The sequence below is a fragment of the Phycicoccus jejuensis genome, assembly GCF_000720925.1.
Classification (GTDB): domain Bacteria; phylum Actinomycetota; class Actinomycetes; order Actinomycetales; family Dermatophilaceae; genus Phycicoccus; species Phycicoccus jejuensis.
The window spans coordinates 1-55896 of record NZ_JOEE01000012.1; the positions used below are offsets into that span (position 1 = coordinate 1).

General features: G+C 73.5%; 53 protein-coding genes (1 of these 53 only partly in view). 25 read left to right on the top strand and 28 right to left on the bottom strand.

Annotation, left to right across the window (positions count from 1 at the left end):
• The first annotated feature begins 412 nt into the window (after positions 1-412).
• Both IG69_RS0118045 and IG69_RS0118050 read left to right on the top strand, forming a co-directional pair.
• Positions 413-1477, top strand: a complete 1065-nt coding sequence (locus IG69_RS0118045; RefSeq protein ID WP_030529564.1) for an HpcH/HpaI aldolase/citrate lyase family protein — start codon at positions 413-415, stop codon at positions 1475-1477.
• Positions 1474-2337, top strand: coding sequence for an HpcH/HpaI aldolase/citrate lyase family protein (locus IG69_RS0118050; RefSeq protein WP_030529565.1), 864 nt, complete (start codon positions 1474-1476; stop codon positions 2335-2337). The genes IG69_RS0118045 and IG69_RS0118050 overlap by 4 nt, the downstream gene beginning before the upstream one ends.
• Before the next feature lie 21 nt (positions 2338-2358).
• On the opposite strand, the gene IG69_RS0118055 is transcribed toward IG69_RS0118050, so the two are convergent.
• The 4 genes from IG69_RS0118055 to IG69_RS0118070 are packed head-to-tail and all read right to left on the bottom strand — an operon-like array spanning position 2359 to position 6116.
• The gene (locus IG69_RS0118055) at positions 2359-3387 is read right to left on the bottom strand and encodes a saccharopine dehydrogenase (protein WP_036830620.1); all 1029 of its coding nucleotides are present in this window, start codon (positions 3385-3387) and stop codon (positions 2359-2361) included.
• Positions 3388-3392: 5 nt separating this feature from the next.
• Complete coding sequence (locus tag IG69_RS0118060) at positions 3393-4433, bottom strand: Gfo/Idh/MocA family protein (RefSeq protein ID WP_030529567.1); 1041 nt, start codon at positions 4431-4433, stop codon at positions 3393-3395.
• Between the two features lie 9 nt (positions 4434-4442).
• Positions 4443-5237, bottom strand: coding sequence for an alpha/beta hydrolase (locus IG69_RS0118065; protein ID WP_030529568.1), 795 nt, complete (start codon positions 5235-5237; stop codon positions 4443-4445).
• 33 nt (positions 5238-5270) lie between these two features.
• Complete coding sequence (locus IG69_RS0118070; RefSeq protein ID WP_030529569.1) at positions 5271-6116, bottom strand: serine protein kinase RIO; 846 nt, start codon at positions 6114-6116, stop codon at positions 5271-5273.
• Between the two features lie 292 nt (positions 6117-6408).
• On the opposite strand from IG69_RS0118070, the gene IG69_RS0118075 reads away from it, so the two are divergent.
• The 4 genes from IG69_RS0118075 (at position 6409) to IG69_RS0118090 (ending at position 9721) form a co-directional block, all read left to right on the top strand.
• Positions 6409-7608: an acyl-CoA dehydrogenase family protein gene (locus tag IG69_RS0118075; protein WP_030529570.1), complete on the top strand. Its 1200-nt coding sequence runs from the start codon at positions 6409-6411 to the stop codon at positions 7606-7608.
• 70 nt (positions 7609-7678) lie between these two features.
• Positions 7679-8266 carry a YflT domain-containing protein gene (locus IG69_RS0118080; protein ID WP_051750731.1) on the top strand — a complete coding sequence of 196 codons (588 nt, stop codon included), beginning with the start codon at positions 7679-7681 and terminating at the stop codon, positions 8264-8266.
• Positions 8267-8298: 32 nt separating this feature from the next.
• Positions 8299-9042: a PIG-L deacetylase family protein gene (locus tag IG69_RS0118085; protein ID WP_030529572.1), complete on the top strand. Its 744-nt coding sequence runs from the start codon at positions 8299-8301 to the stop codon at positions 9040-9042.
• A gap of 4 nt (positions 9043-9046) precedes the next feature.
• Entirely contained in the window at positions 9047-9721 is a 675-nt protein-coding gene (locus tag IG69_RS0118090) for a hypothetical protein (RefSeq protein ID WP_030529573.1), read from the top strand.
• Here IG69_RS0118090 and IG69_RS0118095 read toward each other — a convergent pair.
• The gene (locus IG69_RS0118095; RefSeq protein ID WP_030529574.1) at positions 9699-11189 is read right to left on the bottom strand and encodes an aminopeptidase P family protein; all 1491 of its coding nucleotides are present in this window, start codon (positions 11187-11189) and stop codon (positions 9699-9701) included. The genes IG69_RS0118090 and IG69_RS0118095 overlap by 23 nt on opposite strands.
• A gap of 86 nt (positions 11190-11275) precedes the next feature.
• On the opposite strand from IG69_RS0118095, the gene IG69_RS0118100 reads away from it, so the two are divergent.
• A complete protein-coding gene (locus IG69_RS0118100) occupies positions 11276-12349 on the top strand; it encodes a DUF2332 domain-containing protein (protein WP_051750732.1) in 1074 nt (357 codons plus the stop codon).
• Complete coding sequence (locus tag IG69_RS0118105; protein WP_030529576.1) at positions 12346-13890, top strand: class I adenylate-forming enzyme family protein; 1545 nt, start codon at positions 12346-12348, stop codon at positions 13888-13890. Before IG69_RS0118100 ends, IG69_RS0118105 begins: the two co-directional genes overlap by 4 nt.
• Before the next feature lie 8 nt (positions 13891-13898).
• Here the strand turns inward: IG69_RS0118105 and glpK are convergent, their stop codons facing one another.
• Positions 13899-15410: a glycerol kinase GlpK gene (glpK, locus tag IG69_RS0118110; protein ID WP_030529577.1), complete on the bottom strand. Its 1512-nt coding sequence runs from the start codon at positions 15408-15410 to the stop codon at positions 13899-13901.
• 161 nt (positions 15411-15571) lie between these two features.
• Between glpK and IG69_RS20530 the strand changes: the two genes are divergently transcribed.
• Together IG69_RS20530 and IG69_RS0118120 are read left to right on the top strand one after the other, a co-directional pair.
• Complete coding sequence (locus IG69_RS20530) at positions 15572-16510, top strand: type IV toxin-antitoxin system AbiEi family antitoxin domain-containing protein (protein ID WP_036830622.1); 939 nt, start codon at positions 15572-15574, stop codon at positions 16508-16510.
• A gap of 160 nt (positions 16511-16670) precedes the next feature.
• Positions 16671-17213, top strand: coding sequence for a MaoC family dehydratase (locus IG69_RS0118120; RefSeq protein ID WP_030529578.1), 543 nt, complete (start codon positions 16671-16673; stop codon positions 17211-17213).
• A gap of 4 nt (positions 17214-17217) precedes the next feature.
• Here IG69_RS0118120 and IG69_RS0118125 read toward each other — a convergent pair whose 3' ends face one another.
• Positions 17218-18336, bottom strand: coding sequence for a hypothetical protein (locus tag IG69_RS0118125; RefSeq protein WP_030529579.1), 1119 nt, complete (start codon positions 18334-18336; stop codon positions 17218-17220).
• Positions 18333-18839, bottom strand: a complete 507-nt coding sequence (locus tag IG69_RS0118130) for a SigE family RNA polymerase sigma factor (RefSeq protein ID WP_030529580.1) — start codon at positions 18837-18839, stop codon at positions 18333-18335. Before IG69_RS0118130 ends, IG69_RS0118125 begins: the two co-directional genes overlap by 4 nt.
• A gap of 97 nt (positions 18840-18936) precedes the next feature.
• Between IG69_RS0118130 and IG69_RS0118135 the strand changes: the two genes are divergently transcribed.
• Complete coding sequence (locus tag IG69_RS0118135; RefSeq protein ID WP_030529581.1) at positions 18937-19782, top strand: PHP domain-containing protein; 846 nt, start codon at positions 18937-18939, stop codon at positions 19780-19782.
• Entirely contained in the window at positions 19779-20402 is a 624-nt protein-coding gene (locus tag IG69_RS0118140; RefSeq protein ID WP_030529582.1) for a MarC family protein, read from the top strand. Before IG69_RS0118135 ends, IG69_RS0118140 begins: the two co-directional genes overlap by 4 nt.
• A 22-nt stretch (positions 20403-20424) precedes the next feature.
• On the opposite strand, the gene IG69_RS22810 is transcribed toward IG69_RS0118140, so the two are convergent.
• On the bottom strand, positions 20425-21168 hold the full coding sequence (locus IG69_RS22810; RefSeq protein WP_211251044.1) for a sensor histidine kinase: 744 nt from the start codon (positions 21166-21168) through the stop codon (positions 20425-20427).
• A 67-nt stretch (positions 21169-21235) separates the two neighbouring features.
• On the opposite strand from IG69_RS22810, the gene purU reads away from it, so the two are divergent.
• Complete coding sequence (purU, locus tag IG69_RS0118150; RefSeq protein ID WP_030529584.1) at positions 21236-22087, top strand: formyltetrahydrofolate deformylase; 852 nt, start codon at positions 21236-21238, stop codon at positions 22085-22087.
• Positions 22088-22108: 21 nt separating this feature from the next.
• Here the strand turns inward: purU and IG69_RS22260 are convergent, their stop codons facing one another.
• Together IG69_RS22260 and IG69_RS0118160 are read right to left on the bottom strand one after the other, a co-directional pair.
• Positions 22109-22279, bottom strand: coding sequence for a hypothetical protein (locus IG69_RS22260; RefSeq protein ID WP_157577715.1), 171 nt, complete (start codon positions 22277-22279; stop codon positions 22109-22111).
• Between the two features lie 44 nt (positions 22280-22323).
• Complete coding sequence (locus IG69_RS0118160; RefSeq protein WP_030529585.1) at positions 22324-22773, bottom strand: hypothetical protein; 450 nt, start codon at positions 22771-22773, stop codon at positions 22324-22326.
• Positions 22774-22845: 72 nt separating this feature from the next.
• Between IG69_RS0118160 and IG69_RS0118165 the strand changes: the two genes are divergently transcribed.
• Positions 22846-23280 (top strand): hypothetical protein, encoded by a 435-nt coding sequence (locus tag IG69_RS0118165; RefSeq protein WP_030529586.1) that lies wholly within the window; start codon positions 22846-22848, stop codon positions 23278-23280.
• 24 nt (positions 23281-23304) lie between these two features.
• Here the strand turns inward: IG69_RS0118165 and IG69_RS0118170 are convergent, their stop codons facing one another.
• Positions 23305-23877 carry a CGNR zinc finger domain-containing protein gene (locus tag IG69_RS0118170; RefSeq protein ID WP_030529587.1) on the bottom strand — a complete coding sequence of 191 codons (573 nt, stop codon included), beginning with the start codon at positions 23875-23877 and terminating at the stop codon, positions 23305-23307.
• A 26-nt stretch (positions 23878-23903) separates the two neighbouring features.
• Here IG69_RS0118170 and IG69_RS0118175 point away from each other — a divergent pair, with 26 nt between their 5' ends.
• On the top strand, positions 23904-25112 hold the full coding sequence (locus tag IG69_RS0118175; RefSeq protein ID WP_030529588.1) for an MFS transporter: 1209 nt from the start codon (positions 23904-23906) through the stop codon (positions 25110-25112).
• Here the strand turns inward: IG69_RS0118175 and betT are convergent.
• From betT to IG69_RS0118195, 4 genes are all read right to left on the bottom strand, one after another.
• Positions 25036-27120 carry a choline BCCT transporter BetT gene (betT, locus tag IG69_RS0118180; RefSeq protein WP_036830623.1) on the bottom strand — a complete coding sequence of 695 codons (2085 nt, stop codon included), beginning with the start codon at positions 27118-27120 and terminating at the stop codon, positions 25036-25038. The two genes, IG69_RS0118175 and betT, sit on opposite strands and share 77 nt — an antisense overlap.
• 22 nt (positions 27121-27142) lie before the next feature.
• On the bottom strand, positions 27143-28822 hold the full coding sequence (gene betA / locus IG69_RS0118185; protein ID WP_030529590.1) for a choline dehydrogenase: 1680 nt from the start codon (positions 28820-28822) through the stop codon (positions 27143-27145).
• Between the two features lie 53 nt (positions 28823-28875).
• Positions 28876-30345, bottom strand: coding sequence for an aldehyde dehydrogenase family protein (locus tag IG69_RS0118190; RefSeq protein WP_030529591.1), 1470 nt, complete (start codon positions 30343-30345; stop codon positions 28876-28878).
• 184 nt (positions 30346-30529) lie between these two features.
• Entirely contained in the window at positions 30530-31918 is a 1389-nt protein-coding gene (locus tag IG69_RS0118195) for an L-serine ammonia-lyase (RefSeq protein WP_030529592.1), read from the bottom strand.
• Between the two features lie 82 nt (positions 31919-32000).
• Between IG69_RS0118195 and IG69_RS0118200 the strand changes: the two genes are divergently transcribed.
• Positions 32001-32852, top strand: a complete 852-nt coding sequence (locus IG69_RS0118200; protein ID WP_245616194.1) for a RecB family exonuclease — start codon at positions 32001-32003, stop codon at positions 32850-32852.
• Between the two features lie 14 nt (positions 32853-32866).
• Here IG69_RS0118200 and IG69_RS0118205 read toward each other — a convergent pair whose 3' ends face one another.
• The 9 genes from IG69_RS0118205 to IG69_RS0118245 form a co-directional block, all read right to left on the bottom strand.
• On the bottom strand, positions 32867-33823 hold the full coding sequence (locus tag IG69_RS0118205; protein ID WP_030529594.1) for an electron transfer flavoprotein subunit alpha/FixB family protein: 957 nt from the start codon (positions 33821-33823) through the stop codon (positions 32867-32869).
• Positions 33820-34593, bottom strand: a complete 774-nt coding sequence (locus IG69_RS0118210; RefSeq protein ID WP_030529595.1) for an electron transfer flavoprotein subunit beta/FixA family protein — start codon at positions 34591-34593, stop codon at positions 33820-33822. Before IG69_RS0118210 ends, IG69_RS0118205 begins: the two co-directional genes overlap by 4 nt.
• A complete protein-coding gene (locus IG69_RS0118215; RefSeq protein ID WP_030529596.1) occupies positions 34590-37115 on the bottom strand; it encodes a GcvT family protein in 2526 nt (841 codons plus the stop codon). Before IG69_RS0118215 ends, IG69_RS0118210 begins: the two co-directional genes overlap by 4 nt.
• A 120-nt stretch (positions 37116-37235) precedes the next feature.
• Positions 37236-38855, bottom strand: coding sequence for a BCCT family transporter (locus tag IG69_RS0118220; RefSeq protein ID WP_084696924.1), 1620 nt, complete (start codon positions 38853-38855; stop codon positions 37236-37238).
• 142 nt (positions 38856-38997) lie between these two features.
• Positions 38998-39972: an ABC transporter substrate-binding protein gene (locus IG69_RS0118225; RefSeq protein WP_030529598.1), complete on the bottom strand. Its 975-nt coding sequence runs from the start codon at positions 39970-39972 to the stop codon at positions 38998-39000.
• Positions 39973-40028: 56 nt separating this feature from the next.
• Positions 40029-42143 (bottom strand): ABC transporter permease, encoded by a 2115-nt coding sequence (locus IG69_RS0118230; RefSeq protein WP_030529599.1) that lies wholly within the window; start codon positions 42141-42143, stop codon positions 40029-40031.
• Positions 42140-43219, bottom strand: coding sequence for a quaternary amine ABC transporter ATP-binding protein (locus tag IG69_RS0118235; RefSeq protein ID WP_245616195.1), 1080 nt, complete (start codon positions 43217-43219; stop codon positions 42140-42142). The genes IG69_RS0118230 and IG69_RS0118235 overlap by 4 nt, the downstream gene beginning before the upstream one ends.
• Positions 43220-43357: 138 nt before the next feature.
• Positions 43358-44140 (bottom strand): IclR family transcriptional regulator, encoded by a 783-nt coding sequence (locus IG69_RS0118240; protein ID WP_030529601.1) that lies wholly within the window; start codon positions 44138-44140, stop codon positions 43358-43360.
• Between the two features lie 46 nt (positions 44141-44186).
• Complete coding sequence (locus IG69_RS0118245; protein WP_030529602.1) at positions 44187-45626, bottom strand: trimethylamine methyltransferase family protein; 1440 nt, start codon at positions 45624-45626, stop codon at positions 44187-44189.
• 135 nt (positions 45627-45761) lie between these two features.
• Here IG69_RS0118245 and IG69_RS0118250 point away from each other — a divergent pair, with 135 nt between their 5' ends.
• From IG69_RS0118250 to IG69_RS0118270, 5 genes are read left to right on the top strand one after another with little or no spacing between them, the layout of a single operon-like run.
• Complete coding sequence (locus IG69_RS0118250) at positions 45762-46529, top strand: IclR family transcriptional regulator (RefSeq protein ID WP_051750735.1); 768 nt, start codon at positions 45762-45764, stop codon at positions 46527-46529.
• Positions 46526-47191 (top strand): corrinoid protein, encoded by a 666-nt coding sequence (locus IG69_RS0118255; protein WP_030529604.1) that lies wholly within the window; start codon positions 46526-46528, stop codon positions 47189-47191. The genes IG69_RS0118250 and IG69_RS0118255 overlap by 4 nt, the downstream gene beginning before the upstream one ends.
• The gene (locus IG69_RS0118260; protein ID WP_030529605.1) at positions 47188-48081 is read left to right on the top strand and encodes a methyltetrahydrofolate--corrinoid methyltransferase; all 894 of its coding nucleotides are present in this window, start codon (positions 47188-47190) and stop codon (positions 48079-48081) included. Before IG69_RS0118255 ends, IG69_RS0118260 begins: the two co-directional genes overlap by 4 nt.
• The gene (locus IG69_RS0118265) at positions 48078-50054 is read left to right on the top strand and encodes an ASKHA domain-containing protein (protein ID WP_245616196.1); all 1977 of its coding nucleotides are present in this window, start codon (positions 48078-48080) and stop codon (positions 50052-50054) included. Before IG69_RS0118260 ends, IG69_RS0118265 begins: the two co-directional genes overlap by 4 nt.
• Before the next feature lie 28 nt (positions 50055-50082).
• Entirely contained in the window at positions 50083-50667 is a 585-nt protein-coding gene (locus tag IG69_RS0118270; protein ID WP_030529607.1) for a DUF1638 domain-containing protein, read from the top strand.
• On the opposite strand, the gene IG69_RS0118275 is transcribed toward IG69_RS0118270, so the two are convergent.
• Positions 50654-51538 carry a homocysteine S-methyltransferase family protein gene (locus IG69_RS0118275; protein WP_030529608.1) on the bottom strand — a complete coding sequence of 295 codons (885 nt, stop codon included), beginning with the start codon at positions 51536-51538 and terminating at the stop codon, positions 50654-50656. The two genes, IG69_RS0118270 and IG69_RS0118275, sit on opposite strands and share 14 nt — an antisense overlap.
• Positions 51539-51566: 28 nt before the next feature.
• Positions 51567-52433, bottom strand: coding sequence for a methylenetetrahydrofolate reductase (locus IG69_RS0118280; protein ID WP_030529609.1), 867 nt, complete (start codon positions 52431-52433; stop codon positions 51567-51569).
• Between the two features lie 101 nt (positions 52434-52534).
• Between IG69_RS0118280 and IG69_RS0118285 the strand changes: the two genes are divergently transcribed.
• Entirely contained in the window at positions 52535-52975 is a 441-nt protein-coding gene (locus IG69_RS0118285; RefSeq protein WP_030529610.1) for a VOC family protein, read from the top strand.
• 7 nt (positions 52976-52982) lie between these two features.
• Here the strand turns inward: IG69_RS0118285 and IG69_RS0118290 are convergent, their stop codons facing one another.
• Positions 52983-53249 carry a hypothetical protein gene (locus tag IG69_RS0118290; protein ID WP_030529611.1) on the bottom strand — a complete coding sequence of 89 codons (267 nt, stop codon included), beginning with the start codon at positions 53247-53249 and terminating at the stop codon, positions 52983-52985.
• A 76-nt stretch (positions 53250-53325) separates the two neighbouring features.
• Here IG69_RS0118290 and IG69_RS0118295 point away from each other — a divergent pair, with 76 nt between their 5' ends.
• The 3 genes from IG69_RS0118295 to IG69_RS0118305 all read left to right on the top strand — a co-directional run.
• A complete protein-coding gene (locus IG69_RS0118295; protein WP_030529612.1) occupies positions 53326-54231 on the top strand; it encodes a LysR family transcriptional regulator in 906 nt (301 codons plus the stop codon).
• 43 nt (positions 54232-54274) lie between these two features.
• A complete protein-coding gene (locus tag IG69_RS0118300) occupies positions 54275-55048 on the top strand; it encodes a ParA family protein (RefSeq protein WP_030529613.1) in 774 nt (257 codons plus the stop codon).
• 91 nt (positions 55049-55139) lie between these two features.
• Positions 55140-55896: the 5' portion of an NAD(P)-dependent alcohol dehydrogenase gene (locus IG69_RS0118305; protein WP_030529614.1), read on the top strand. The gene runs 299 nt beyond the window's last position; only the first 757 of its 1056 coding nucleotides appear in the window; the start codon lies at positions 55140-55142; its stop codon lies beyond the right edge, outside the window.

Genomic DNA, 55896 nt, shown 5'->3' on the forward strand with positions numbered 1-55896 from the left:
CAACAGAGCCGGTGGCGACCCCACCTCGCCCCCGACGGCACCGTCACCTGGCACGGCCCCGACGGCGCCAACCGCACCACCGAACCCCCAGCACCGCACCACCGGCTGACCGCCGCCTCGGACTGCCGACGCCCACCCTGTCGCCCCACGGTGCGGCGTACAGAAATCGACGCTTTCGTCACTTCCTGTCCGGCTCGATGTCGGCACGAGCGGCGTCGCTGGGTGCGCCTGCCGGGCCGCACTGTCCTCGGACTGCCGCCCCGACCTCTTCCTGCCGGCCCCGTGTGGCACCCGGCGGGGCGAGGAGTCCCGCCGCGGCGTGGGTCACACCGTGACGTGGCTCATGCGGAGGGGGCCCGGCCCGCTGCTAGCGTCCGACGCGACCGTGCACCCCGCCTCGGAAGGCTCGACGATGCGCAGCGCCAAGGACTTCTTCGCCCCCCTCGCCGTGGGGGCGCCGATGCCGCTCCGGGAGGTGCCCGCCCGGCCCAGCCGGATGATCCACTTCTTCGACCCGAGCAACCCGAAGATGGCCGCGAAGGTGCCCGACATGGTCGGCACCGTCGACGTGCTCCTCGGCAACCTCGAGGACGCGGTCAAGGCCGAGAACAAGGAGGCCGCCCGGCAGGGGCTCGTCGACATCGCGAAGGCCACCGACTTCGGGGAGCACACCCAGCTCTGGACCCGCGTCAACGCCCTCGACAGCCCGTGGGCGCTCGACGACCTGATCACGCTCGTCACCGAGATCGGCGACCGGCTCGACGTCGTCATGGTCCCGAAGGTCCAGGGCCCCGAGGACATCCACTACGTCGACCGGCTGCTCGCGCAGCTCGAGGCGAAGGCCGGCGTCACGCGCCCGATCCTCGTCCACGCCATCCTCGAGACGGCCCGCGGCATGGCGAACGTCGAGGCCATCGCCGGTGCGAGCCCGCGGATGCAGGGCATCAGCCTCGGCCCGGCCGACCTCGCCGCCGACCGCCGGATGAAGACGACGCGCGTCGGCGGCGGCCACCCCGGCTACCTCGTGCGCCAGGACCCGGTGGACGGCGACGTCGAGGGCGCCCGGTCGGTCTTCCAGCAGGACCTGTGGCACTACACGATCGCGCGGATGGTCGACGCCTGCGCGATGCACGGGATCTTCCCGTACTACGGCCCGTTCGGGGACATCAAGGACGTCGTCGCCTGCGAGGACCAGTTCCGCAACGCCTTCCTCCTCGGCTGCGTCGGCACGTGGAGCCTGCACCCGGTGCAGATCGCCATCGCCAAGAAGGTCTTCAGCCCGTCGGCCGACGACGTCGCGCACGCGCGCCGGGTGCGGGCCGCGATGGGTGACGGCACGGGCGCGGTGATGCTCGACGGGAAGATGGAGGACGACGCGAGCCTCAAGCAGTGCCTCGTCATCCTCGAGCTCGCGGACCGCCTGTCCGCCAACGACCCCGAGCTCGCCGAGCTCTACGCCGAGGGGAGCGACGCATGAGCGAGGCCTACCGCCCGCGCCGCTCCGTGCTCTACATGCCGAGCAGCAACGAGCGCGCGCTCGAGAAGGCGAAGACGCTCCCGGTCGACGGCCTGATCCTCGACCTCGAGGACGCCGTCGGCCCGGACGACAAGCCGCAGGCCCGCGAGAACGCCTGCGCGGCAGCGGCGTCCGGCGACTACGGACACCGTGAGGTGACCATCCGCGTCAACGGCCTCGGCACCGAGTGGCACGACGCCGACCTCGAGGCCGCTTGTGCCGCAGGCCCGGACGGCATCGTCGTGCCGAAGGTCGGCTCAGCACAGGAGGTCCGCGACCTCGTCGCCGCGATGGAGCGCCACGGCGCACCGGACCACACGCGCCTCTGGGCGATGGTCGAGACCCCCGGCGCCGTGCTCGACGCGCGCGAGATCGCCTCTGCGTCCGACCGGCTCGCCGTCCTCGTGCTCGGGACCAACGACCTCGTCAAGGAGCTCCAGGCCCGGTTCGTCCCCGGACGCGCGCCTCTGCTCACCGCGCTCTCGACGGTCCTCCTGGCGGCCCGCGCCGCGGGCGTGGCCGTCCTCGACGGTGTGTACAACGACGTCAAGGACACCGAGGGCCTCGAGGCCGAGTGCCGGCAGGGCCGCGACCTGGGGTTCGACGGCAAGACGCTCATCCACCCCGGGCAGGTCGACCCGTGCAACGCCGTGTTCGCCCCGAGCGCCGAGGAGGTCGAGGACGCCCGCGGGCTGCTCGACGCCTGGGAGGCCGGCGCCGGCCGCGGCGTCGTCACGTACCGCGGCCGGATGGTCGAGAACCTCCACGTCGAGGTCGCCCGGCGCGTCCTCGCGGTCGACGAGGTCGTCCGCTCGCGCTGACGCCGAGCGGCCACCCCGGCCTCAGGCGGTGCGGACCGTCTGGGCGTCGCGGTAGGCGGCCGCCGCCGCGGCCCACGGCCCGCGGCGCCCGGCGAGCGACGGGACGAGCGGGACGAGGTCGGCCGAGAAGGCCACGCTCGCCTCACGGGGCAGGAGCGAGGGCAGGTTGTCGACGGCGATGACGTCGAGCGCCGGGGTGTCGGCGACCCGGCGCGCCGGCTCCTCCCAGGACGTGATCGAGGTGTTGACCGGGACGAGGTTGTGCTCGGAGGTGACGTCGCACGTGACGTCGGCGACGACGCGCAGCGCGCGGTCGGCGTCGAGGTCCTCGGGGCGGACGAACGCCTCCTGCGGCGTCGTCGAGAGCACGCAGTTGACGAGCAGCTCGTGCTCGAGGATCGCCTGGTGGTCGAGCTCGCGGGTGTCCTCGCGGTCCCAGCCGTCGAGGACGGTGCCGGCGGCCACGAGCGCGTCGAGGGCACCGATGCCGCTGCGGCCCTGGGCGCCGATGACGAGCGCCGACATCCCGTCGGCGCCGGCCGAGCGCACGAGGGCGTCGAGCTCGGCCTTCTCCATCGGGTGCAGCGGCTCGAGCCGGCCCCGGGCGGCGAGGACGCCGAGCGAGGCGCCGACGTAGCCCGCCCAGTAGCCGAAGGCGATGACGCGCCTGCCGTCGACGGTCAGGTACTCGAGGTCGAGCAGCGTGCCCCCGCCGGCGGTGAAGCGGCGCAGCAGCGCGCCGGCCCCCTCCTGACCCTTGTAGGCGTGCCCGAAGAAGATGTGGGTGTGCCGCAGCTCGGTCGGGGCGTCCGGGAGCTCCTTGATGCCGAGCACGTACGCGTCGTCGGGGGCGTCGACCCACGACCCGGCCGGCGCGACCTCGCAGCCACCGGTGCGGTAGGCCTCGATGCCGAAGACGCGCTGCGGCGACTCCTCGACGGTGACCCGGACGCCGTCCGCGACGAGGCGCGCCGCGTCGTGGGGGACGAGCGGGGCGCGGCGCTCGGTGGAGCGGGTCTCGTGGCGCAGCCACAGGTGCGGGGACGACATGGGGCTCATTCTCCCGGGTAGACGACGCCGAGCTGGTGGCGGACCTCGTCCATGACCCCCATGGCCCTCCGGGTGGCCTCCCACGGCACCGACCAGGTCTCGCGGCGTCCTGCGGCCACGGCGCGCGCGACCTCGGCCGCCTCGTAGCGGAACCCGTGGTCGGGGTGCTCGGGCTCGAAGGTGTCGACGAGGGTCCCCTCGGGGTCGAGCAGCCGCACGGTGCTGGCCGCGCCGTAGAAGTGGCCGGGGCCGGTGAGCTCCAGGCGCCCGGGCGCGCCCGCCACGAGGGCGGCGCACGGCGTCGCCGCGGCCATGGTCGAGGTCATCCGGGCGAGCGTCGACCCCTTGACCGCGCTGATGCCGACGGTGACGTCGACCCCCTCGGGGCTCAGCGTCCCCCGGGCCGCGACGGTGCCGAGCTCGCCGAGGACGTGGTCGGCAAAGTGGACCGGGTAGACGCCGAGGTCGAGGAGCGACCCGCCGGCGAGCTCGGGGTCCCAGAGCCGACGCGGACCGTCCGGCCAGAGGTGCTGGCCGTGGTCGGCCTGGACGAGCACGACCTCGCCGAGCGTGCCGGCCTCGATGGTGCGGCGGACGACGTCGTACTGGGGCAGGTAGCGGCTCCACATCGCCTCCGCGGCGAGCAGTCCGCCCGACTCCGCGGCGGCGAGCACCTCGTCGGTCTCCTCGCGGTTGCGGGTGAAGGCCTTCTCGACGAGGACGTGCTTGCCGGCGCGCAGGGCCAGGAGGGCGTGGGCGTGGTGCTCGCTGTGCGGGCTCGCGACGTAGACCGCCTCGACGGCCGGGTCGGCCACGAGCTCCTCGTACGAGCCGTACGCGCTCGCGACGTCGTGCCGCTGCGCGAACTCCTGCGCCCGCTCGGCCGACCGGGACCCGACGGCCACGACGCTCGAGCGGGTGCCCTCGCGGACGGCGTCGGCGAAGACGTGGGCGATGCCACCCGGGCCGATCACGCCCCAGCGCAGCGGGGGCGCCTCGAGCGGGTCGGGGGTCGTCGGCGGGGCGAGGGAGAGCGGCGACGGCATGGGTGAACCCTAGGCGCTCGCACCCCCGTCGAGCACCGAGCGGATCCAGCGCAGCTGCGGACCGCCGTGGTCGCGCCAGTAGTCACCGGTGTGCCCGCCGCCGTCGATGGTCACGCGCGCCGACGGGAGGACCTGCCCGAAGGCCCGGTTCGCCGCGGCGAAGGGGTCCTCGCGCCCGCAGGCCATGCGCACGGGGATGCGCTCGAGGACCCGGCGGCGGGTCGCGGCGAAGACGTCGTGCTGCTCGAAGTCCTCGCGGTCGTCGAAGGCGCCGGGGGCCGACGCGCCCGGCGAGGTCCACAGCGCCGCGCTCATCGGCGCGACGGCCGCGACGCGCCCCGGCCCGAGCTCGCCGGCGAGGAGCAGCGAGCCGTAGCCGCCCATCGACCAGCCGAGGAACGCGACCCGGTCGGTCGCGCCGTACTCCTCGGCGACGAGGGGGAGGAAGTCGTCGGTGACCATCGCGCCGGAGTCCGTGCCGTCGTCGCGCCGGTGCCAGTACCCGTTGCCGCCGTCCACCGCGGCGACCGCCAGCCCCGTGGCGGCGACGTGATCGTCGAGGTGGAGGAGGTCGAGGGCCTGCTCGCCGTGGCCGCCCTTGCCGTGGAGGACGACGACGGGGGCGCGCAGCACCGACCGGTCGTGCGGCATCGCGAGGACCCACGGGAGGTCGCGTCCCGGCACGTGGCGCGAGCGCAGGGTGCCGCGGCGGACCTCGACGTCACCGGCCGAGCAGCCCACCAGCGCGAGCCCCGCGGCCGACACGGCCCCGGCCACGACCTGGCGGCGGGGCGGGCTGGGCACGACGTCAGGCTAGGGCGGGAGCCGCGGGAGGTGTCAGAACCGCGCCGTCGCCTCCGCGACGAGGTCGCCGACGAGCTCGCCCGCGTCGACCTCGAGCCCGCGCCGGGCGAACCACGTGACCATCGTCGTCGCGTCGCGCTCGAGGAACTCGAAGCCCTGCGGGTTGCCGATGACGTCGACGACCTGCGGCCAGTCGATGAGCACGAGGCGCTCGTCGTGGACGAGGACGTTGTACGGGCTGAGGTCGCCGTGGGTCCAGCCGTGGTGGGCGAGCGTGAGCATCACCGACCGCAGCTGCTCGTAGAGGTCGCGCAGCAGTGCCGGCTCCGGACGCGTCTGGACCAGGCGCGGCGCCGCGACCGGCGTCGGGCCGTCGGTGCTGCCGACGAACTCCATGAGCATCTCGGACTCGTCGAGCTGGACGGGGTAGGGGACCGGCAGGCCGAGCTCCCAGAGGGAGCCGAGCGCGGCGAACTCGGCGGCCGCCCACTGCCCGGCGATCACCTGCTTGCCGAAGTCGGTGCGCCGGGCCATCGCGCGCGCCTCGCGGCTCTTGCGGACCCGGCGTCCCTCGAGGTAGCCGGCGTCGCGGTGGAAGAGGCGGTGGTCGCCGCTGCGATAGCGCTTGGCGGCCATCGTCGAGACGGTGCCGGAGCCCGGGACCCAGCGGCGCACGACGTGGACGTCGGCCTCCTTGCCGGTCTTGAGGACGCCGAGGTCGGCGTCGACGGCGCCGAGCGCGGTGACGACCCAGCCCGGGCGGGGCTTCGGCCCGTGGGCCGCGCCGTCCCAGGAGGACCAGCGCTCGCCCTCGGGCGGGGCGTCAGGGGAGGTGTCGGTGGAGAAGGCTGCCTGCTTCTGCGGCAGGTGGAACGGCATGTGTGCCAACGGAGTGCTCCTGTGCGAGGAAGGGGATCGGGGCCGGGGTGCGGCCCGGGACAGTCGTGGACATGTCGGCCTCCTTCGTCGTGCGGGAGCACGCGGGGTGCGCGCTCGGACCCCAGCGTGGGGCAGCCGTCCCCGACGGCGCCACTCCTTTTTCCCGGCGGCCGGGGCGTGGGCGGCGTCACACGGTGGGGGGACTCACAGTCGACGGGCGTTCCGGGGCGCTGCTGCCGCAGGCACACTGATCCGCGACACCACCGACCCACGCGAAGGCGGCGATCCGCGCATGTCCCGACTCCAGACCACCGACGGTCTCACCGAGGAGCAGCACGAGCTCATCAAGCTGGTCCGCGAGTTCGTCGACGAGCAGATCCTCCCCGTGGCCACCGAGCTGGAGCACAAGGACGAGTACCCGACGCAGATCGTCGAGGGCATGAAGGAGATGGGGATCTTCGGGCTGATGATCCCCGAGGAGTACGGCGGCCTCGGCGAGAGCCTCCTCACCTACGCGCTCGTCGTCGAGGAGATCGCCCGCGGCTGGATGAGCGTCAGCGGCATCATCAACACCCACTTCATCGTCGCGTACATGCTGCTCCAGCACGGCACCGAGGAGCAGAAGCAGCGCTACCTGCCGCGGATGGCGACCGGCGAGGTGCGCGGGGCGTTCTCGATGAGCGAGCCGGGCCTCGGCTCGGACGTCGCCGCCATCCGCACCAAGGCGGTCCGGGGCGAGGACGGCGGCTGGACCATCGACGGCCAGAAGATGTGGCTGACCAACGGCGGCTCGAGCAACCTCGTCGCGGTGCTCGTCAGGACCGACCTCGGGGAGTCCACGAGCCCGTACAAGAACATGACGACCTTCCTCGTCGAGAAGGAGTCCGGCTTCGGCGAGACCGCGCAGGGCGTCACGGTGCCCGGCAAGATCGACAAGATGGGCTACAAGGGCGTCGACACGACCGAGCTCGTCTTCCAGGGCCACCGCACGACCGACGCGCAGGTCCTCGGCGGGGCCCCGGGCCGGGGCTTCTACCAGATGATGGACGGCGTCGAGGTGGGCCGCGTCAACGTCGCCGCCCGGGCCTGCGGCCTCTCGCGGCGGGCGTTCGAGCTCGGCATCGCCTACAGCCAGCAGCGCGAGACGTTCGGCAAGAAGATCGCCGAGCACCAGGGCATCCTCTTCCGCCTCGCCGACATGGCGACCAAGGTCGAGGCGAGCCACCAGATGATGGTCAAGGCCGCGCGGCTCAAGGACGCCGGCCAGCGCAACGACCTCGAGGCGGGCATGGCCAAGTACCTCGCCGCCGAGAACTGCGCCGACGTCGTCGAGCAGTCCTTCCGCATCCACGGCGGCTACGGCTACTCCAAGGAGTACGAGATCGAGCGCCTCTACCGCGAGGCGCCGATGCTGCTCATCGGCGAGGGCACGGCCGAGATCCAGAAGATGATCATCGGCCGCCGCCTCCTCGAGGACTACAAGGCCCGCTGACCCTCGGCACCGGCGGTTCCGCCCAGCAGGCGTCCAGCCCGCGTCCAGCGGGCGGTGACACACTGGGGGCATGAGCACCCAGCCGATGCGCCCGGGCCTGCGCGCCGCCCTGTCGCTGGAGTACCCGATGAGCCTCGGGGTCCACGACACCTACGAGGAGGCGCAGAAGGCCGTCGACTACCTGTCCGACCACGAGTTCCCGGTCCAGGACGTGATGATCGTCGGCACCGACCTCAAGCAGATCGAGCGCGTCACGGGCCGGCTCACCCAGGGCCGCGTCATCGGCGCCGGCGCCCTGTCGGGCATGTGGCTCGGTCTGTTCGTCGGGACGATCTTCGCGGTCTTCGACCCGAGCGGCTTCAACATCGTCTCGATCATCTCGACGGTCCTCTTCGGTGCCGTCTTCGGGATGGTGTGGGCCTGGTTCGGCTACCGGCTGACCCGTGGCCAGCGCGACTTCACCTCGGTCAGCCAGGTCGTCGCCGCCAAGTACGAGGTCCTCGTCGAGCACCGCCACGTGACCCGCGGCCGCGAGCTGCTCGCCCAGATGGACCCGATGAAGGCCGCGCAGGAGCAGGTGCGCCAGGCGCAGGAGGCCGAGCGGGCCCGGCTCGCGACCGAGCACCCCGCGCAGCCGCAGCAGCCGCCGCAGGCCTGACGCGGCGGGTCGGGCGCGCGTAGCCTCGGCCCATGGCCGACGACCGTCCCGACCTCGTACCCCTCGAGGGTCCCTTCCGCTCCGTCCTCTGCGTCGTGGCGCACCCGGACGACATCGAGTACGGCACGGCCGCGGCCGTGCACCGCTGGGTGGGCGAGGGGGCGCACGTCGCGTACTTCCTCCTGACCCGCGGCGAGGCCGGCATCGACACGATGTCGCCCGAGGAGGCCGGTACGGTGCGGGAGGCCGAGGAGCGCGAGAGCGCCCGCCGGGTCGGGGTCGACGTCGTCGAGTTCGCCGGCCGGGCCGACGGCGCCATCGAGGCCGGGGTGCCGCTGCGGCGTGAGATCGCCGCGGCCATCCGGCGGCACCGGCCCGACCTCGTCGTCGGCCAGACCTGGGCGGAGTTCTTCGGGCCGAACATGGTCAACCAGGCCGACCACCGCGCGGTCGGGCTCGCGACGCTCGACGCCGTGGCCGACGCCGGCAACCGGTGGCTGCACCGCGACCTGCTCGACGAGGGCCTCGAGCCGTGGGCCGGCGTGAAGGTCGTCGCCGTCGCGGGGTCGCCCTCGCCGACGCACGCCGTCGACGTGTCGGGCGAGCACTTCGAGGCGTCCGTGCACTCGCTCGAGGCGCACGCGGCCTACAACGCGGCGCTGCCCGACGACTTCCCGTCCCCGCGCGAGCTGCTCCAGATGATCCTCGGCGGCGGGGGAGAGGCGGCCGGCGTCGAGCACGCGTGGACCGCGCAGGTCGTCATCGACCGACGCTGACGCCGTGGCCGTCGTGCGCCGGTTGACCGACGTCTCGGTCGGCTCCTGGCTCGTGGACCGGCTGGACCGTCGGGAGGACCGGTTCGGAACGGCCGGGTCCGTCGTGCCGTCGGGCTTCGCGCGAGTCGTGCGGGTGCTGCACCCGGTCGGGACGGACGGCGCAACCTGGGCCTCGGTCGCGGCGCGCACCGGTCGCACGATGCACCCGCTGGTGCAGTGGCGGTCCATCGCCGACCACGTCGTCGACGGGCGGTCGGGGGACATCGACCCGGAGGAGGGGAGCATCCCGGCCGCGACGCTGGAGGTGGTGCTGCGGCACTGTCCCGCAACGGGTGATGTCGTGCACGGCGTGTGGAGCGGCTTCGGATGGGTCGACCCGCCGGACCCACTGCTCGTCGGCAACCTGCGCGACTACGCCCTCTTCACCGGCCCGCGCCAGGCGGTCACCGAGTGGCCGGGCATCGCCGCCCCCTGGGACCAGAGCGCGAACTACGTCTGGCCCGCCGACCGGTCGTGGTGCGTGGCGACCGAGATCGACTGGGACTTCACCCTCGTGGCGTGCGACGACGACGTCGCCGACGCCCTGCGGGCCGACCCCGACCTCGAGACCTACGACGTCGCGGAGACCGACGACCTCATGCGGGCCGGGGACCGGGTCAACGGCCCTGGACGCGCCTGACCCAGGCCTCGACGTCCTCGGAGCTGCGCGGCATCGCGTCGGACAGGTTCTCGCAGCCGTCCTCGGTGACGAGCACGTCGTCCTCGATGCGCACGCCGATGCCGCGGAAGCGCTCGGGGGCCTTGAGGTCGTCGGACTTGAAGTAGAGGCCGGGCTCGACGGTGAGGACCATCCCGGGACGCAGCTCGGCGTCCATGTACTCCTCGCGGGTCGCGAGGGCGCAGTCGTGGACGTCGAGGCCGAGGTGGTGCGAGGTGCCGTGCACCATCCAGCGGCGGTGGTACTGCCCGTGCTCCTTGTCGAGGCTGTCCTCGACCGAGACGCCCTCGGGGAGCAGGCCCCAGGCGTGCAGGTGCTCGGCGATGACGCGGATGGCCGCGGCATGGACGTCGGAGAACTTGTTGCCGGGCTTGACGGCGGCGATGCCCGCCTGCTGCGCGGCGTACACGGCGTCGTACACCTCGCGCTGGGCGTCGGTGTACGTGCCGTCGACGGGGAGCGTGCGGGTGATGTCGGCGGTGTAGAGGCTGTCGACCTCGACGCCCGCGTCGATGAGCACGAGCTCGCCGGCGGTGACCTCGCCGGTGTTCTTGATCCAGTGCAGCGTGTTCGCGTGGTCGCCGGCGGCGCAGATGGAGTCGTAGCCGACTCCGTTGCCGCGGTGGCGGGCGGTCAGCCCGAAGGTGCCCTCGAGCCACCGCTCGCCGCGGGGGTCGCCGACGGCGTCGGGGAGCGCGGCGATCATCGCCTCGAAGCCCTCGTGGGTGGCCGCGACCGCCTCGCGCATCTGCTCGACCTCGTAGTCGTCCTTGCACAGGCGCATGAGGGAGACCTCGTGGGCGAGGGCGTCGTCGGACTCCTGGAGGCCCTCCTCGGCGGCGCCGTTCGCGACGCGGGCGGCGTCGAGGCGGGCGGTCAGCTCGTGGTCGGCGTCGCGGACGACGCGGACGGTGACCTCGCCGGCGTCCTTGGCGACGGCGTCGACGAGACCGTCGACGTGCCGCGCGGTGAGCCCGAGCTCGAGCTCGACGTCCTCGAGGGTCGGCCGGGCGCCGACCCAGAACTCGCCGTAGCGGGCGTCGGCGAAGAACTCGTCGCTGTCGCGGTCGGCGAGCGGGCGGAAGTACAGGACCGCCTCGTGGCCGCCGTCCTCGAGCGGCTCGAGGACGAGCACGGCGTCCGGCTCGCGGTCGGCCCCGAGGCCGGTGAGGTAGGCGAAGGCGGTGTGCGGGCGGAAGACGTAGTCGGTGTCGTTGCTGCGGACCTTGAGCCCGCCCGCGGGCACGACGAGCCGCTGCTTCGGGTAGGCCGCGCTGAGCACGGCGCGGCGCGCGGCGGCCGGGGCCGCCGCGGGCGAGGGGCCCGTGACGGTCGGGCGGCGCGGCGCCCAGTCCTCGCGGATGAACGCCCGCAGCTCGTCGGTGGTCGCCCGGGCGCGGTTGTCGGCCTGCTTCTGCTCCTCGCTCACCCACCCCATGCTGCCACGGCCGTCCGACCGCCCGACCCGTGGCGCAGCGTTTGCGGCGCCGGAGCGCGCGTTGCGACACTCTGCCGGTGACAGCAGAGCAGGCGGCGCACGGCCAGGGGGCCGGCGCCCCGAAGACCCTGGCGGACCGGTTCCGCGAGCACTTCGGCCACCGGGACCACCTCTACGGGGTGCTCCTCGCCGAGATGGCCGACGACTGGGACGACGAGGGCGTCACCCGCGAGATCTTCGAGGGCTGGGAGCATTCGGAGGCGCGCCAGTTCGTCCAGCTGCGCCTGCTCGCCGGGCTCTTCCGCATCGTCCTGCGCGGCGACGCCCCGCAGCTCGTGCCGTTCTACCCGGTGCTCGGCGGTGACGCCGACCCCGAGGAGGCGTGGGCGGCCGTCCGGCCGGTGCTCGCCGCGCACGTCGTCGAGCTGAGGGACAGTCTCGACGACGCGCCGCAGACCAACGAGCCCGGTCGGGCCGTGGCGCTGCTCGTCGGCATCTCGGAGGCCGTGCGGCGGACCGGTCTGCGCAACGTCCGGCTGCTCGAGCTCGGGGCGTCGGCGGGGATGGGTCTGCAGGTCGACCGGTACCGGTTCGAGGGCGACGGCTGGAGCGCGGGCCCCGAGGACGCCCCCCTCGTCATCGACGCCTGTGGCGCAGCGGGGTTCGACCCGCAGCCGTTCGAGGTCGTCGAGCGGCGCGGGTGCGACCTCGCACCGGTCGACGTCTCGACGGAGGAGGGAGAGGCGTACATGCGCTCCTTCGTCTGGCCGTGGATGCTCGACCGCCACCTGCGGTTCGACGGGGCCCTCGAGGTGATGCGCCGGCACCCCGTCACCGTCGACGCCGCGCCGGCCGGTGCGTGGCTCGCCGAGCAGCTGGCCGCCGCCCCGGCGGAGGGGGTGCTGACGGTCGTGTGGCACTCGGTGACCCGGGTCTACTGGGCGGTCGAGGAGGCCCGGGCGGTGGAGTCCGCCATGGTGGACGCCCGGGGCCGCATGCCGCTCGCCCACGTGTCGATGGAGACCCCGTGGGCGGTCTGGGAGTCGGCCGTCGCACGGCCCCTGCCGCGGATGCCGCGCATCGAGCTCGACGGGGTCCTCCTCGGCACCTGCGACCACCACGGGCCCCCGGTGCAGCTCGAGCGTCGATGACGCCGCGGCTGCCGCCCGTCAACCTCGCCCGCGCGTGCCTCGGCCCGGCGGCGCACCGGCCGGCCGACGGGCTCGGGCTCGTCGTCACGCACGACCTCGACGACCCGTCGGCGGGCGAGGAGCGGTGGACGTGGGGGGAGCTGGCCGACGCCGTGCGCGCCGTCGCGGCGGGGCTGCTGGGCAGCGGGATCCGGCCGGGGGAGCGGCTCGTCCTGCGGCTCGGCGACACGAGCGACTTCGCGCTCGCGTTCTTCGGGGCGGTGGCGGCGGGTGTCGTGCCGGTGCCGACCTCGGACCAGCTGACCGCCGAGGAGGTCGCGTTCGTCGCGGCCGACTGCGGCGCGGTCGCGCTCGCGGTGGCGCCGGGCCTCGAGGTGTCCACCGGGCTGCCGGTGGTGGGGCCGGAGGACCTCGGTCGGTGGCGGGCCGGTGGCGCTCGGGCGGACTGGGCGTCGACGGCGGCCGACGACCCCGCGTTCCTCGTCTACACGTCGGGGACGACCGGCCGGCCCAAGGGCGTGCTGCACGCGCACCGGTCGGTCCTCGGCCGGCGGCCCATGTACGACGGGTGGCTCGGCATCGGCCCGGGGGACGTCGTGCTCCACGCCGGGTCGTTCACGTGGACCTACACGCTCGGGGTGGGGCTGACGGACCCGTGGGCGGTCGGCGCCACGGCGGTCGTCCACAGCGGACGTCGCGACCCGGCAGCGTGGCCTCGCCTCGTGGAGCACTGCGCGGCAACGGTGTTCGCGGCGGTCCCGGGCGTCTACCGGCAGCTGCTGGCCCGATGGGCGGGTGGTCCGCTCGGTGCGCCGGACGGTCCGCTGCGCTCGCTGCGGCACGCCGTCACGGCGGGGGAGGCGCTGGCTCCGGTCCTGCTGGAGGAGTGGCGAGCACGGACCGGGCTCGAGCTGTTCGAGGCGCTCGGGATGAGCGAGGTCTCGACGTTCGTCTCGTCGGGACCGTCGACCCCGGTGCGGCCCGGCAGCCCCGGCCGCGCGCAGCCGGGTCGGCGCATCGCCGTGCTGCCCGTCGACGGTGGGGAGGAGCCGTTGCCGGTCGGCGAGGCGGGGCTGCTGGCGGTGCACCGCAGCGACCCGGGGCTGATGCTCGGCTCCTGGCAGCGTCCGGACGAGGACGGGTCCGCCTGGCGCGGAGACTGGTTCGTCAGCGGCGACCTCGTCCACGTCGACGCCGACGGCTACGTCCACCACCACGGCCGGGCGGACGACGTGATGACCTCGATGGGGTACCGGGTCTCGCCGCACGAGGTCGAGGCCGTCCTGGCGCGCCACCCCTCCGTCGGCGAGGTCGCGGTGACCGAGGTGGCCGTACGCGACGGCGTGCGCATCATCACGGCGTTCGTCGTCCCGGCGGCGGACGAGCACCCGGACGAGCAGGTGCTGCTGGCCTTCGCCGCCGAGCACCTGGCCCGGTACAAGTGCCCGCGCGCCGTCCGGGTCGTCGGGCGGCTGCCGCGCACGCCCAACGGCAAGGTCGTGCGACGGTCGCTGGCCGGCGGCCCGGAGCCGTTGTCGTAGAGCGACTCTCAGTCGTCGACCCAGTCGAGGGTGCGGTCGACGGCCTTGCGCCACCCGGCGTAGCCGTCGCGCCGCTGCTCGTCGGACCAGGTGGGCTCCCACCGCTCGTCCTCGGCCCAGTTGGCCCGCAGCTCGTCGGTGTCGGCCCAGAACCCGACCGCCAGGCCGGCCGCGTACGCAGCGCCGAGCGCGGTCGTCTCGGCGACGACCGGCTTGCTGACCGGCACCCCGAGGACGTCGGCCTGGAGCTGCATGCACAGCCGGTTCGCGGTGACGCCGCCGTCGACCTTGAGGCACGTCATCTCGACACCGGAGTCCGCGACCATCGCGTCGGCGACGTCGCGCGACTGGTAGCAGATGGCCTCGAGCGTCGCCCGCGCCAGGTGCGCGTTGGTGTTGAAGCGCGACAGGCCGACGATCGCGCCGCGGGCGTCGCTGCGCCAGTAGGGCGCGAAGAGTCCGCTGAACGCCGGCACGAAGTACACGCCGCCGGAGTCCTCGACCTGGGCCGCGAGGCGTTCGACCTCGGAGGCTCCCGAGATGATGCCCAGCTGGTCGCGCAGCCACTGGACCGCGCTGCCCGTCACCGCGATCGAGCCCTCGAGGGCGTACACCGGCTTGGCGTCGCCCAGCTGGTAGGCGACCGTCGTCAGGAGCCCGTTCGTGCTGCGCACGAGCTCCTCGCCGGTGTTGAGCAGGAGGAAGTTGCCCGTCCCGTACGTGTTCTTGGCCTCACCGGGCGCGAAGCACACCTGGCCGACGGTCGCCGCCTGCTGGTCACCGAGCACCCCGGTGATCGGCACCGCGCTCGTGCCGCGCCGGCCGCCCGTGCGCCCGAACGCCTCCGCGTGGCTGCTCGCGCTGATGGTCGGCAGCATCGCACGAGGGATATCGAAGAAGCCGAGGAGCTCGTCGTCCCAGTCGAGCGTGGTGAGGTCCATGAGCATCGTGCGGCTGGCGTTCGTCACGTCGGTGACGTGCAGGCCGCCGTCCGGGCCGCCGGTGAGGTTCCAGACGACCCAGGTGTCGGGGGTGCCGAAGAGCGCGTCCCCACGCTCGGCGGCCGCGCGCAGGCCGTCGACGTTCTCGAGCATCCACTGGACCTTGCCGGCGCTGAAGTAGGTGGCGGGCGGCAGCCCGGCCTTCTCGCGGATGACGTCGCCGCGGCCGTCGGCGTCGAGCGCGCGGGCGATCGCGGCGGTGCGGGTGTCCTGCCAGACGATCGCGTTGTGGAACGGGCGGCCGGTGCGCTTGTCCCAGACGATCGCCGTCTCGCGCTGGTTCGTGATGCCGATCGCGGCGAGGTCGCCGGTCGAGAGACCGGAGCTCGTCAGGGCCGAGCCGATGGCGGTCTGGGTGCGGTCCCAGATCTCAAGCGGGTTGTGCTCGACCCATCCGGCGCGGGGGAGGACCTGCTCGTGCTCGAGCTGGTGACGGGCCACCTCGCGCCCGTCGTGGTCGAACACCATGAACCGGGTGCTCGTCGTGCCCTGGTCGACCGCGCCGATGAAGTCCGCCATGACCCGACCCTAGAGCCCCCGACCCTCGACCACCGAGGCTCCGGGCGGGCTTGTCGGCGCCGGGCGGGGTCGTTGTCCCGCCCCGTGCCGACAACCCCGTCCCCGCCGGACCCTGTGGACAAGTCCGCGGCTGTGGCGACCGGTTCCAGCACGATCTCGGGATGGACGGTCGACTGACGGCGTTCGCGCTGGCCCGAGGTGGGGTGTTCACCAGCGCGGAGGCGACGGGCCTCGGGGTGGAGGAGACGGCGCTGCGCCGAGCCAGGGCCGCGGGCGGCGTGGTGCGGGTGCGCCGTGACGCCTATGTGCTCGGCGAGTGCTGGACGGACGCGGGACCCGAGCAACGGTTGGCCCTCCGGACGCGGGCTGTGCTCCGGACCCGGGGGCAGGACGTGGCCTCGCACCAGTCGGCCCTCGCCCTCCACGGGCTGCCGCTCGTCGACCTTGCGCTCGACGTCGTCGACGTCCTCGGCGGGTCGACCCGTACGCGCTCGGCCGGGGGCCTGCGGGTCCACCCCCGGGAGGACGTCGAGCACGTCGTCGCCGACGGCTACCGGTGCGTCCCCGTCGCGTTCGCCCTCGCGCAGGTCGTCGTCCGGTCGGGCGTGCGCGCGGGGATGGTGCCGGTCGACGCCGCGCTGCACTCCGGGCGCATCTCGCGAGGGCAGCTCGGTGAGGCGCTCGGGCGGTTGGCCGGGCGCCCGGCGCAGGTCCTGCGCGCCGAGTCGGTGATGGCTCGGTGCAGCGCCCTCTCCGAGTCCCCGGGCGAGACGCTGACCCGGCTGTTCCTCGTGGACGCCGGGTTCGTGCTGCGGGCGCAGGTGCCGGTCGGGGACGACGACGGTCTCGTCGGTCGGGTCGACCTCCTCGTCGAGGACCGCGTCGTCGTCGAGTTCGACGGGGCCGTGAAGTACGGCGGGACGGACGGACGTGAGGCGCTGGTCGCCGAGAAGCGCCGGGAGGACCGCCTGCGCGCGCTCGGGTACGCGGTCGTCCGCGTCACGTGGGCCGACCTGGCGCATCCCGAGCGGGTCGTCGCGCGGGTCCGGCGGGCGCTGGCGGGGTTGTCGGCACGGGGCGTGGCAACAACCCTGTCCTGAGCCGGTTTCCCCGTCACGAAGCAGGGTGGGCCGGTGATGCACCCGCGTCGGGTGCTGGCGGGTCGCTGCGCCGGTGTGGGGAAGGGCACGTCGCGGCGGGCTGCCGCCGGTCGCGGGCTCGCGCGAGGATGTCCGGGACACCGGAGCGAAGGAGATCGACGTGCAGTTCGGGCGCAGCTACGAGGAGTTCGAGGTCGGGGCGACGTACAAGCACTGGCCCGGCAAGACGGTGACCGAGTACGACGACCACCTGTTCTGCCTGCTGACGATGAACCACCACCCGCTCCACCTCGACAGCCACTACGCCGAGGAGACGACGCAGTTCGGGAAGAACGTCGTCGTCGGCAACTACGTCTACTCGATCCTCCTCGGGATGTCGGTGCCGGACGTCAGCGGCAAGGCCATCGCCAACCTCGAGATCGAGAGCCTCCGGCACGTCGCGCCGACCTTCCACGGCGACACCCTCTACGGCGAGACGACGGTGCTCGACAAGTGGGAGAGCACGAGCAAGGACGACCGGGGGGTCGTCCACGTCGAGACGATCGGCTACAAGCAGGACGGCACGGTCGTCTGCATCTTCCGGCGCAAGGTCATGGTCCCGAAGCAGTCCTACCTCGACGCCCGCGGCGGCGAGCAGCCCGGCCGCCCGACGCCGCAGCCGGACCGGAACTGGCCCGGTCCGGCTGCCACGCCGCAGTCCTGAGGGATCAGGGCCGCTCGGTGACCGTGCGGCCTCCCTCGTCCCAGGTGATGCTCCGGTAGCCCGGCCCCCCCGGTGCCGCCGGGTAGGAGTAGCGGGTCCACAGCACGGCGAGGTCGGTGCCGGGCACCGGCGCGATCGTCAGCGGGTCCTCGACGACGGTGCCGGCGGCGGGGGTGAAGGTCCCGGCGGTCGTCCCGGCCGGCACGACCGCCGCGAACAGGCCGTCGATGCGGTCTCCCGTGCCCCGGCCGGACCCGAGGAACGGGCGGCCGCTGCTGTTGCGCGAGCCGTCGAGCTCCATCATCGACTGCCCCCCGTCAGCTGAGAAGGTGCCCATCCGGTCGAGGTCCTCGGACACGAAGACGACCGTCCGCTCCGCGTCATCGAGCGTTACCGCGGGCACGACGGCGCCGGTCTCGTCGTGGACCGTCCCGCGACCGTCCCACCAGAGGAGGTGCTGGACCGTGTCGGCGTCGCCGGCCACCTCGAACCGCACGGCGAACGCCTGCCGGCCCGTGCCGGCCAGGGGCGCCCGCGCCGAGGTCGACGCGTGGCCGCCCTCGTCGGACATCGGCGTGACGAGCTGGAACTCCTTCGCCTGCTCCGGGAGCACCCCGACGAGCACGTGCGCGTCCGGGCCGGCGGTGCCCCAGGTCGACGCGAGGGCGGGGACGCCGTCGAGGCTCGAGCCGCCCAGCATCGACGTGCTGCCGTCCGCGCCGACCGCGAGGTACTCGAGGTCCGGCGTGCCGCCGGGCGCGATCCGGACCCCCACCCGCTGGGGGCCCGGGATCGCGAGCGGTTCGCCGTCGGTGCTGCTCGAGAGGTCGGAGAACGGCTCGAGCAGCGCGGTGACGGGGCGCACCGAGGGAGCGCTGGTGCGCGTGGCCGGGACCTCCAGTGCGCGGTCCGACGACCCGTCGAGCGCGGCCCACGAGCCGATCCCGACGACCGTGACGGTGGCGAGCGCGGCGCCGGCCGCGGCCATCCGGCGGCGGCGCACGACGCGGCGGCCGCTGCCGAGGACCTCGGTGGTGTCGATGTCGTGGAACGCGGGGTTCTCGGCCTCGGTGGCGCCGCGCAGCAGCGTGCGCAGCTCGTCCTCGAAGACGTCGTGGCTCATCGGGTGCTCCCGTCGGTCGTGGTGAGCTGGGTGCGCAGGGCGGCGAGCCCGCGCGAGGCGGCGGACTTGACGGAGCCGAGCGAGATGTCGAGCAGGTCGGCGACGGCCTGCTCGCTGAGGTCGGTGTAGTAGCGCAGGACGACGACACGTCGCTGCTGGTCGGGCAGGCCCGCGAGGAGGCGGACGACGAGGTCGCGGTCCTCGCTCGTCGTCGATGCGGACACGGGCGCTTCGGGCACCTCGCCGACGCTGACCTCGCCGCGGCGTCGGCGCCAGGAGTCGGTCCGTTCGTTGACGAGGATCTTGCGCGAGTACGCGAGCGCCCCCTCCGGACGCACCCGCGGCCAGGCGACGTAGGTCTTGACGAGGGCGGCCTGCACGAGCTCGTGGGCCGCGTGGTGGTCGCCGGTGAGGAGCCACGCCGTGCGCAGCAGCGACGGCGAGGCCTGCTCGACGAAGGCCGTGAACGCGGCGTCGCGCTCGGCCCTCACCCGTGTGCTCATGGATCCTCCTGGTGCTCGGTGTCACCCTCTCTACGGCGGCACCCGGGGAAAGGTTGCCCCGGTCGGGAGGGTCTTCGCTCGCCGATAGCATCTGCGAGTGATCGACCTGCACACGCACTCCACCGCGAGCGACGGCACACAGCCGCCGGCGCAGGTCGTGGCCTCCGCGGTGGAGGCCGGCCTCACGACGCTCGCGCTGACCGACCACGACACGACCCTCGGATGGACCGAGGCGTCCGAGGCCGCCCGCCGCCTGGGCATCGCGCTCGTGCCCGGCATCGAGGTGTCCTGCGCCCGCGGCCGCCGGTCCGTGCACCTGCTGGCGTACCTGCCCGACCGCACGCACCCGGCCCTCGTCGCCGAGCTCGAGCAGGCGCGTGACAGCCGCGAGACCCGCCTGGACCGGATGGTCGACCGGATGGCCGCCGACGGCCTGCCGGTGTCGGTCGAGTCGGTGCGCGCCGAGGTCGAGGAGGGGGCGACCCCCGGGCGACCGCACATCGCCGACGCCCTCGTCCGGGCCGGCGCCGTCGCCCACCGCGACGAGGCGTTCGCCCACCTGCTCTCCGACCGGGGCCCCTACTACGTCGGCCACTACGCCCCGGACCCCGTGCGGGCGGTGGAGGTCGTCCGGGCCGCCGGCGGGGTGCCGGTGGTCGCGCACCCGCTGTCGGTCACCCGGGCCGGCACGGTCGGGGACGAGCTGCTCGAGGAGATGGTCGCCGCCGGGATGGCCGGCATCGAGGCGCACCACCGCGACCACGACCCCGACGCGGTGCGCCACCTCGTCGACCTCGCCGCGTCCCTCGACGTCGTCGTCACGGGCTCCAGCGACTACCACGGCGACGGCAAGCAGAACCGCCTCGGCGAGCGCACGACGACGCCCGAGGTGCTCGAGCGGATCGAGGCGCTGGCCACCGGGGCCGAGGTGGTCCGGCCGTGAGCTGGTTCGACGTCTCCGCCTTCACGACGACGTTCGTCACCCTCGTCGTCATCCTCGACCCACCCGGCGCCATCCCGATCTTCCTCGCGCTGACCGGCCCGCTCACCAAGGAGCAGAAGGTCTCGGCGGCCCGCCGCGCGAGCCTCGTGGCGCTCGGCGTCATCGCGTCGTTCGCGGTCTTCGGCCAGCGGATCCTCGACTACCTGCACATCTCGCTGCCCGCGCTGCAGGCGTCCGGCGGGCTGCTGCTCCTCATCGTCGCGCTCCAGCTGCTGACCGGCGCCGAGTCCGAGCAGCACGCCGACGCCGGGGTCAACGTCGCCCTCGTGCCGCTCGGCACCCCGCTGCTCGCGGGCCCCGGCGCCATCGTCGCGACGATGCTCGCCGTGCAGAACGCCGACGGCACCGGCGGCGTGGTGGCCGTGGCGGTCGCGCTCGTCGCCGCGCTCGGGCTGGTCTTCGTCGTCTTCCGGTTCGCGACCCCGCTCGCCCGGCTCCTCAAGGACAGCGGCATCGTCCTGCTCACCCGCATCGCCGGCCTGCTGCTCTCGGCCATCGCCGTGCAGATGGTCGCCGACGCCGTCATCGCCTTCGTCCAGGGGGCCGGCGCCACGCACTGAGGCCCGTCGAGGCGGGCCGGCATCAGGGGAGGGTCAGCTCGAAGGCCGCGCCGGTGCCGGTGTCGAGCAGGCGCAGCTCCCCGCCGTGTGCCCGGGCCAGCCCGCGCGCGATCGGCAGCCCGAGGCCCGCGCCGCCGCGGTCGCGGGAGCGGGCCTCGTCGAGCCGGACGAGCCGCTCGAAGATGCGCTCGCGGTCCGCGCGCGGTACGCCCGGCCCGTCGTCGGCGACGACGACGCGCCCGCCGGGGCCGACGTCGAGGTGCACGCGGCCGTCGGGGCCGGCCGCGCGCCGGGCGTTGTCGACGAGGTTGGTGAGGACCTGCGTGACGCGGTCGGGGTCGGCCTCGACGAGCGCCGGCCCGTGCGCGGTGCCGACGGTGACCGCCGCGCCCGGCCGCCCTGCCGCGGAGGCGGCCACGTCCTCGGCGAGGTCGTGGAGGTCGACCGGTCGTCGCTCGAGCTCGACCCCGCGGTCGATCCGGGCCATGAGCAGGAGGTCGTCGGCGAGGCGGCCGGCGCGCTGCGACTCGCGGACGACCCCGGCGAGCAGGCGCTCCTGCTCCTCGCGCTCCGGCCGCCCGAGCAGCAGCGCCTCGGCGGAGGCCTGCACCCCCGCGAGGGGGGTCCGCAGCTCGTGCGCGGCCTCGAGCACGAAGTCGCGCACCCGCGCCTCGGCGGCGACGGCGCGGCCCTCGGCGCCCTCGACGGCGTCGAGCATCTCGTCGAAGGCGCCGGCCATCCGGCCCAGCTCGGTCTGGGACCCCACCCGGCACCGGCACCCGGCCCGGCGGACGCGCACGCGCCGCCGGGCCGGACCTCCGTACGGTGGACCCGTGCCCGAGTACGTCCTGCTCCTGTCCTGCCCCGACCGACCCGGCATCGTCGCGGCGGTCACGACCCTGCTCTTCGAGCACGATGGCAACATCGAGGAGAGCCAGCAGTTCGACGACGTGCGCACCGACCAGTTCTTCCTGCGCATCCGGTGGTCCGTGGCGGGGGAGGACCGCGGCGTCGAGCGCTGGCAGGAGCTGCTGGCACCCGTCGCCGAGCGCTTCGCGATGCAGTGGTCGCTGCGCGACGCGCACACGCCGACCCGTGCGCTGCTCATGGTCAGCCGCTTCGGGCACTGCCTCAACGACCTGCTCTTCCGGTGGCGCAGCGGGCAGCTCAACCTCGACGTGCCGGCCGTGGTCTCCAACCACCGCGCCCTCGAGCCGCTCGTCACCTCCTACGGCATCCCGTTCGTCCACGTGCCGGTGACCGCCGACACCAAGGCCGAGGCCGAGGCGCGGCTGCTCGAGGTCGTCGCCGAGCACGACGTCGACCTCGTCGTCCTCGCCCGCTACATGCAGGTCCTCTCGGACTCGCTGGCGCGCGACCTCGAGGGGCGCGTCATCAACATCCACCACTCGTTCCTTCCCTCGTTCAAGGGCGCGAAGCCCTACCACCAGGCGCACGAGCGGGGGGTCAAGCTCGTCGGGGCGACCGCGCACTACGTGACGCCGGACCTCGACGAGGGGCCGATCATCGAGCAGGACGTCGTGCGCGCCGACCACCGGATGACGCCCGAGGCGCTCGTCCGGGCCGGCGAGGAGGTCGAGTCGCGGGTGCTCGCGCGGGCCGTCCGGTGGCACTGCGAGTCGCGCATCCTCCTCAACGGGACGCGGACGGTCGTCTTCGACTGACCTGTCGGGCCGCCCTGCGGCTCAGGGCGTGCGGTGCCGCGCGACGCCGAGGTGCGGCAGGTGCGCCGCCGCCGGCCGCGGGATGCGCGGAAGGTGCAGCTGCCGGGGCGGGGCCTCGCGGCGGGCGAGCTGCTCGGCGGTCCAGTCGGACGGGGTGACGGCGCGGGCGATGCCCGGGGTGATGGTCCTCATGTGGTGAAGAGCGCCGGGTGGGCCGCGGTGATACGGGCGTGTCCTCAGCCGCGCGAGGAGTCCTCCGGGGTGGCGGCGTGGCCGGCGCGGCCCGCGGTGCGGCGGTCCTCCTTCATCTCCGCCTCGAAGACGTGCCGGCGGCCCTCCATCAGCTCCTCGCGGGCGCGCCGCTCGTGCTCGCGGAAGGTCGCGTAGTACCCGTCGTCGTACTCCTCGACGACCTGGAAGGACCAGCGTCCGGCGAGGACGTTCCGGCCCACGAGGTCGGTCTCGACGCGGTCGGCGAGCTCGGTGTGGCCGGCGTCGCGCAGCGCGTCGACCGCCTCGCCGAGGGTGAGGTCGGCCGTCCCGCAGCGGCGGTGGAAGGCGTAGAGGTGCCCGCGGGCCTCCTCGACGACCTCGAGGGCCTCCGAGAGCTTGCCGAGGGCGGCGACGGTGGCGTCGCTCGTGCCGGCGGGTCGGGTGTGCGCGTCGTCGACGGAGTCGTGGGCCATGGACCGACGCTACGGGCACGGCCCTGTGGAAAACCCCGCGGCGCTCGCGTGGGTTTCGGCCACGCTCGAGGCATGAGCTTCGACGACCTGCCCGAGACCTGGCCCGACCTGCCCCTCGACGACCCGCTCCTCGCGGCCGACGTCGTCGACCTCGTCGTGTCCCACGCCGACCGCGTCGACGGGTGCGCCGGGTTCCTCCTGCTCGACGACACCCTGCGGCTGCGCACGCCGCTCGTCATCGGCGACACCGGGGACGAGCACGACCCCTGGGAGCTGCGCGACGGCCTCGTCGAGGCGCTGCGGCCCCTCGACCTCGGCGGGGTGGTGCTCGCCCGCGGTCGCGACGGCTCGGTGCTGCTCACCGACACCGACCGCGCGTGGCACGAGATGGCCCTCGACGTCTGCCGCCGGCTCGGGGTCCCGCTCGTCGCGGCGTTCGTCGCCACCCCGGCGGCGGTGCGGCCCTTCCCGGCGCCGCTGCGGGCGGCCGACGACCTCGCGTCGTGAGCGCCGGTCGGGACCGGCCGCGGCTCAACCCTGCCGGGTGCGTCGGCGGTGCGCGGCGGCCTTGACCCGGTTCTGGCAGCGCGTGGAGCAGAAGCGTCGGTGGGTGTTGCGGCTGCGGTCGACCCACACGCGGTCACAGCCCGGCGCCCGGCAGACCCCGAGCCGCGAGCCCAGGTCGCCACCGATCGCCATCGCGAGCCCGGCGGCGATGCCCGCGGACCACCCGCGCGCGAAGGAGGTGTCGGGCCCGTGGAAGTGGATGGCCCAGCGCCCGTCGGGGGAGCGGTCGAGCTCGGGGTGGGCCTGCGTCCGGCGCAGCATGCGGTTGACGAGGTCGGCGGCGTCGTCGTCGCGCCCCGCGTCGAGGTGCTCGACGACCTCGCGGGCCGCGTGGACCTCCGGCAGCAGGTCATCGAGGTCCCGGGCCGACGGGCGCGGGTCGTAGCCGTCGTAGCGGACCGCCTCGACGACCGCGCCGCGCAGGGCGGCCCGGGGCGGTGCCGGGTGCTCGCGGCCGCCGTCGGTGCCCGGGGTCAGCGCGTTGACGAGGCGGACCGTCGTGTCGAGCACGGCGTCGACGTGACTGTTGAAACGCATGACTGAAGGTACCTACTCTCACGTGCATGTCACTGCTGAAGAAGCCTACGTCAGTCATCGGCGTCCTTGTCGCCGCCCGTGTCGTCAACCGGCTCGGCGGCGCCGGGATGGGGTTCCTCGGCGTCCGGCTCACGCGCGACCTCGGGGTGCCGCTCGGCACGACCTCGGTCGTCCTCGCGCTGTTCGGCGCGGCGACGATCCCCTCGCGGGTCCTCGGGGGCGTCGTGACGACCCGATGGGGCCCGCGCGCCGCCCTCGTCGCCGGGCTGGCCGCGGCCGGGGTGGCCCAGGCGGTCGTGGCGGCCGGGGAGGACCTCCTCGTCGTCGGGGCGGGCGTCGTCGCCCTCGGCCTGGCCTACGAGGTCGTCGAGCCGGCGACCCAGACCGCCGTCGTCTCGGGCGTCGAGCCGGGGCGGCGGGCCTCGCGCTTCTCGCTGCTCTGGGCGAGCCTCTCGGTGGCCGGGGTCGTCGCCGGCGTGCTCGCCGCCCTCGTCACCCGCTGGGGCGTCGGTGCCCTCTTCGCCGTCGACGCCGCGAGCAGCCTCCTCGCCGCGGCGCTCGTCGCGCTGCTCCTCCCCGCGCTGCCACGGCCGTCGCGGGTGCCCCGCGCCTGGCGGTCCGCGCTGCGTCCGCCGGTGCTCGGGTGGGCCGGGCTGTGCACCGTCTCGGCCACCGTCGTCATGGTCGTCGTGCTCGTCCTCCCGCTGGCCGTCGAGCGGGCCGGCCACCCGCCGTCGACGACCGCCTGGCTCCTCGTGGCCGGCGCGCTGTCGGCGGTCGCCACGCACCGGGTCCTCGCGCGGGTCGAGGTGGACGCCCCGGCCCACCGGGTGCTCGCGGCCGGGTTCGCGCTGCTCGGCGCGGCGCTCACGGCGTGGGCGGTCGGTGGCGTGCCCGCGCTCGTCACCGGCGCGGTGCTCGAGGGCGCCGCCGGGACGCTGGTCGTCGGGACCCAGCAGGCGGTCGCGTCCCGCCTCGCCATGCCCGGCGCCGAGGCCGCCGTCATGACGGTCCAGGGCCTCTCGTGGGGGGTCGCGACGCTCGTCGCACCGCTGCTCGGGGGTGCGCTCCTCGGGCTGGACCCCGCCGCGCCGTGGCTCGCCGGCGCGGCGGTGGCCCTGCTCCTCGCCGCCGGTCACGCCCGGCCGCCCGCGGCGCTCAGGCCGAAGTGGTCGGCTCCGCGAGCCGCAGGAACTCGAGGTGGCGCTCGTAGTGGTCGAGGCAGTCGTGGATGACCTGCGCCGCCGACCAGCCCATGACGTCGTAGCCCTGCCCGCCGTCGGCGAGGTGCACCTCGAGGCGGGCGTAGGAGTCGCGGCTCTGGACCATCCGACCCCCGTAGGTGGGCACCGGGGCCATCTCGACCTCGACGCGGTAGACGAACGGCGGCTCGGCGGCCGGGGTGCGCAGCGTGACCGACGGGGCCGTGCCCCCGAGGTCGACCTCGCACGTCGTCTCGACCTCGTGGCGGCACAGCTCCTCGCCGACCTCGGCGAGCGCCGGGGCCACGACCTCCTCGAGGTGCCGGACGGCGTCCCGGCGGTCGACGAAGTTCGTCGCCCGCGCCACGCGCGCCCGCCACGACGTCGCGCGGTCCTCGCGGCGGGTCGTCGCGGCCCGCGCCGAGAGCAGGCCGTACATGCTCTGCGTCCGGCTGTCGGCCCGGCGTCCCTCGACGCGCAGGGCGCGCACGAGCCCGACCATGACGAGCACGAGCACGACGGCGAAGGGCAGGCCAAAGATGATCGTCGCGTACTGCAGCGCGGTGATGCCGCCGACGAGGAGCATCGCGATGGTCAGCAGGCCGGTCGCGGCCGCCCACGTGATGCGCAGCCAGCCGGCGGCATCCTCGGTGAGGTCACCGAGCCGGCTCGTGAGGTTGGCCATGACGAGCGCGCCCGAGTCGGCGGAGGTGACGTAGAAGAGCAGCCCGACGAAGAAGGCGAGCGCGATGACGACCTTGCCGGCCGGGTACTGCGAGAGCAGGTCGTAGAAGCCGACGCCGGTGAAGTCCTGGGCGGCCTGCGCGAAGTCGGTGTCGCCGCCGCGGATCCGCTCGATCGCGGCGTTCCCGAACACCGAGATCCACATGACGATGTACGCGAACGGGATGACGAGCGTTCCGAGGACGAACTGCCGGATGGTCCGGCCGCGCGAGATCCGGGCGAGGAAGAGCCCGACGAACGACGCCCACGCGACCCACCAGGCCCAGAAGAAGAGCGTCCACGTGCTCATCCACGTCGCGTTGTCGACGAAGGGGAAGGTCTCGAGCGTCTTGGCCGGGAAGGTGCGCAGGAAGTCGCCGACGTTGGCGACGGCGCCGTTGAGCAGCAGCGCGGTGTTGCCGGTGACGAGCACCCACCCGGCGAGCCCGAGCGCGAGGAGCACGTTGAGCTGCGACAGGAACCGGATCCCGCGGTCGACGCCGCTCGTCGCCGACACCGCCGCCATGAGCACGGCCAGCGCGGCGAGCGCGATCTGCGCCCCGGTGCCGACGCCGACGCCGAAGAGGACGTTGAGCCCGACGTTGAGGAAGACCACGCCGATGCCGAGGGAGGTCGCGACGCCGAAGATCGTCCCGAGCACCGCGGCGGTGTCGACGGCGTGGCCGAGCGGGCCGTCGATCCGCTTGCCCAGGACGGGGGCCAGGGCCGAGCGGACGGCGAGCGGTAGGCCCTTGCGGTAGCAGAAGTAGCCGAGGGCCAGACCCATCAGCGCGTACATGCCCCAGCCGGTGACGCCGTAGTGGAACAGCGTCCAGACCGTCGCGTCGCGCGCGGCCTCGATGCTCTCGGGAGCCGGGCCGCCCTCGGGCGGCGCCATGTAGTGGGACGCCGGCTCGACGACGGAGTAGAACATCACGTCCGTGCCGATGCCGGCGGCGAAGAGCATCGAGGCCCACGCGAAGGTGGAGAACTCCGGCCGGGAGTGGTCGGGGCCGAGGCGCACGTGGCCGTAGCGCGAGAGCCCGAGCCAGACGACGAAGCCGAGCACCGCCGTGGCGAGCAGGACGTAGAACCACCCGAACCACTGGGTCGCCCACGTGGTCACCGCGCCGAGGGCGCTCTCGGCGGACGACGGGGCGAGCAGCGCCCAGAGCGCGACGACGAGCACGCCGGTGAGGGAGGCGACGAAGACCGGCATCCGGACCGGTGGCCCGCCGAGGAGGCCCGTCGTGCCGCCCTCGTCCGGCGGCCCGGCCTCCGGGGTGTCGGTCGGCGGGGTGTCGGTGGCGGCGCTCATCGGGTCCTCCTCGGTGGGGCGGTCAGGACGTCGGCGGGTCGAGCGGGCTCCCGGCCCGCAGGTCGTACCAGGGCGCGTCCGACGGCGGGAGCGGGGTGGCACCGGTGATGAGGTCGGCCGCCTTCTCGGCGAGCATGACGACCGGCGCGTAGATGTTGCCGTTGGTCACGTACGGCATCGCGCTGGCGTCGACGACGCGCAGGCCCTCGGTGCCGTGGACGCGCATCGACGTCGGGTCGAGCACCGACAGGTCGTCGGTGCCCATCCGGGCGGTGCAGCTGGGGTGCAGGGCCGTCTCGGCGTCGGCGCGCACCCAGTCGAGGATCTCCTCGTCGGTCTCGACCTTCGACCCGGGCGAGATCTCGCCGCCGTCGTAGGGGGCGAAGGCCGGCTGGGCGAGGATCTCGCGCGAGACGCGGATGGCCTCGACCCACTCGCGCCGGTCCTGGTCGGTCGAGAGGTAGTTGAACTGCATGGCCGGCTTCATCCGCGGGTCGGTGCTGCGGATGCGCAGCCAGCCGCGGGCGTCGGAGTACATCGGGCCGATGTGCACCTGGTAGCCGTGGCCCTCGACCGGGCTCGAGCCGTCGTAGCGGATCGCGATCGGCAGGAAGTGGAACATGAGGTTCGGGTAGTCGACGTCGTCGTTGCTGCGGACGAAGCCGCCGCCCTCGAAGTGGTTCGTCGCCCCGAGGCCCTTGCGGAGGAACAGCCACTCGGCGGCGAGCTTCGGGCGGTTCTTGTAGGCGAGCCCCGGCGCGATCGAGACCGGCTGGGTGCAGGCGTGCTGGATGTACACCTCGAGGTGGTCCTGGAGGTGCTCGCCGACCCCGCGCAGCCCGGAGACGACGTCGATGCCGAGCGGCCGCAGCAGCTCGGGGTCGCCGACGCCCGAGAGCTGGAGCAGCTGCGGGGTGTTGATCGCGCCGCCGGAGAGGATGACCTCGCCGGCGCGCACCGTGTGCCTCCGACCGAACACGAGGTACTCGACCCCGACCGCGCGGGTGCCCTCGAAGAGCACCTTCGTCGTCATCGCGAGGGTGCGGACGTGGAGGTTCGGGCGGTCGATGACCGGGTGGAGGTAGGCGCGCGCGGCGGAGAGGCGGCGGCCGCGGTGGACGTTGCGGTCGAAGGGCGCGAAGCCCTCCTGGCGGTAGCCGTTGACGTCGCTCGTGCGCGGGTAGCCGGCCTGCTCGGCGGCGTCGAAGAACGCCGTGAACAGCGGGTTCGTGGCCGGGCCGCGCTCCATGACGAGGGGTCCGTCGCCGCCGCGCCAGGTGTCGGCGCCGGCGAGGCAGGTCTCCATCCGCTTGAAGTACGGCAGGCAGTGCGCGTAGTCCCAGTCGGACATCCCCGGGTCGGCGCCCCAGCGCTCGTAGTCCTTGGGGTTGCCGCGCTGGAAGATCATCCCGTTGATCGAGCTCGACCCACCGAGGACCTTGCCGCGCGCGTGGTAGATCCGCCGGCCGTTCATGTGCGGCTCGGGCTCGGACTCGTACTTCCAGTCGTAGAACCGGCTGCCGATGGGGAAGGGCAGCGCGGCCGGCATGTGGATGAACGGGTCGAGCTTGAGGTCGTTGCGGCCGGCCTCGAGGACGAGCACGCTCGTGCCGGGGTCGGCCGAGAGGCGGTTGGCGAGGACGGACCCGGCGCTGCCCCCGCCGACGACGACGTAGTCGACCTGGTCGGGGACCTCGGCCATCGTCGTCCGGTCGCGCAGGCTCCGGGCGGTGTCGGTGACGCGGTCGAGGACGCTCACGAGAACCACCCCGTCGGGGCCGGCTCGGTGTTCTCCCACACGTGCTTGGTCTCCTGGTACTCCTCGAGGCCGAGCTCGCCGAGCTCGCGGCCGATGCCGGACTGCTTGTGGCCGCCCCACTCGGCGGGGGCGACGTACGGGTGGTAGTCGTTGACCCACACGGTGCCGAGGCGCAGCGCGCGGGCGACGCGGCGGGCCCGCTCGGTGTCGCTGGTCCACACCGCGCCGGCGAGGCCGTAGCGGGTGGCGTTGGCGAGGCGGACCGCCTCCTCCTCGGTGCGGAAGGTCTCGACCGTGAGGACCGGCCCGAAGGACTCCTCCTGGACGACGTGCATGTCGACGTCGCACCGGTCGAGGACGGTGGGGAGGTAGTAGTAGCCGCTCGCGAGCCGCTCGTCGTCGGGGCGGGCGCCGCCGCAGCGCAGCCGGGCGCCCTCGGCGAGCCCGGTCGCGACGTAGTCCTCGACCTTCTTCAGGTGCTCGGCGCTGGTCAGCGACCCGGTCTGGGCGTCCTCGTCGAACGGCGGGCCCATCCGGATGGCCCTGGCGCGCTCGACGATCGTGTCGACGACCTCCTCCGCGACCGACTCCTCGACGAGCAGCCGGGCGCCGGCCGAGCAGACCTGGCCGGAGTGGAGGAAGACCGCCGTCATCGCGTTGTCGATCGCGGCCTCGCGGTCGGCGTCGGCGAAGACGATGTTGGGGTTCTTGCCGCCGAGCTCGAGGGCGACCCGCTTGACGGTGTCGGCGGCCTGCTTCATGAGGTGCTTGCCGACGGCGAGGCTGCCGGTGAACGACACGAGGTCGACGCGCGGGTCGGTGGACATGGGGCCGGCGCACCCGGGGCCGGTGCCGAGGACGAGGTTGGCGACGCCGGCCGGCACGCCGGCCTCCTCGATCGCGCGGACCATGAGGATCGTCGAGTGCGGCGTGATCTCGCTCGGCTTGAGCACGAACGTGCTGCCCGCGAGCAGGCACGGCGCGACCTTCCAGCTGGCCTGCAGCAGCGGGTAGTTCCACGGCGTGATGAGCGAGCAGACGCCGATCGGCTCACGGACGACGCGGCTGCGCACGTGCGGCTGGCCGGGGTCGACCTCGCGGACGCGCTCGACGTCCTCGCCCTTGCCGGCGTAGAAGCGGAAGACGCTGACGACGTCGGCGACGTCGAGCTTCGCCTCCTCGAAGCGCTTGCCGGTGTCGAGGGCCTCGGCGCGCGCGATCTCGTCGGTGTCGCGCTCGAGGAGGTCCGCGATGCGCCCGAGGGCGGCGGCCCGCTCGGTCGGTGGGGTGTCGCGCCAGCGGCCGTCGTCGGCCGCGCGGCGGGCGGCGTCGATCGCCGCGAGGGTGTCGGTCTCGTCGGCCTCGTCGACCTCTCCGACGGTCGTGCCGTCGGCAGGGCAGACGATGGTCCGGCGACCGCCGGCAGCGGCGCCGACCCAGGCGCCGTCGAGGTACAGGTCGGCCATGGTCGTCCTGACTGTCGGGGTGGGGACGGATGGACCAGCCTGTCGGAGAACCGCTCCGACCGTCAAGGAGTGCAGGTCAGGCGAGCGCGCACCCCGTCGAGCGAACAGAACACGCCGTCGGGCAAGCGGTCCGGACGGCGTATTCTGTTCACTCGACGGGTGGGGAGGGAGAGGTGGCCCGGCCTCAGCACTCGATGACGTTGACGGCGAGGCCGCCGCGCGCGGTCTCCTTGTACTTGACCTTCATGTCGCGCCCGGTGTCGCGCATCGTCTTGATCGCCTTGTCGAGCGAGACGACCGCCGAGCGGCCGTCGCCGCGCAGCGAGAGCCGGGCGGCGGTGATGGCCTTGACCGAGGCGACGGCGTTGCGCTCGATGCACGGGATCTGGACGAGCCCGCCGACCGGGTCGCAGGTGAGCCCCAGGTTGTGCTCGATGCCGATCTCGGCCGCGTTCTCGACCTGGCCGGGGGTGCCGCCGAGGACCTCGGCGAGGGCGCCGGCCGCCATCGAGCAGGCCGAGCCGACCTCACCCTGGCAGCCGACCTCGGCGCCGGAGATCGAGGCGTTCTCCTTGTAGAGCGTGCCGATGGCGGCCGCGGTCAGGAGGAAGCGCACGACCCCGTCGTCGTCGGCGCCCGGCACGAAGCGCGTGTAGTAGTGCAGGACCGCCGGGATGATGCCCGCCGCGCCGTTGGTGGGGGCGGTGACGATGCGCCCGCCGCTGGCGTTTTCCTCGTTGACGGCGAGCGCGTAGAGGGTGACCCAGTCCATCGCGGCGAGCGGGTCGCCGGCGTGCTCGCGGCGCAGCTGGCGCACCAGCCGGGGCGCGCGGCGCTGGACGCGCAGGCCGCCCGGGAGGACGCCGTCGGTGCGGCAGCCGTTGTCGACGCACTCCTGCATCACCTCCCAGAGGTGCAGCAGCCCGGCACGGACCTCGGCCTCGGTGCGCCACGAGAGCTCGTTGGCGAGCATGACACCGCTGATCGGCAGGCCGGTCTCGGCGCACCGCTCGAGCAGCTGCGCCCCGGTGGTGAACGGGTACCGGACGGGCGTGTGGTCGGGGACGATCTCGTTCTGCCCGACCTCGTCCTGGTCGAGGACGAAGCCGCCGCCGACCGAGTAGTACTCGCGGGTGCGCAGCGGCTCCTCGCCCTCGGCCGGGTCGGCCGAGGCCCACGCGGTGAAGCGCATCCCGTTGGAGTGGAAGGGCAGGGTCGCACGGCGGTGGAGGACGACGTCGACGTCGGGGTCGCAGGCGACGTCGTGGCTGCCGCCGAGGTGCAGCGTGCGCGCGGCACGGACCTCGTCGACGCGGTTCTCGGCGGCGCGCGGGTCGGTGGTCTCGGGCGCCTCGCCCTCGAGGCCGAGGAGCACGGCCTTGACCGAGCCGTGGCCGTGGCCGGTGGCGCCGAGCGAGCCGAAGAGCTCGGCCTTGACCCGGCCGACGCGGGGCAGCAGGCCGTCCTCGCGCAGCGCCGTGACGAAGGTGTGGGCGGCGCGCATCGGGCCCACGGTGTGCGAGCTGGAGGGACCGATGCCGACGGAGAACAGGTCGAAGGAGGAGATGGCCATGAGGCGCTCAGTGTGTCATCCGCCGGGAGCACCTGGGGACGGCCCTGCGGACGCGTCGGACGCACCGGCTACCGTCGGTGCCGTGACGGGCACGGGGGAGCGGGCGCAGCCGCAGCAGGCGGCGTTCCCCGGCATGCCCGAGCCCCTGTGGGGAGGCAGCCCGAGCAAGCTGCTCACCTTCCTCGACTGCCCGCGCCGCTACCGCCTGGCCTACCTCGACCGCCCGCGCCCGCCGGCCCGGGCGCAGCGGGCCCACACCTCGCTCGGGAACGCCGTGCACAACGCCCTGCGCGACTGGTGGGACCAGCCCGAGCGCACCCCGCAGCTCGGCGCGCGCCTCGTGGAGAAGGCGTGGATCGACGTCGGCTTCCGCGACGCCGCCCAGTCCGCCCGCTGGCGGGCCCGGATGCAGGACGCGGTCGTCGCCTACCTCGAGCGCTCCGGCCCGCAGCAGCGGCCCGTCGGCATCGAGCGCACGGTGTCGTTCGTCAGCGACGACCTGCGCGTGCAGGGCCGCATCGACCGGCTCGACGACCGCGACGGCGAGCTCGTCGTCGTCGACTACAAGACCTCGCGCCAGGTCTCGACCGACGACGACGCGCGCACCTCGCTGCCGCTCGCCCTGTACGCCGCGGCCGTCTGGAAGATGTTCCGCCGCCCGGTCCGCCGGGTCGAGCTGCACCACGTGCCCTCGGGCACGGTCGCGGCCCACGAGCACACCGGTGAGTCGATCGGCCGGCACGTCGAGCGGGCGCGCTCGATCATGCGCGACGCGCGCCGGGCCGACGCCGACTTCGCCCGCCACGGGGCGGAGTCCTCGATGTTCCCCGCCGTCACCGGGCCGCTGTGCGGCTGGTGCGACCTGCGGGCCCACTGCCCCGAGGGGCAGGCCGCGGCGCCCGAGAAGGCGGACTGGGCCGCGCTCGAGGACTGAGGGCGGGTGCCCGCTCAGCCGAGCTCCTCGAGCACGGCCGGCAGCACCTCGTGCATGTCGCCGATCACCGCGTAGTCGGCCTTGGTCACCATCGGGGCGTCGGCGTCGGTGTTGACGGCGATGATCGTCCGGCTGGAGGCGCAGCCCGCCCAGTGCTGGATCGACCCCGAGATGCCGCAGGCGAGGTAGAGGTCCGGCGCGATGCGCGAGCCGGTCTGGCCCACCTGCTCGTGGTGCGGGCGCCAGCCGAGCGAGGTGACGACGCGCGAGACACCGACGGCCCCGCCGAGGCGCTCGGCGAGGGCGTCGACGGCCGCGAAGCCGTCCGGCCCGCCCGCGCCGCGTCCCGCGCCGACGACGACCTTGGCCGCGGTCAGCCCCGAGCTGTCGCCCTGCTCGCGCCGCTCGACGCGCACGACCTGCGCGCGCAGGTCCTTGGGGTCGACGGCGACGGCCAGCGGCTGGACGCGCGCCTCGCCGGGAGCGTCCGCGGGGGTCGGCTCGACGGCGTGCCCGGCCATCGACAGCAGCCGGACCCGGCTCGGGACCGTCGCCCGCTCGAGGGCGGCGCCGCCGACGACCTGGCGCTGGACGACGAGCGGCGAGAGCGACTCGACGGCGACGACGTTGGCGGCCATCCGCAGCCCGCGGCGGGCGGCGACGTGGGCGAGGACCTCGTTGCCGCGGCCGGTGCCCGGGGCCACCACGAGGTCCGCGCGGGCGGCCCGGCCGGCCGCCTCGACCGCCGCGGCCCAGGCCGCGGCGGCGTACCGCTCGAGCGCGGGGTCGGCGGCCTCGTGGACGACCACGACCCCGGCCTCGCGGCAGTCGGCGAGGACGGCCTCGGGCGCGGACCCGACGACGAGGGCGTGGAGGTTGCCGGCGCCGAGGGAGCGGGCGAAGGCGAGGGTCTCGCGGGAGACGAGCGAGGCCCGTCCCTCCTCGACCTCGACGAGGACGACGACGCTCACGAGTGCACCACCTTGAGCTCGCGCAGGACGGCGACGAGGGCGGGCGCGGCGGTCGGCCCCTCGCCGAGGACGGTGACCTGGCTCGGCGGGGCCTCGGGCACGGTGAGGGCCTCCCGGCCCGACCCGCCGGGGGTGCCCGACCACGTCATCCGCTCGACCTCGGCCTTCTTCGCGCGCATCCGCCCCATGACGCTCGGGTACTTCGGCGACACCCCGCCCTCGAGGACGGTGACGACCGCGGGCAGGGCGACCTCGTAGACCTCGGTGCCCTCCGGCCCCTCGGCGTGCAGGGTGGCGACGTCGCCGTCGACGGCGACGGTCTGCACGCCCGCGACGACGGGACGGTCGAGGAGGTAGGCCAGCCGCACGCCGACCTGGAAGTCGCCGGTGTCGGCGGCGTCGTTGCCGAGGAGCACGAGGTCGTACGTCGTCCCCGCGTCCGACCGGGCCCGGACGGCCTCCGCGACGGCCTCGGCGACGTCGGCCGGGCCGAGGAGGTCGGCGTCGGCCTCGACGAGCACGCCGTCGGTGGCGCCGACGGCGATGCCGGCGCGCACCTGCTCGAGGCTGTCCTCGGAGCCGACCGACAGCACCGTCACGGTGCCGCCCGAGGGCTCGGCGACCTGGACGGCCAGCGCGACGGCGGCCTCCTCGTGGGCGCTCGTCGTGTAGCCGGCGTACCGGCCGTCGACGCGCAGCCCGTCGGGCGTGAGGACGACCTCGCCGGTGGGGTCGGGGACGCGCTTGACGCAGACGAGGACGTTCGTCACGCCCGCCCCCGGATCCGCAGGTTCTCGGGGTCGAAGAGCGGGGTCGCGTCGGCCGCGGCGACCGTCACGGGGTAGAGCTCCTCCATGTACGAGACGGCCAGCTGCGTGCCGACGGTGGCGACCTCCGGCGGGAGGAAGGCCATGAGCACGTGCTTGCCGAGGCTCGGGGCGGAGCCGGCGGTCGTCACGTACGGGTGGCGGCCGTGGCCGTCGGTCAGCGTGCCACCCTCACGGGTGAGGATCGGCTCGCCGCCGAGCATGTAGCGCTTCACCCCGGACGCCGACGTGTGGTCGTCGACGGTGAGCGAGCAGAGGACCGCCTTCGGGGCCTCGTCGGCCTGCGCGACCACCGCGTCCTTGCCGACGAAGTCCTGCTCCTTCCACTTCGCCCGCGACATGCCGGTCTCCATCAGCGTGCGCTCGGTGTCGAGCTCGTAGCCGTAGGCCCGGTAGCCCTTCTCGATCCGGCCGGTCGTGCCGTAGACGCCGATGCCGACGGGCACCATCCCGAGGGGCGTGCCGGCGTCGAGGAGCCTCTGCCACAGGGCGGCTCCCGCCTCGATGGGCACGTAGAGCTCCCAGCCGAACTCGCCGACGTACGAGATGCGCGAGGCGAGCACCGACAGCGTCCCGACCTCGATCTCGCGGCAGGTGCCGAAGGCGAAGCCGCCGGGCGAGACGTCGGCGTCGGTGAGGCCGGAGAGGATCTCGAGGGCCTTCGGGCCCCAGAGGCCGATCGTCGTCCAGCTCGAGGTGAGGTCGACGACGACCGCGCCGCCGTCCTCGGGCATCCGGTCGGCGAACCACTTCTTGTCGGCCATGCCGTGCGCGCCGCCGGTGACGACCCGGAACCGGTCGTGCGCGAGGCGCATCACGGTGAGGTCGGAGCGGAACCCGCCGCGCTCGTCGAGCACCGGGGTGTAGACGACCCGGCCGATGCGGACGTCGGCCTGCGCCACGATGATCCGCTGCACGGCCTCGAGCGCCCTCGGCCCGACGACGTCGAAGATCGCGAACGCGGAGAGGTCGACGAGCCCGGCCGCCTCGCGCATCTGCAGGTGCTCGGCGTTGATGATCGGCGACCACCAGCGCGCGTCCCACTCGTGCTCGCGCGGCATCGTCTGCTCGGGGCCGAACTTCTCGACGAGCCCGGCGTTCGAGGTGTACCAGTGCGGCCGCTCCCAGCCGGCGGTCTCGTGGAAGACCGCGCCGAGCTCCTTCTGCGAGGCGTGCATCGGCGCGAGGCGGACGTCGCGGTTGCTGCCGTACTGCTCCGCGGGGTGGACGATGCCGTAGGTCTTGATGAACGACTCGGACGTGCGTGCCTTGACGTGCGCCCGCGTCTTCTGGTGCGGGTGGAAGCGCGCGATGTCGCTGTGCCCCAGGTCGATCTCGGGGTTGCCGTGGGTCATCCACTCAGCGACCGCGCGGGCGGTGCCCGGGCCTTCCTTGATCCACACCGCGGCGCACGACCAGAGGCCCTTGACCTCGGGCGTCTCGCCGAGGATCGGGTAGCCGTCCGGCGTGAGCGACAGCAGGCCGTTGATGGCGTAGCGGATCTCGGCCCGCTCGTCGCCGAGCAGCTCGGGCATGAGCTCGAGGGCCTGCTCGAGCTGCGGGTCGAAGTCGTCCTCGGTGAACGGCATCTCGGTGGGGGAGAGCTTGCTCTGCTCGATCGAGGGGATGTCCTCGGGGTCCCAGAGGATCGCCCGGTGGGCGTACGAGCCGACCTCCATGTCGGAGCCGTGCTGGCGTTCGTAGCAGAACGTGTCCATGTCGCGCACGATCGGGTAGCTGATCTCGCCGGGCTTCTCGGCGAGCACCTCGCAGGGGCCGACCGAGATCATCTGGTGGACCGCGGGGGTCAGCGGGATGTGCGCGCCGGCCATCCGGGCGATCTTCGGGCTCCACACGCCGCAGGCGACGACGACGGTCTCGGCCTCGATGCGGCCCTGGGTGGTCTCCACAGCGCGGATGCGGCCGTCGACGACCTCCATCCCGGTCACCTCGACGTTGGGGACGGTCGTCAGGGCGCCGCGCTCGACGGCGCGCTCGCGCATGATCGTGCCGGCGCGAAGGCTGTCGACGACGCCGACGGTCGGGAACCAGGCGGCGCCGATGATGACGTCCTTGTCGAGGAAGGGCACCTTCTCGGCGACCTGCTCGGGGGTGACGAGCTCGGCGGGGATGCCCCACGCCTTCGCGCTGCCCATCCGGCGGCGCAGCTCCTCCATCCGCTCCTCGGTGCGCGCGACCTCGTACCCGCCGGACTCGGTGAAGACCCCGAGCTCCTTGTACTGGCGCATCGAGTCGAGCGTGATGTCGGCGAACTCGCGCGAGTGGTCGACGGGGAAGATGAAGTTGCTCGCGTGGCCCGTGGAGCCGCCCGGGTTCGGCAGGGGCCCCTTGTCGAGCTGGACGATGTCGGTCCACCCGAGCTCGGCGAGGTGGTGGACGAGCGAGTTCCCGACGATGCCGGCGCCGATGACGACGCAGCGCGCGGAGGCGGGGAGAGCGGCCATGGGGGGGTCCTTCCGTCACGCCGGTGGTGCGTATCGCGCAACCCGGCGCTCATCGTGCAACACGTCCGCACAGCATGGCAGACGGCGGACGCCGTGCCAACCGGTCGTCCGCCGTCCGGCTCAGACGTCCTGGCGCGCCGCCGGGTGCTCGCGCAGGTGCCGCCGGATCGGCCCCTGGAGGGTCGACTCGAAGGTCTCCTGCCGCAGCGCCTTCCACAGCGAGACGCACAGCGCGATGAGCACCATGAGGAACGGGAAGCCGATGATGATGACCCCCGTCTGCAGCGCCCCGAGCCCGTCCTCGCCGCCGGTGACGAGCAGGACCGTCGCGACCGCGCCGGTCGCGACGCCCCACAAGACGACGAGCGAGCGCCGGGGCTCCTCGTCTCCGCCCTGGCTGAGCATCCCCATGACGATCGAGGCCGAGTCGGCGCCGGTGACGAAGAAGATGGCGATGAGGAAGACGGCGAGCACGACGGTGACCGTGGCGAGCGGGTAGGCCCGCAGGGTGCCGAAGAGCGTCGTCTCGAGTCCGGAGTCGACGAGCGCCTTCATGTCCTCGCCCTGGGTCAGCTGGAGGTCGAAGGCGGCGCCGCCGAGGATCGAGAACCAGACGAACGAGACGAGCGAGGGGATGGCGATGACGAAGACGACGAACTGGCGGATGGTGCGGCCCTTGGAGATGCGGGCGATGAACATCCCGACGAAGGGGGTCCACGAGACCCACCAGGCCCAGTAGAAGATCGTCCAGCCGTTGAGCCACTCGCCGCCGCCGAAGACGCCGGTGCGGAAGCTCATCGTCGGCAGGTGCGTCAGGTAGCCGCCGATCGACTCGGTGAAGGTCGAGAGGATGAACACGGTCGGCCCGACGACGAAGAGGAAGAGGGCGAGCAGCGCGGCGGCGACGGCGTTGGCGTTGGAGAGCCACTTGATGCCGCGGTCGATGCCGCTGACCGCCGAGACGACGAAGCAGAGCGTGAGGACGGCGATGACGGCGACCGCGGTGGCCGTGCCGTACTCCCGGCCCGAGAAGACGTCGGAGAGGCCGCCGGTGATCTGCAGCGCCCCGAGGCCGAGCGAGGTGGCCGAGCCGAAGAGGGTCGCGAGGACGGCGAGGGTGTCGATGCCCTTGCCGGCGGCGCCGTCGACGCGGTCGCCGAGCAGCGGCCGGAACGCCGCGCTGATGAGGTTGCCCGAGCCCTTGCGGTAGGCGAAGTAGGCGATGGTCAGCCCGATGACGGCGTACATCGACCACGGGTGGACGCCCCAGTGGAAGAACGTGTACTCCATCGCGAGGTGCGCGGCCTCGTCGCTGCCCGGCTCGGCGAGCCCGAGCGGTGGCGTGTTGAGGTGGGTGAGCGGCTCCGCGACGCCGTAGAACATCAGCCCGATGCCCATGCCGGTCGCGAACATCATCGAGACCCACGAGAAGGTCGAGAACTCGGGCACCGAGTCGTCCGGGCCGAGCTTGATGTTGCCGTAGCGGCTGACGGCGAGGAACGCGCTGAAGACGACGAAGCCGCCGCTGGTCAGGACGAAGAACCAGCCGAAGTTCGTCGTGATCCAGCCGAGGATGCTGCCGCCGGTCTCGCCGAAGCCCTCGCCGTCGACCGCGCCGTAGACGAGGAAGAGCAGCGAGAGGGTCGCCGCGACCCCGAAGACGACCTTGTCGACGGGGGAGCGCCGGGGCGGCTCCGGCGCCTGCTCGGTGGTCAGCGGGGGTGGTGTCGTCGTCGCCATGGCCGTGCCCCTCGGTTGCGCTGGACGGAACGCTGTGCGCATCGCACAACAGCAGCAGTGTGAGGTGGATCACGTCGTCCGTCAACGGCCGCGTGCCGCGGCGCCCGGGTGGGCGCCGCGGCACGGCGGGGTCGGACGGGGGTCAGGACAGCCAGGCGGCGACCTTGTCGGGGTTGGCCTCGACCCACTTCTTCGCCGCGTCGTCAGGACTCATGTTCTGGTTGGCGATCATCTCCGAGACGGCGTTCTGGTCGTCGTTGGTCCACTGGAACTTCTTGATGAGGTCCACTGCGGGAGAACCGGACTCGGCGAACTTCGTCGCGATGAGCTTGTTGAGCGCGTAGGGCGGGTAGTCGCAGGCGACCTTCTTGGCGTCGGCGTCGCAGCCGTCGGTGTACTCCGGGAGGTTGACCTTGACGAGCTTCATCTCGGAGAAGAACCACTGCGGGTCGTAGAAGTACGCCAGCAGCGGCGTCTTGTTCTTCTCGGCCTGCCGGAAGCTCGTGATGAGCGCGGCCTCCGAGCCACCGGTCACGACCTTGTAGTCGAGCTTCAGGTTCGTGACGAGCGCCTCGTCGTTGGTCACGTAGGAGGGGTCGCCGTCGAGGAGCTGGCCCTTGCCGCCGGACTCGGAGGTCTTGAACATCGACGCGTACTTGTTGAGGTTCTTCCAGTCGGTGATGTCCGGGTACTTCTCGGCCATCCACGGCGGCACGTACCAGCCGATGATCCCCTGGTTGCCGGTGAGGCCGGCGTCCTGGACGGTCTTCTGCTCGTCGACGTACTTCTTCGTGAGGTCGGCGTGGCCCCAGTTCTCGACGATGGTGTCGATCGACCCGGAGGCCATGCCCTGCCAGCCGACCTCCTCCTTGACGTCGGGGTAGGTGACCTTGCAGCCGAGCTTGGTCTGTGCGACGTAGCCGATGACGTGGGCGTTGCTCACGTACCCCGTCCACGGGTTGACGGCGATGCGCAGGTCGCCGCACTCCTTGCCGCCCCCGCCGGCGGACCCGGAGGCGCTCGGCTGCTCGATGTTGCCGCCGCCGCAGGCGCTCAGCCCGAGGGCGAGGGCGGCGGTGGCCGCGACCAGCGCGGTCCGGTGGGTTGCTCGTGCCATGGGCTGGACCTCTCTCCTGTCCGCGGTCGTCCGCGGGTCGTGGTGGGGTGCCCGGCTCATCGGCCGAACCGGGCGGCGGCGTGGCGGGCGATGCGGTCGAGCATGATCCCGAGCGCGGTGATGGCGATGCCGGCGGCCAGGCCCTTGCCGAAGAGCTGGCCCTGGACGAAGCCCTGGACGATGAGGTAGCCGAGGCTGCCGCCGCCGACCATCCCGCCGATGACGACCATCGACAGGACGTAGAGCAGGCCCTGGTTGGTCGCGAGGACGAGGGCCTCGCGGGCCATCGGCAGCTGGACCTTGGAGATCATCTGCCACCGGGTGATCCCGGTGGAGCGGGCGGCCTCGACGGTGGCCGGCGAGACGCCGCGCACGCCGTCGGCGACGAGCTTGGTCGCGATCGGCACCGCGTAGGCGACGGCGGCCATGATCGCCGTGAAGCGGGTCGCCGCGAAGAGCGCCAGCGCCGGCACGAGGTAGACGAACGCGGGGATGGTCTGGAAGCCGTCGAGGAAGGGCCGGATGACGGTGTCCGCCCGCCGGCCCCGACCCATCGCGACACCGAGCACGACGGCGACGAGCATGACGATGACCGTCGCGACGAGGGTCATCGTCAGGGTGACCATCGCGTCGTACCAGAGACCGGTGCCGAGGACGACGGCCTCGCAGACGAGGGTGACGACGGCCGGCCGCCAGCCCCCGAGGAGGAACGCGACGGCGAGCAGCACGAGGGCCATGACCCACCACGGCAGGTCGGACATCAGCGACTGCAGCGGGTTGAGCATCACGGCCGTCACGAGGTCCTTGAACCCGTTGGTCACGCCGGAGATCGCGTCGACGACGGCGTTCGTCAGGTCGTTGATGTGCCCGCCGAGGGGGCCCGCGGTCAGCTCGCCGAGGACCGGGACGCCGGAGAGGTCGGGGAACTGCGAGAGCTGGAGGTAGCGGGTCGAGTAGTAGGCCCCGACGAGGACGGGCAGCAGGAGCACGGCGAGGACGAGCCGCCGGCCGCTCGGGGTGAGGAAGCGGCGGTCGGTGCCGCGCCCGCCCTCCTCGGTGGCCCAGCGGGGCAGCTTCTCGAGGACGAGGGTGCGCCCGCCGAAGATGCCGGGGGAGCCGACGGCCGCGACCCGCTGGCCCGCGGGGGAGGAGCGCTCGCTCGCTGCGGTCGTCGTGCGGTCGAGCATGATCGCGATGAGGACGATGCCGAGGCCCGCCACCGCGGCGGCCCCGACGTTGAGGGTCTGCAGGGCGGCGATGACCGGCTTGCCGAGGCCGGGGCCGTTGACGAGCGCCGCGATGGTCGCCATCGACAGCGCCGCCATCGTGCACTGGTTGATGCCGACGACGATCGTGCGCTTGGCCATCGGCAGCTGGACCTGCCGCAGCAGCTGCCCCTTCGTCACCCCGAGCGAGCGGCCGGCCTCGACCGTGTTCTCCGCGACCGAGTTCAGCCCGTGCTCCGTGATGCGGACCAGCGGCGGCAGGGCGTAGACGAGCGTGAGGACGATGGCGCACGCCGGGCCGATCCCGAAGAACAGCGCGATCGGCGTGAGGTAGGCGAACGACGGCATCGTCTGCATCGCGTCGAGCACCGGGGTGACGACCGCCGAGGTGCGCCGGCTACGCGACATCGCGATGCCGAGCGGCAGCCCGACGACCATGCAGATGACGACCGCGACGATGGTGACGATGAGGGTGTCGATGCCGTCGGTCCAGAGGCCGGCGAGACCGAGGAAGAGCAGGACGACGGTCACGAGGAGCGTCGAGCGCAGCCCGGCGAGCGCGTAGGTGACCCAGGCGGCGAGCAGCAGCACGCCGAACCAGCCGAGCCAGTCGCCCGGCGTCACCGAGCTGAGGTGCTCCTGGAGCACGCCGACGAACGTGTCGAGCCCGCTCGCGATCGTCCCGAGCACGCCGTGGAAGAACCAGTTGTCCTGCCCGAGGAGCTGCACCCGGTCGCGGACGTCGTTGAACCAGTCGTGCAGGCCGGTCGTGTCGGCGTTGGCCAGCTCGAGGGTCTGCCGGCCGCGCAGGGTGGCCCACGCGAGGACCCAGAGGGCGAGGACGGCCAGCAGCTTGCGCCCGGTGCGGCGCGAGGTCGCGCGCTCGGCGACGGGCTGCGCCTCCTTCGTCGGGGCCGGACGGGCCGGCTCCAGGGTCGTGGTCACCGCGCGCCGGCCGGGGCGCGCTGCTCGACGACGACGACCCGGAGGATGTCCTCGTCGTCGACGACCCCGACGACCGCGCCGCTCGCGTCGACGACGCGCACCGGCCCGTCGGCCGCCAGGACCGCGCGCGCGGCCTCGCGGACCACCGTCGTGTCCGGCAGGGCCGGGGCGCCGGCGCCCTCGTCGGCCGAGCCCGGCGGGCGCATGACCCAGCGCAGGGTCAGCACGTGCGACTTCGGCACCTCGGCGGTGAAGTCGCGGACGTAGTCGTCGGCGGGGGCGCCGATGATCTCGTCCGGGGCGCCGACCTGCACGATCTCGCCGTCGCGCATGATGAGGATGCGGTCGCCGAGCTTGAGCGCCTCGTCGAGGTCGTGGGTGATGAAGACCATCGTCTTGCCGACCTCGTGGTGCAGCCGGATGACCTCCTTCTGCATGTCGCGGCGGATCAGCGGGTCGAGCGCGCTGAACGGCTCGTCGAACATCAGCACCGCCGGGTCGCCGGCGAGGGCGCGGGCGAGGCCGACGCGCTGCTGCATCCCGCCGGAGAGCTGGTCGGGGTAGTTGAGCTCGTAGCCGGTGAGGCCGACGAGGTCGACCATCTCCTGGGCGCGCGAGCGGCGGCCCGACTTCTCCTCGCCGCGGATCTCGAGGCCGAAGGCGATGTTGTCGATGACCTTGCGGTGGGGGAGCAGGCCGAAGTGCTGGAAGACCATCGACACCTTGCGGCGGCGGATCTCGCGCAGCTGGTCCTCGCCCATCCCCGTGAGGTCCTCGCCGTCGAGGACGACCGTGCCGGCCGTCGGCTCGATGAGGCGGGTGAGGAGCCGGACCAGCGTCGACTTGCCCGAGCCGGACAGCCCCATGACGACGAACACCTCGCCGGGGGCGACGTCGAACGAGACGTCGCGCACCCCGATGACGTGCCCGCTCTTGGCCTGCAGCTCCTGCCGGGACAGCTCGAGGTCGGGGGTGCCGAGGAGCTTGTCGGCGTTCGGTCCGAAGACCTTCCACAGGCCCCGGACGGAGAGGGCGGCCGAGGTCGCGTCCGTCGCGGATGTCGTCCTGCTGCTCACGGCCAGGTCCGTCACGCTCCACCTCCGCAGAGTTGCGCGATGTGCAACACCGCGTGTTCTGCGCAACAGGATGGCGCTCCGGGGTCGCCGCGGTCAAGGACCATTCCTGCGGGTGGTCCCCGGCGTCCTCAGGTTCGCTCAGCGCTCCACGGGCTGGTGGGCGATCCGGGCCGACGCCTCCTCGGTCGCGGCGAGGAGCAGCGGGACGAGCTCGTCGACCCGGTCGGCGCCGAAGCGGAAGGTCGGCCCGGAGACGCTGATCGACGCGACGACGTCGCCGTGGACGTCGCGGACGGGCGCGGCCAGGGCGGTGAGGCCGACGTCGAGCTCGTCGGTCGCGAGGGCCCACCCGCGCTCGCGGACCTCCGCGAGCTGCGCGTCGAGCACCGCGCGGTCGGTGACGGTCGAGGGCGTGTACGGCGTGAGCTCGCCGAGGGTGCGGGTCAGCTCGGGGTCGTGCTGCTCGCTGACGAGGACCTTGCCGTTGCTCGTCGCGTGGATCGGGATGTGCTGGCCGACCCAGTTGTACGACGAGAGGGTCGAGGAGCCGGACACCTGGTCGACGTAGAGCGCGGCGCCGCCCGAGAGCACGGCGAGGTTGACCGTCTCGCCGGTCTCGGAGGCCAGGCGCCGCACGACCGGGCGGGCCTCCTTCGCGAGGTCGAGCCGGGCGTTGGTGGCCCCGGCGAGCTTGAGCACCCCGACGCCGAGCCGGTAGCGGCCCCGCTCCTCGACCTGCTCGACGAGCCGTCGCCGCTCGAGCGCGGCGACGAGCCGGCTGGCCGTCGACTTGTGCACCCCGAGCTCGCGGGCCAGCTGCGTCGTCCCGGCCTCGCCGTGCAGGGCCAGCAGCTCGAGGATGGTGACGGCCCGGTCGACGGACTGGACGGTCGAGCCGGCGTCCCGCGAGGTGGTGCGCATGGCGCAACGGTAGCGAAGGGCGCAACCCTCGCCGACGGCCCCCGGGTCAGTCGCCGAGCTCGCGCCGGCGCCGCACGACGTACTCCTCGAGCTCGGCGCGCACGGCCTCGTCGAGCGCCGGCTGCTCGTACTCCTCGAGGCGCTTGCGCCAGATCGCCTGCGCGCGCGTCGCCGTGTCCTGCGCCCCGTTGCGCATCCAGCGCTCGTAGTTCTCCGAGGAGTTGAGGAACGGCCGGTAGAAGCAGGTCCGGAAGCGCTCCATCGTGTGCATCGAGCCGAGGAAGTGCCCGCCGTGCCCGACCTCCTGGTGGGCGTCGAAGCCGAGCGAGCCCTCGTCGATCTCGAGGGGCGTGAACTCGTGCTGGAGCATCTCGACGATCTGGCAGTCGATGACGAACTTCTCGAAGCCCGCGACGAGGCCGCCCTCGAGCCAGCCGGCGCTGTGCATCACCCAGTTCGTGCCCGCGAGGAAGGTCGGGAGCAGCGTCATCAGGGCCTCGTAGCCGGCCTGTGCGTCCGGTACCTGCGAGGACGTGAGGCCGCCACCGGTGCGGAACGGCAGGTTGAAGTGGCGGGCGATCTGGCCGGTGCACAGCAGGCCGATGCCCGACTCGGGCGTGCCGAACGTCGGTGAGCCCGACTGCATGTCGATGTTCGAGAGGAACGAGCCGAAGATGACCGGGCAGCCCGGGCGGATCAGCTGCGCGAGGGCGATGCCCGACAGCGCCTCGGCGATCTGCTGGACGAGCGCCGCCGGGATGGTGACCGGCGACATCGCCCCCATGAGGATGAACGGCGTGAGGACGACGGGCTGCGCGGCCGCGGCGTACTCGAAGAGCGCGTCGAGCATCCGGTCGTCCCAGCGCAGCGGGCTGTTGCAGTTGACGAGGCTGATGCTGACCGGCGTCCGCTCGATGGCCTCGCGCCCGCCGAAGAGGATCTCGGACATCGCGATGACGTCGCGGGCGTTCTCGCCGGAGACGACGTTGCCCATGAACACCTTGTCGGTGATGGTCATCAGGGCGTAGGTCATGTCGAGGTGGCGCGAGTCGAGCGGCGCGTCGTTGGGCTCGCAGACCACGCCGCCCGCGGAGTCGAGCACCGAGAACGACTGCGAGAGACGGGCGAAGTTGCGGTAGTCCTCGAGCGTGCCGTCGCGGCGCGTCTCGCCCTCGCGGACGAACGGCGGCCCGTACACGGCGCCGAACGCCATCGAGTCACCGCCGATGTGGATGCTCCGCTCGGCGTTGCGCGCCTGGACGTCGAACTCGCGCGGCGCCTTCGCCACCTGCTCGAGGACGAACTCGGGGTCGAGGAAGACGGTGTTGTCCTCGACCCGCTGGCCGGCCTGCCGGAACAGCTCGAGAGCCCGCTCGCTCATGAACTCGACCCCGATCTCGGTGACGAGCCGCCGCCAGCCGGCGTCCAGCTGCGCCATCGCGTCCGCCGAGAGGATCTCGTAGCGCGGCATCCGGTTCGTGAACATGCGCGTGGGCCTCCACAGGGCAGGACGAGCGTTGACGGTGAGCCGCGCCACATCCTAGCCTCATCATGTGGGCGCACAAGGCCCACATCGTGAGCGGCGACAGACGGTCGCCGCCGCCCTGCGAGAGGACCACCCGTGCCGACCCCGCCCCCGACCACCGGGACCCAGTCGATCGACCGGGCCGCCGACCTCGTCGCCCGGGTGGTCCACGCCGACGGGGGGCTGACGGCCGCGGCGCTCGCGGACTCGACGGGGCTCGCGCGCTCGACCACCTCGCGGCTGCTCGCCGCGCTGGAGCGGGCCGACCTGCTCGCGCGGGACGACACCGGCTCGTGGGCCCCCGGCCCGCTGTTCGACCTCTACGCGACCCGGCGCACCGGCGACGAGGTGCTCGCGGAGGTCGCCGGCCCGACGATGCGCGAGCTCGGCGAGATCACCGGCGAGACGGTGAACCTCGGCGTGCCGCGCCGGGGCACGGTCGTGCAGGTGGCGCAGGTCGACTCCTCGTACTACCTCGGCTCGCGCGACTGGGTCGGCACCGACGTGCCCGCCCACGCCTCCGCGCTCGGCAAGATCCTCTACGCCCACGGCGCGCTGCCCGTGCCCTCCGGCCCCCTCGACCCGCCGGCCCCGGACGCCGTGACCAGCGGCGCCGAGCTCGCCGCGCAGCTGCCCGGCATCCGCCGCGCCGGCTACGCGACGACCGTCGACGAGCTCGAGCCCGGGCTCACCGGTGTCGCGGCGCCGGTGCGCCACCGCGGGTCGGTCGTCGCCGCCCTCGGCATCTCGGGACCGACGTCCCGCCTCGTCGGCGACCTCGCGTCGACCGGCGCCCTCGTCGCCACCCACGCCGCGGCCCTGTCCGCCCGGCTCGAGCACCACCCACACGAAGGAGCGGCATGACACCCGACGACATCCTCAGGGGCCTCTACGACGAGACGCTCGTCGGCAACGGCCCGGCGGTGCTCGACCTCACCCACCAGGCACTCGGGATGCAGATGGCCCCCGGCACGCTGCTCTTCGACGCGCTCATCCCGGCGCTCGAGGAGGTCGGCGCGCGCTTCGAGCGCGGCGACTTCTTCGTGCCCGAGATGCTCATCGCCGGCCGGGCGATGGCCGGCTCGATGGAGGTGCTGCGCCCGCTGCTCGCCGACACCGGCGTCGAGACGATCGGCAAGTTCCTCATGGGCACGGTCAAGGGCGACGTCCACGACATCGGCAAGAATCTCGTCAACATCATGCTCGAGGGCGCCGGCTTCGAGGTGGTCGACCTCGGGGTGCAGGTCGCCCCCGAGAAGTTCGTCGCCGCCATCGACGAGCACCAGCCGGACATCGTCGGCTTCTCGGCGTTCCTCACGACGACGATGCCGATGTTCAAGGCGAACATCAACGCCCTGGAGAAGGCGGGGATGCGCGACTCGGTCATCGTCATGGTCGGCGGCGCGCCGGTCACCCAGGAGTACGCCGACGCGGTCGGAGCCGACGGCTACGCCGCGGACGCCTCGGCCACCGTCAAGCGCGCCAAGGCCCTTCTCGCCGCGCGTCGTTCGCAGGTGCCCGCGTGAGCGCCCCGCTGCGGCACACCGTCCTCCGGTCGGCGACCAAGGAGGTCGTCATCGGTGCGGACAAGCCGTTCTGCGTCATCGGCGAGCGGATCAACCCGACCGGCCGGCCGGTCTTCCAGGCCGCGCTGCGCGAGGGCGACCTGTCGATCATCGCCAAGGACGTGGCGGCACAGGTCGCGGGCGGGGCCGACGTGCTCGACATCAACATGGGCGTGCCGCTCACCGACGAGGCGGAGCTGCTGACCAAGGCGATCCAGCTCGTGCAGTCGCTGACCGACCTGCCGGTGTGCATCGACTCCTCGGTGGTCGAGGCGCTCGAGGCCGGCCTGTCGGTCTACCAGGGCCGCGCGCTCGTCAACTCGATCACCGCCGAGGACGACCGGATGGCCGCCATCCTGCCGCTCGTCAAGAAGTACGACGCCGCCATCGTCGCGCTGCCGAACGACGAGGACGAGATCCCGATGGAGGCCGAGAAGCGCCTCGCCCTCACCGAGAAGATCGTCCGGGTCGCGACGCAGGAGTACGGCATCGCGATCGAGGACATCGTCATCGACCCGCTCGCCATGCCGATCGGCGCCGACTCGACGGTCGGTCGGACGACGCTCGAGGTGATCCGCGGCATCCGCGAGCGGTGGGGCCTCAACACGACGTGCGGCGCCTCGAACGTCAGCTTCGGGATGCCGGGCCGGCACGCCATCAACGCGGCCTGGCTGCCGCTCGCGATGTCGGCGGGGATGACGAGCGCGATCATGGACGCGCGCACGCCGCACGTCGTCGACGCGGTGCGGGCCTCGGACCTCCTCCTCGGCAACGACGAGTGGGGCATGTCGTGGATCGGCGCGCACCGGGCCCGGCAGGCGGCGGAGGCGGCGGCCGCCGGGACGGCGTGACGGGCGAGCGCGGGCCGGACCAGCCCTTCGAGGACGTCGTCGAGGACCTGCGACGCGAGGGGCTCCTCGAGCCGCCCGCGCCGCTGACCTCCGACGTCGACGACACCGAGCTCGCCGGAGCCGGCCGGGTCACGTTGTCCTTCAGCCCGGCCGAGCGCGTCGTCCGTGTGCCGCCGGGGGTGTCGGTGTTCGACGCGGCGTCGTGGAACGGCATCGCCGTGGACTCGACCTGCGGCGGGCACGGGACCTGCCGCAAGTGCCGGGTCCGGCTCACCCGCGGCACGGCGCCGGTGACCCGGCACGACGTGCGGACCTTCACGGCCGACCAGATCCACGACGGCTGGCGCCTCGCGTGCCTCGTCCGCGCGACGCACGACCTCGACGTCGAGGTGCCGCCGCTCGTCACCCGGCCCAAGGCCTCGACCGTCGGCGTCGGCCGGCAGGTCATCCTGCGGCCGTCGGTGCAGAAGCGCTACGTCGAGCTGACCGAGCCGACGCTCGCCGACCAGCGCACCGACCTCGCGCGGCTGCGCGACGCCGTCGACGACCTCACCCTGAACCCCGACCTCTACGCGCTGCGCCGGCTGCCGGTCGTGCTGCGGCAGAACGACTTCAAGGTGACGGCGGTCGTCGTCGACGAGACGCTGGTCGACGTCGAGCCCGGTGACACGACGGGGCGGCGGCACGCCATCGCCTACGACCTCGGCACGACGACGGTCGTCGCGACGCTGCTCGACCTCGAGACGGGGACGCCGGTCGCGGTGTCGTCGGTGCTCAACCGGCAGCAGCCGTTCGGCGGCGACGTCATCACCCGGATCAGCGCGACGATGATGGATCCGCAGGCGCTGCCCCGCCTCACCGCGCTCGCCCGCGAGACCCTCGCCGGGCTCGCCGCCGAGGTGTGCGAGGAGGGCGGCGTCGACCCGGCCGGCGTCTACGAGGTGGCCCTCGCCGGCAACGCGACGATGACCGCGCTCCTGCTCGGCGTCGACCCCGAGCCGCTGGGCGTCGCGCCCTTCGTCCAGGCGACCGCCGACTGGCCGGTGCTGCTCGCGTCCGACCTCGGGCTCACGCTGCACCCGGGCGCGCGCGCCGTCGTCTTCCCGGCCCTCGGTGCCTACGTCGGCGGCGACATCGTCGCCGGGATGCTCGCCAGCGGCCTCGACCGCGACAAGCGGGTCCGGCTGTTCGTCGACGTCGGCACGAACTGCGAGATCGCGCTGACCGACGGGGAGCGCATCGTCACGACCGCCGCACCCGCCGGGCCGGCGTTCGAGGGCGGCGCCATCCGCTGCGGGATGCGCGCGGCCGACGGGGCGGTGGAGGTCGTCCGGCTCGACCCCGACGCCGAGGACCCCTCGCTCGCGGTCGCGCTCGGGGTCATCGGCGACGTCGAGGCCCGCGGGGTGTGCGGGTCGGGGCTCGTCGACGCGGTCGCCGAGCTCGCCCGCGTCGGCCTGCTCGACTCCTCGGGCCGGTTCGTCACCGACGAGCGCGCTGCCGAGCTCGCGCCGGTGCTCGCCGACCGGATGGCGACGGTGCGCGAGGGGGAGCGGGTCTTCGTCCTGCACCGGCACTCCGCCGACGCGCCCGTCGAGGAGTCGGTCTACCTCTCGCAGAGGGACGTCCGCGAGCTGCAGTTCGCGAAGGCGGCCATCTCGACCGGCTGGTCGCTGCTGCTCGAGGAGCTCGGGCTCGAGGCGTCCGAGGTGCAGCAGGTGCTGCTCGCCGGCTCGTTCGGGTCCTACCTCTCGCCGTCGTCCGCGGTCCGCATCGGGCTCGTGCCGAAGCTGTCGGTGCTGCGCATCGTCTCGGCCGGCAACGTCGCGGGGGAGGGCGCGAAGATGGTGCTGCTGTCGGCCCGGGAGCGGGCCGGTGCCGACGCGCTGCTCGAGGAGGTGCGCTATGTCGAGCTCTCGGACCGCCCCGACTTCAACGACCGCTTCGTCGACCAGCTCGCCTTCCCCGTCTGAGGCGCGCGACCCGGGGCGCGTCGCCCTCGTGGCCTGCGGGGCCATCGCGCAGCCGGCGGCCGAGGCGGCGGCCCGTCACGGGTGGCCGCTCGACGTCCACCCCTTGCCGCCGTTGTTGCACAACCGGCCCGAGCGCATCGCGCCGGCGGTGGCCGAGGCCGTCGCGGACCTGGGGTCGAGGTACGACCGCGTCGTCGTCGGGTACGCCGACTGCGGCACCTACGGGGCGCTCGACGCGGCCTGTCGCGAGCTCGGGGTGGAGCGGCTCCCGGGGCTGCACTGCTACGACCTGTTCGCGGGACCGGCGACCGTGGAGGCGCTGTCCGCGGAGGAGCCCGGCACCTACCTGCTCACCGACTTCCTCGTGCGGTCCTTCGCGCGGACGGTCGTGCGCGAGCTGGGGCTCGACCGCCATCCCGAGCTGCGCGACGACTACTTCCGCCACTACGCGCGCGTCGTCTGGCTCGTGCAGACGCGGGACCCCGCGGAGCAGGCGGAGCTGCGCGGGCTCGCCCAGGAGGCCGCGGAGTCCATCGGCCTGCCGCTCACGGTGCGGCACACCGGGTCCGGCGGGCTCGAGGCCGCCCTGGCCGCGCTGGTCAGCCCGCGGTGAGCGCGGCGGCCATCGCCCGCAGGTGCGCGGGCGAGGAGCCGCAGCACGCGCCGACGACGTCGATGCCGAGGTCGCGCAGCTCTCGCGCGTGGTCCGCCATCGCCTCGGGCCCGACGGTGTAGACGAAGCGGTCGCCGTCGAGCTCCGGCAGCCCGGCGTTGGACTGGGCGACGAGCAGCACCCCGTCCGGCCGCGCGGCCACGAGCTGCTCGGCGATGGTGCGCATCTCGTCCGGGCCGCGGCCGCAGTTGGCGCCGACCGCGTCGACGCCGTCCGCGGCGAGGGCGGCCACGGCGGCGGCCGGGGTCACGCCCATCATCGTGCGCAGGTTGGTGTCGAACGACAGCGTGACGACGAGGGGCAGCTCGGGGGCCTCGGCGCGGGCGGCGGCGACGGCGGCGCGTGCCTCCTCGAGGTCGCTCATCGTCTCGACGAGGAGCAGGTCGGCGCCGCCGTCGCGCAGGCCGCGGACCTGCTCGGCGAAGAGCTCGCGGGCGGCCTCGGGGGTCAGGGCGCCGAGCGGCTCGAGGAGCTCGCCGGTGGGGCCGATGTCGCCGGCGACGAGGGCGTCGTGGCGGCGGGCGACGGTGGCGCACAGGGCGGCCGCGGCGCGGTTGACCTCCTCGGCCTGCCCGGCGAGGCCGTGCTGGGCCAGCCGCGGCTCGGTGGCGCCGAAGGTGTTCGTCGTGAGCAGGCGGGCGCCGGCCACCGCGTACTCCTCGTGAAGGGCGGCGACCGCGTCGGGGTTCGTGAGGTTCCACGACTCGGCGCACTCGCCCATCGGCAGCCCCCGCTCCTGGAGCAGCCAGCCGTAGCCGCCGTCGGCGATGGCCGGGCGCCCGGCGAGGAGGGTGGTGAGTCGGTTGGTCACGTCGACCACGGTAGCGACTGTGCGGCGGTCATCCCGGCGGTCTGACCCGGGCGGACACGGCCTCGTCGAGCATCCGCCGTCGCCACGACTCGATGACCGCCACCTGGTTGAAGGTGAAGACGTGCAGGCCCTCGATGTCGAGCGCGGGGTTGGCGGCGAGCGCGGCGACCCGGCTGACGAAGCGGTCGGTCGAGAAGCCGGGGGAGGCGATGCGGGCGAAGACCGACTTCTGCTTGCGCAGGAAGCGCAGCGACTCGCCGACGCCGATCTTCGTCGCCATGCCGAGCAGCTTGGTGCGGTCGACCGGCCCGGGGACCCCGACGAGGATCGGCAGGGTGACCCCGCGGCGGCGGACGCGCTCGGTCCAGGTGCCGAGGTGCTCGGCGTCGAAGGTCATGTTGGACACGACGTGGGTGGCGTAGCGGCGCTTGTCCCACATCGACTGGACGGTGACGTCGTCGTCGATGCTCGGGTGCGACTCGGGGTAACCGGTGATGCCGACGTGGGTGAAGGGGTGCTCGAGCGCGGCGAGGTCCTGGAGGAGGTCGAGGGCGGAGGTGTAGTCGCCGGCCGGGGGGTCGGCGTCGCCGCCGGGGACGAACACCGCGGTCACCCCGGCCTCGGCCAGCCGGGAGACGACGTCCTCGAGCTCGGCGCGGCCGGTGACCATGCGCGCGGCGAGGTGCGGGACGACCCGGTAGCCGGCGGTCGCGAGGGCGACGGAGGTGTCGAGGGTGGCGGCCAGGCCCTTGCTCGGGGCGGCGGTCACGGTGACGGTGAGGGTGGGGGGCACGTGCTCGAGAACGGCCTCGGTGATCGAGGGAGTGGGCATCACCTCGTAGCGCGCCCCCTCGAGGAGGTGGGCGAGGGCCACGGTGGGGAGTTCGTTGCTCATCGTGCAACCCGTCTCGTCATACGCACCAACGGGAGCCAGCGTAGGGGCGGGGGTGCCTCGGGCGCCAGAGCCGTGTCGGGTGGTGGTGGCAGGCTGCCGGGATGGAGCAGCGGATCTCGTTCGTCACCCTGGCCGTCGCCGACCTCGCGACCTCGCGGCGCTTCTACGTCGACGGGCTCGGGTGGGTGCCCGAGCTGGAGGTCGACGGCGAGGTCGTGATGTTCCCGGCGGGGGAGCGGCTCGTGCTCTCGCTCTGGGACCGGGCGCACTTCGAGGCCGAGGTCGGCGGCGTCACGGTGAGTGGGCCCGGCCTGTTGCCGCTCACGCTGTCGCACAACGTCGAGACGCCGGCCCTCGTCGACGAGGTGCTGGCGCTCGCCGCGGCGGCCGGGGCGACGGTGGGGACGGGGGTCGAGCGGGAGTGGGGTGGCTACTCCGGCTACTTCGCCGACCCCGACGGCGTGCGCTGGGAGGTCGCCTGGAACCCGGGCCCGATCGGCCGCCGGGTCGTCCCGGGCACGGAGCCCGTCGTCCCGGGCTGAGGGGCGGTCAGAGACCGGCGGCGCGGCGGACCGGCGACTGGGTGCCGTAGTACGCCTGCAGGTTCTCCTGGAGGATGGAGCGGATGAGCGGGGCCTCCTCGGTCGCGATGCCCTGCGCCTCCTGGGTGTCCACGGCGACGAGGAGGTCCTCGATCTCGTGGGGGGTCCGGTAGTGCGAGAGGTCCTCGCGCAGCCGGCGGACCGCGGCGCGCTGCTCGCGGCGCTCACGGAGATCGTCCTTGACGGTGGTCCAGAGTGCGGTGGTGTTCGTCATGCATCCAGTGTGCGAGCGACGCCATCCATGCGTCCAATGAAAACGACGCAACCGTCACATGACGTATCGTCATGGGATGGACACCGAGTCGCTGCGCTGGTTCCAGCTCGTCGCCGACGGCTACACGGTCACCGAGGTGAGCGACGTCTTCGGCGTCAGCCAGTCGGGGGTCTCGCGCGCGCTGGCCCGGCTCGAGGACGAGGTCGGCACCCCGCTCCTGCACCGGCAGGGCCGGGTCCTGCGGATGACCTACGCCGGCTCGGCGTTCAAGCGCCACGTCGACGCCCTCGTCAACAACCTCGACGACGGCCTCGCCGCGGTCGGCGAGATCGTCGACCCCGAGAGCGGCGTCGTCACCCTCGCCTACCCGCTGAGCCTCGGCAGCTGGCTCGTCCCCGGCCTCGTCGGGGCCTTCCGCGAGCAGCACCCCCGGGTCCGGGTCGTCATCGAGCGCACCGCGGTCGGCGAGGACGGGCGCATCTCCACCCAGCTCGCGACCCGCCGCGCCGACCTCGAGCTGACCGCAGCCCGCGTCGCCGGCCAGGGCGTCGTGTGGCAGCACGTCCTCGACGAGCCCTTCGTCCTCGCCGTCTCCACCGACCACCCGCTCGCCGGCCGCTCCGAGGTCGCCCTCGCCGAGGTCGCCAGGGAGCCGTTCGTCCTGCGCGCCCCACCGTCGGGGATGCGCCAGCAGACGCTCGACCTCTGCCGGGCCGCCGGCTTCATCCCGGCCGTCGCGATGGAGGCCGAGGACCTGCCGACCATCCGCGGCTTCGTCGCGGCCGGTCTCGGGGTCTCCGTCGTCCCCGCGCAGGGCCTCTCCGTGCCGGCGACCTTCGCTCGCACCCGGCTCCTGCCCCTGACCGACGTCGGCGCGCACCGCGAGGTCGGGCTCGCGTGGGTCGACGGCCGCCCCCTCCTGCCGTCGGCCGAGGCGTTCCGCCGCTTCGTCCTCGCGTCCGGGCGCCGCCGCGCCGGATGAGAGGATCGGGCCGTCCCCGACGACGATCCGAAAGGGCCGCCCCATGGCGCCGAAGCGCAAGGCCACGATCATCGCCCTCGCCAACCAGAAGGGCGGGGTCGCCAAGACGACGTCCGTCGCCTCGCTCGGCGCCGCGTTCGCCGAGGCCGGCAAGCGGGTGCTGCTCGTCGACCTCGACCCCCAGGCCTGCCTGACCTTCAGCCTCGGCGTGGACCCGGACACCGTCGAGTCCTCCGTCCACGACGTCCTCCTCGGCGCCGCCGAGCTCGCCGACGTCGTCCAGACCTGCGCCGACGGTGTCGACCTCGTCCCCAGCTCGATCGAGCTCGCCGGCGCGGAGGCCGTCCTCCTCGGCCGGCCGGCGCGTGAGTACGTGCTCCAGGGCGCCCTCGACACCGTCCGCAAGGACTACGACGTCATCCTGCTCGACTGCTCGCCGAGCCTCGGCGTGCTCACCCTCAACGCGCTGACCGCCGCGCAGGGCCTCGTCGTGCCCATGCCCTGCGAGATGCTCAGCCACCGCGGCGTCGGCCAGCTGCTCGACACCGTCGCCGACGTCAAGAAGATCCTCAACAAGAAGCTGCGCGTCATCGGCATCCTCCCGACGCTGTACGACGGTCGCAGCACCCACGCGCGCGAGGTCCTCGAGGACGTCGGCCAGCGCTACGGCCTGCCGGTGCTCAGCCCCCCGATCCCCAAGACCGTGCGCTTCGCCGAGGCCCCGGCCGTCGGCCGCTCGATCCTCTCGACGGCGCGCTCGAGCAAGGGCGCCACGGCCTACCGCGAGGTCGCGGCGGGGCTGCTCGAGACACTCTGACCGTATTCCCCGAGCGGCGGTGAGATCGCTCATCGTCGAATGTTTGTCCAGAGTTTGACCGCGGGTGGGGGAGGCGTCCTAGCCTGCTGGGATGACGACAACCACCCCTGCACTCATCGCCGACTCCGCGACCTCCGGCTTCCGCCAGGGCACCATCGAGCGGCGCGACCTGCGACCGGACGACATCCGCATCGCCATCGCCTTCGCCGGCATCTGCCACTCCGACATCCACACCGCCCGTGAGGAGTGGGGCCCCGCCCACTTCCCCCTGACCGTCGGCCACGAGATCGCCGGGACGGTCGTCGAGGTCGGTTCCGACGTCACCCGCCACTCGGTCGGTGACCGCGTCGGCGTCGGCTGCCTCGTCGACTCGTGCGGCGAGTGCGAGCAGTGCAAGGACGGCATGGAGCAGTTCTGCGTCAAGCCCTCCGTCGGCACGTACAACGCCCAGGGCTACGACGGCGAGTGGACGATGGGCGGCTACGCCCAGGAGGTCGTCGTCTCGGAGCGCTTCGTCCTGCGCATCCCCGACGGCATCGAGCTCGACGTCGCCGCCCCGCTGCTCTGCGCCGGCATCACGACCTACTCGCCGCTGCACCGCTGGGGCGCCGGCACGGGCAAGCAGGTCGCCATCGTCGGTGTCGGCGGCCTCGGCCACATGGGCGTCAAGATCGCCGCGGCGATGGGCGCGACCGTCACGACCATCTCGCGCAGCGACGCGAAGGCCGCGGACGCCATCGGCCTCGGCGCGACCGCGCACATCGCCTCGAAGGACGAGGAGGCGATGGAGGCCGCCAAGGGCACCTTCGACATCATCCTCAACACGGTGAGCGCCGACATCCCGATCG

Excerpts from the sequence above, each read along its gene's own strand:
- IG69_RS0118300 (WP_030529613.1), top strand. The coding sequence starts at position 54,275 with ATGGCGCCGAAGCGCAAGGCCACGATCATCGCCCTCGCCAACCAGAAG.
- IG69_RS0118195 (WP_030529592.1), bottom strand. The coding sequence starts at position 31,918 with ATGGCCATCTCCTCCTTCGACCTGTTCTCCGTCGGCATCGGTCCCTCC.
- glpK (WP_030529577.1), bottom strand. The coding sequence starts at position 15,410 with ATGGCGGACTTCATCGGCGCGGTCGACCAGGGCACGACGAGCACCCGG.
- IG69_RS0118075 (WP_030529570.1), top strand. The coding sequence starts at position 6,409 with ATGTCCCGACTCCAGACCACCGACGGTCTCACCGAGGAGCAGCACGAG.
- IG69_RS22260 (WP_157577715.1), bottom strand. The coding sequence starts at position 22,279 with ATGAGGACCATCACCCCGGGCATCGCCCGCGCCGTCACCCCGTCCGAC.
- IG69_RS0118215 (WP_030529596.1), bottom strand. The coding sequence starts at position 37,115 with ATGGCCGCTCTCCCCGCCTCCGCGCGCTGCGTCGTCATCGGCGCCGGC.
- IG69_RS0118280 (WP_030529609.1), bottom strand. The coding sequence starts at position 52,433 with ATGAGCAACGAACTCCCCACCGTGGCCCTCGCCCACCTCCTCGAGGGG.
- IG69_RS0118105 (WP_030529576.1), top strand. The coding sequence starts at position 12,346 with ATGACGCCGCGGCTGCCGCCCGTCAACCTCGCCCGCGCGTGCCTCGGC.
- IG69_RS0118130 (WP_030529580.1), bottom strand. The coding sequence starts at position 18,839 with ATGAGCACACGGGTGAGGGCCGAGCGCGACGCCGCGTTCACGGCCTTC.
- IG69_RS0118125 (WP_030529579.1), bottom strand. The coding sequence starts at position 18,336 with ATGAGCCACGACGTCTTCGAGGACGAGCTGCGCACGCTGCTGCGCGGC.
- IG69_RS0118055 (WP_036830620.1), bottom strand. The coding sequence starts at position 3,387 with ATGTCGTCCCCGCACCTGTGGCTGCGCCACGAGACCCGCTCCACCGAG.
- IG69_RS0118045 (WP_030529564.1), top strand. The coding sequence starts at position 413 with ATGCGCAGCGCCAAGGACTTCTTCGCCCCCCTCGCCGTGGGGGCGCCG.
- IG69_RS0118085 (WP_030529572.1), top strand. The coding sequence starts at position 8,299 with ATGGCCGACGACCGTCCCGACCTCGTACCCCTCGAGGGTCCCTTCCGC.
- IG69_RS0118170 (WP_030529587.1), bottom strand. The coding sequence starts at position 23,877 with ATGCGTTTCAACAGTCACGTCGACGCCGTGCTCGACACGACGGTCCGC.
- IG69_RS0118165 (WP_030529586.1), top strand. The coding sequence starts at position 22,846 with ATGAGCTTCGACGACCTGCCCGAGACCTGGCCCGACCTGCCCCTCGAC.
- IG69_RS0118225 (WP_030529598.1), bottom strand. The coding sequence starts at position 39,972 with ATGGCACGAGCAACCCACCGGACCGCGCTGGTCGCGGCCACCGCCGCC.
- IG69_RS0118070 (WP_030529569.1), bottom strand. The coding sequence starts at position 6,116 with ATGCCGTTCCACCTGCCGCAGAAGCAGGCAGCCTTCTCCACCGACACC.
- betT (WP_036830623.1), bottom strand. The coding sequence starts at position 27,120 with ATGAGCGCCGCCACCGACACCCCGCCGACCGACACCCCGGAGGCCGGG.
- IG69_RS0118220 (WP_084696924.1), bottom strand. The coding sequence starts at position 38,855 with ATGGCGACGACGACACCACCCCCGCTGACCACCGAGCAGGCGCCGGAG.
- IG69_RS0118190 (WP_030529591.1), bottom strand. The coding sequence starts at position 30,345 with ATGGCCGACCTGTACCTCGACGGCGCCTGGGTCGGCGCCGCTGCCGGC.
- IG69_RS0118080 (WP_051750731.1), top strand. The coding sequence starts at position 7,679 with ATGAGCACCCAGCCGATGCGCCCGGGCCTGCGCGCCGCCCTGTCGCTG.
- IG69_RS0118050 (WP_030529565.1), top strand. The coding sequence starts at position 1,474 with ATGAGCGAGGCCTACCGCCCGCGCCGCTCCGTGCTCTACATGCCGAGC.
- IG69_RS0118295 (WP_030529612.1), top strand. The coding sequence starts at position 53,326 with ATGGACACCGAGTCGCTGCGCTGGTTCCAGCTCGTCGCCGACGGCTAC.
- IG69_RS0118240 (WP_030529601.1), bottom strand. The coding sequence starts at position 44,140 with ATGCGCACCACCTCGCGGGACGCCGGCTCGACCGTCCAGTCCGTCGAC.
- betA (WP_030529590.1), bottom strand. The coding sequence starts at position 28,822 with ATGGCCGAGGTCCCCGACCAGGTCGACTACGTCGTCGTCGGCGGGGGC.
- IG69_RS0118175 (WP_030529588.1), top strand. The coding sequence starts at position 23,904 with ATGTCACTGCTGAAGAAGCCTACGTCAGTCATCGGCGTCCTTGTCGCC.
- IG69_RS0118255 (WP_030529604.1), top strand. The coding sequence starts at position 46,526 with ATGACACCCGACGACATCCTCAGGGGCCTCTACGACGAGACGCTCGTC.
- IG69_RS20530 (WP_036830622.1), top strand. The coding sequence starts at position 15,572 with ATGGACGGTCGACTGACGGCGTTCGCGCTGGCCCGAGGTGGGGTGTTC.
- IG69_RS0118160 (WP_030529585.1), bottom strand. The coding sequence starts at position 22,773 with ATGGCCCACGACTCCGTCGACGACGCGCACACCCGACCCGCCGGCACG.
- IG69_RS0118060 (WP_030529567.1), bottom strand. The coding sequence starts at position 4,433 with ATGCCGTCGCCGCTCTCCCTCGCCCCGCCGACGACCCCCGACCCGCTC.
- IG69_RS0118245 (WP_030529602.1), bottom strand. The coding sequence starts at position 45,626 with ATGTTCACGAACCGGATGCCGCGCTACGAGATCCTCTCGGCGGACGCG.
- IG69_RS0118290 (WP_030529611.1), bottom strand. The coding sequence starts at position 53,249 with ATGACGAACACCACCGCACTCTGGACCACCGTCAAGGACGATCTCCGT.
- IG69_RS0118285 (WP_030529610.1), top strand. The coding sequence starts at position 52,535 with ATGGAGCAGCGGATCTCGTTCGTCACCCTGGCCGTCGCCGACCTCGCG.